This is a genomic window from Chitinophaga sp. 30R24 (genome assembly GCF_049056765.1).
GTDB lineage: Bacteria > Bacteroidota > Bacteroidia > Chitinophagales > Chitinophagaceae > Chitinophaga.
In genome coordinates, this window is record NZ_JBJGXX010000012.1 from 1 (window position 1) to 57,671 (window position 57,671).

A 57,671-nucleotide genomic window follows, 5' to 3' on the forward strand; every position below is an offset into this window, starting at 1 on the left:
GGTTATGGAAAAACTATTATCTTAAAAAAGGAACTGTAAATGAGGAGCAGGACTAAGAGTAAAACGCAAATCTATTTTAGGACTTATTTTTAAAATCTGTAAACTTATTTTAGGACGAGACAAAATGGACAGCGAAGGGATGGCGGGCATAAAGGCAACCTCGATTTAAACACCTCCTTAGCCAGACCGGGAGCTGGCCGAACGGAGGGCGAGGGAGCGCAAAAAGCGTGACAGGACGGAGCGCAGCCCCTGGAGCGCAGCGGAAGGGGCAAGCGCAGGACTGGCGCGCCTTTTTGCCGACTAAGCCCGCAGTGAGACCTTTTTACCTGCCAGGGCTTTATACTCATGCGTATAATTATATTATCCCGCCAGAACCTCCACTGTTGCCTATTCAGCCTCATCATCATGCCGTGTAAATCCGATCATATTACGCGGCTCCTGTGGCTTATTTATCAGATGTTCCAACACACGGTAAATGTCCTCGAACTGATTATCATACTGTTCCCGCATGTCCTCCAGTACCCGCATTACCTCTTTATAATTAACCGATAATTTACGTAATGATATAAAGGTTCTCATGATGGCTATATTCATTTCTATAGCTATATCACTTTTCAATACACTGGATAACATAGCCACACCAGTTTCTGTAAAAGCGAACGGCTTTGCGCCACCAAGGTACTTCTTGTGTGGTATCACATTTTGTGATACCACCGCTTCTACCTCATCTTCGGTCAACTCGAACATAAAATCTTCCGGGAAGCGTTCCATGTTACGCCGTACTGCTTGTTTTAAAGCCCTCGTTTCTACACCGTACAACTCTGCAAGATGAAGATCCAGTATTACTTTCTCTTCCCTTATCAATACTATTCGTTGCATGATTCTTTCTTCAGGAACAATCAGTGGTTGTTTTGATTTTTCCATTTACATAATGGTTTAATAATTAAAAATATCTTACTTATAACGGATGGTAGCGGTTTACAGCTTCCTGTAACCCTTCCAGCACATTCTGTTTATATGCCTCCGTAGAACTTACATATTTATGCCCTGCCAGATGCTGCACCTTTCTAAGATCATGCTGTTTCAGCCACTGTGTGATAACACTGGTCCTTATCTGATCAAGGTTCTTTATCCTGCCGTTGATCTGCCGTAGCTGCTTTAACAGCGTTTGAGTAACACCATAAAAATTCTGACCACCATCCCGCTGTACAAAAAGCTGATCCGTGATTACTCCTTCCGGTAAAAGCTGCTTTCTCACTTCATGCAGGTAGTCCATTATCTCATACACCTGGAAGCTCTCTAAGGTCATATTCCTGGCCGCAGTTCTTCGTTTAGCGTGTATCATGATCTTGCCTTCCCGCAACTGTAAGTCAGATGTTTTTAGCGCGGCCACTTCCTCTACACGCAAGCCCTGATACACCAACAGGCTTAATATCACCCGGTTGCGCCTCCTGGATAAAATATTCATTTCCTGCGGTGGCAGCATCTTTCCGGGTTCATTCGTGATATTTGTAGTGTAATGCTGATAAAGTTCTTCCAACTGTGCAGCGCTTAAAATATCATAATAAGCACGGCGCTTAATACTCTGTACCTTAATACTACTAACAGGGTTTTCTTTGATCATGCCCTCACTGATCAGCCACTCATAATATTTACGTACATGCGTTAGATACCCGGATACTGTTCTCTGTGATGCGCCGCCCCTACTGCTCCACTTCATAAAGTCCAGCATATCACTATAGCTTATATCTTCCAGCTCCGGTATATTCTCCTTATCTGCCCACTGGCGCAGGTAATTAACTGCCCGGATAACCGTTTCAATGGTAGCAGTACTGTAACGCTTTATAACCAGGTATTCCCGGAACTTACTATAATCAGGTAGCATGTATATTGGGATTTTGCTGTTCTAAGAAGTGGGTGTATATCTGTGTGCTTTCAAGGCTGGTATGACCTAAAAAGTCTTTGATACGTTCCAGTGTCATACCATTTTGTAGCAGATGCGTAGCAATGCTGTGCCGCAGCGTATGCAGGTGTACATCTTTTAACTGTAGTTCCAGATTGCCAGATAAAGCGATCAGTAATTTCAGCCGCACCAACAACGCCTGACCACCTAGCCGCCTGCCGCTATAAGTAACAAAAAGGGCATCCTGTTTCCCTGTTATAAAGTAAGGACGAGCATCATACAGGTATTGTTCCAGGTATTTAATACCCTGTTTGGTAACCGGAACAAAACGTTCCCGGTAACCTTTCCCCTTACGAACATGCAGCAGGGAGCTATGGAACTGGATATCACCGGTATCAAGATGATAACCCTCGTTCCTTCTTAACCCGCAGCCATAGAACACTGCCAGCATTGCCCGGTCACGCTTCTGCATCGTTTCATAAAACTGGGCGCCTTTATCATGTTTTCGGGATTCATAGGGCTGGTAAGTAGTTTCAAAAAGCAGCCTGATTTCTTCCTGTGTTAATACATCGGTGATAATACCTTCATCACTTTCTGTACGTATATCCAGCCTGGGAAGCAGCAGCCTGCCGCTCTGACGCAGATAGTCGCTGAACTTCTGTAATGCCTGTAAATGTTTGTTCAGATAGCTATTACTCAACCCTCCACCACGGCGCTGATTAGACCGCCCTTTCAGCTTATAATAATGATCTTTGAACAGGTGTATATCTAGCTGATGTAAACCTGCATAGCCTTTACTCTCCACGTAGTAAAGCAGCTCCTGTATGTGGTTTGGTAACTGATAAACGGTTTGTTCATTATAACCCAGCGTACCTAGCCACTCCCCGTAACTTTGGACAATATAACGGTAGGCCTCACTTTTTAAGTCAAGCTGTTTCATGATACAATAATTTTTTGTGTGCGGTATGTATGCTCCGTATAGCGTGAGCCGTTAGGCTAACTGCTTCTTTTTCTTGCGTTTATCCGGCTCACTTATCTGATGGGCTGTTACTGAACCATTGAGCCCTTCCATCACTTCATCCAGTACGGTAATGATACGTTGCTGTAGCTGCTGGTATTCTTCATAGCTCAATACTTCATAATGATACGCCTTTGTGTAGCGGCTTTCCACCTGCCGTATATATCCCACTTGCAGCAGCGCTGCATGGTGCCGCTTTACCGTACTTAGTGGGATACGCATCATGGTGCGGATACCACTATTGGTAAAAGCCTTTTCAACATTGGATTCCAGACAGACTTTAAGCTGTTCAAAATAATGACGGGTAGCACCGCTCAACTCATCACTTTTACGCAGCAATATACCTTTCATCAGTTCATTAGCCTCTCTTATATCGTCTATGGTAGTGGTAATATAGCGTTCGCCTGTAGCTTCATCTGTCTGTATATCCCGCTGGTACTGCTTATAAAAGGTAATCACTTCTATAAAGGCCAGGTAATGCGCATTAGTCCGGCGCTGTTTAAAAACCTCCTTCGGTATCTTTAACAGCTCTGCATAAGGGTTACGGATGGTAACAGGTTTTAAGATACGCTGCACGTTCTGTAACAGATAGCGGGCCTGTTGCTCGGCTGCACTGTTTACCTTACCTGCGCTTAGTTCCCGCTGGTAATCCATGATCCTTTCATCCTGTTCACTGCTTTCATCAAGATATAACAGGAAGCAGCGGTTAGCATTATCTTCATACAGGCTGGTACAACCAGCAATACTAACAGGGCCGTGTACTTTCAGGTGGATGGTTTTAGTATTGCCGTTACGGTCTTTGATGGTAACGGTTTTACTGATACGCTGCTTGCTTTGCAGCTCCCGCAAGGGATACAGGGCAGACCATATACCGTCCAGATCTTCTATCAGTATCAGTTTATGACCCAGCTCTCCTTTATCAAAATAATAAAAAGCGTTCTCTGTTAAAGCGGTAATTTCAATCTTATCTTCATCAGGCATCAGGTCACCGATTTTTTCCTGTAGGTGGCTTTTACCTGTGCCACTGCTGCCGAAGCTGATCACATGCAGCGGGCGGGTAGTTTTACGGCTGGTAAAGATCAGGTACATGATCAGGCGGTTTAGTTCTTCGCCTACCATACCACTGCTGCCGATCATTTCGTTGGTTCGTTCCAGTAAGCCTGGCTGTTGTAAAAACGCCATAGCCTGCTGCTGCTCTGCTTCTGTAAGTACTTTCAGCGGTTTTACCTGTTCCTGCTTCCGGGCTTCGATCTGCTGTAAACGGTAACCTTCCAACTGATCAGTGATCTCTCCCAGCGCCTGCACTACAGGACTGTTACCAACTTCCAGCCGGTCGGCTATCAACCTGGATAGCTTTTCCACCTGATGATGATTATAAAGATCAAGATTCTGGCGGATGGCAAGATTTGCAATATCAGGATGATCAAGATAGTGGTTGAACTTACGGTTCAATACTTCCACCTTCAACGTTACACGCATCCGGTCTAAACCATCCAACCGGATACCGCCAAGGATAGTAAACCCCAGTTCCTCCGTTTGGTAAGTAATGGCGTCCTGATTATCGATATTGATCTTAGCCATAAAAAATATTTTTTTCTTCACCTATTGGTGACAAAGATAATTGATAGGTAAATTAAAAACAAACTTTTTCATTGTTGTTTTTCACCTATCAATAAACTAATTTTACTAAAACGCCGATCAATCAGGCATTTTCATCACTTATTAGGTATGGATTTAGGTAATAAAATAGTACAACTGCGTAAAGAGAAGGATCTTAACCGGGACGAACTCGGTAAGGCTGTAGGCACCTCCGGTGCTATCATTGGCCGTTATGAACGTAATGAGATTACACCATCTGTAGAAGTAGCCGCAAAAATTGCGGACGCACTGGACGTGAGCCTGGATTATCTGGTGGGTAACACTACCTTTTTAGTGAAGGATAAAAAAATGCTCTATCGCCTGGAGCTGCTGGATAAGATTTCTGAAGAAGACCGTAATACCATTCTCCGCGTGGTGGATGCTTTCCTAAAAGAAGCTCAACTAACTACTACCACCAAAAAATTAAAAGCATAAAACACAAAGATAGAGCCGCATGCTAAGCATTAGCATACGGCTCTATCTATTTTATTATTTTTTTAACATACTGTTACTCCTGGTAGTTCACGCTGCATACGCAATATAGGATCCTTATCACTGCTACTAACAAGCCAGTAAGAAGAGTCTACCAACTCAAACACATAATTACAGCTTAAGATCATTTCCTCATCTATTTCATATCTCCTCAGGGACGCTTCATTTTGATCGCCACAAACAAGTAGCTCTATTATTTGATAAAAGCGATTTGATAAATCAAGTAATTCACTCCAACTATACAAAAGCCCATTGGAAGATTTATTTACTGATTTTTCAAAGGATAAAACTTCTTCATCCCCAGGCTGACCTACAGCTGTAATCCACTGTAATGACCACAAAAAGCGATCTCCATTTTCAATGCAATTCAATATATCTGATAGTTGTACATCTAAGACTTCAGAGGATGAACCTTGTATAATTATTTTTGTTGTAGCCACGGTAAATATTTTTGATAATCTGCATTTAAAGGTTGCGCCTGTTTACTACGCATAGGAGTTCCGCCAGTTGGATTCTGAACATATGGATGCTCGTGGGGATTAGGATGATTACCAGGTCGTCCATGATCCGTAAAATCAATATCTTTCACAACATTGCCGTTCTGGTCAAACTCTCTTGCCTGATTATATCTCCCTTTTCTACCTTCCTGGGAGCCTAACTCTGTATGTGGACCTGTTGCCGCCGGATCAGGGGCAGGCTCTCCACCTGATTTACGAGGTAACTCATCTTGTATATGACTATACTCGCCTATATTAACTCTTCCACTTTGCGAAGCTAAATTAGCAGTTCCATTACCGGTTAGCACTGTTCCTATTGCAGAAATTCCCATCCCACCAAGTGCTACAGGTACACTCACTTCTGCTGCCAGCCCTCCGCTTGCCCCCGTCACTGTTATTGCGGTTCCGGTTATCGCTCCCCCAACTATTTGCCCACCTTTACCACCTACTGCGGCCGCAACATCTGCTACATCTAATCCTGCATTCCAACCAGAAGCTATAGATCGATCGGAGATATTACCTGCTACTGCACTTCTAAAACTTGCTCCACTAAGATTATCAACTGTTCCTATAACGGCTCCTCCAACACTACCCGCAACAGCTTTCCCTGCATTTTTAACATCATTCCACGTAGGCCAGTCCGGCCACATTCCATCAGGATCTATAAATCTTATCGGATTATCAAGTGCATAAACATAAGGGCTCCACCGCCGTCCTTTTTCACTTAATGGATCGATTACCCACCAGCGCCCAATTTGAGGGTCTTGCATCCTGGCACCATAGTCGTATAATTCTAATCCACTGCCATCTCCGAACTCCCTACTCTGCAACTCCTTCCCATTATACTTCATTCGGTTCTCCGGATAATTCGAACCTTTGAGAGCATTAGAACTTATCCCACTCATGGTGAGTCCAAACGGATAATAATGTGTTTCCTCCAATACCGGACCAGAATTAACACCTAATATAACGTTATCAAAGAACACATCCTGCTGACTCTCATTGCTGGTGTAAACATACAAAAATCCACTCTTTTTCACCTCCATTTTTTCTGTACCCAATGTCTGCAACTGATCTGGGTCTCCTTTTACTTGTCTTACTCCACTGTTTTCCTCTACCAATTTAAACTGATCATCAAACAACACAAAATTCAGATAGGCTTTAGGTTTATCCTGCTGATTTTGATCAGGATCTTTATCTCTTAAACGCCGATAATCATTACCTGTAAAGTTGCCGGCCATGGGGTCGGGAGAAGTAGTAACCACATCTGTATGTGTACCTCCTGCTTTTGTGGTAGTGGCAAGCGACTGCAACAAGGAGGCTACTATCTCTTCCGGGGTGGTGTTGTTATTTTTATCTGCCGGTTGCTGTGATTTATAGAACGCACTGGCACTCAGCTGGATGGTATCGCCAGCCATGACGCGTAATACAAGCGATGGCCCTATTTTATTGCCGCCTGCTTTTGCATTCAGTTTGGCGACAAATTCGTTTTTCGCAGTAGCCTGATCTGCCGGATAGCCCACCGGTTTAACACTACGGGTATTATCGATATTGCTGAACAATGCTATTTCTTTTACAGCATTTTCCTGTTCCATAGTGGCCGCATACATGCTAACATCACTTTGTTCTGTTAATACCATACGGGTATTGCCCAGATGGTCTTTCACAAAATAATCATATACATATGCCGGCTGCTCCCCTGTTTTGCACACCATTCTTATCCGGCCTTCTTCCTGTGTCGCAAATTGAAGCGTATCATTTTGATATACAAATCCACCAATATAATCTGTAGTAGTAATAACACCGCTTCCGGTAACGTCTGTCACTTTTTTACGTAACTTATTACCTGAAGCATCATACATATACTCAATATAACCCTTACCCTCTATGGTAATGCTATCAGGAAGATTCAGGTGATTATACCTGTTTATAATCAATCCCTTATTAATATCAACAATAAGATTCCCATTGGCATCGTATATATAATCCCGGTTTTCATCGTTGTTAACTTCCTTAAAGTCTCCCAACTTACTTCCCGGATCATTTTTTCTGTCTGTTACAAAAAATAGTTGGTTGCTATTCGGAATATAAGCATACTTCAAACTGTCAATCGTTTGAATCGAAGTGCCATTGAGCCCTTTCTGATTCATGAAGAGGATATTGCCATTCGCATCATAAGACAAACCGCTCACAGAAAAATCGGCCACATTATTCGTCCAGCTGCTACTACCTGTATTTTGCTGGGTGAAGGCAGCACCGGTCAAACGATTTACACGATCATAAGAAAAATCATATTTGCGGTTGATCTGATCGCTCTTACCCCGCCAGGTAGTGCCTGAAATATTACCATTATATTGCGGCCTGGTATACATCGTACCGGTAAGCGAAGAAACCGGCTGATCATAGGCCAGTTCATAACCGAAATAACCGCCAGGCTGCCCGGCCACATAATCACGGTTCATGCCAAGCAACCAGCCACGAATATTGTATTCAAATTTTTCCGTATGTAGGGCGCCCTGCGTTTTGGATGTTAATTGCCCCAACTCATCATAATCATTCGTTGCAATCAATTTATCTATGCCATCATCATTGAGTTGCTTTTTAATATTTATCAATCTGCCAGCAGCATCGTAGTTCATGACGGTGAGTGTGGTCACCTGTGCCGGTATAGCACTGCGCAGATTATGATGATGATGGTAAGAGCTAAGCACTTTTCCGTTAAAATCATAACGGTTGCTAAGTATATCTTTTCCACCTGATGCATTATCTCCAATTGTTTGTATCACTCTCCCTTTATCATCATAATAAGTAGTTGAACTAAGCCATTGGTTGGTTCCCAATATACGTATGCACGTTCCAGTTAGCATGCCATGGGTCATCGTACTGGCGGCATTCACTACCTCACCGTATTCATTATCTCCATTTTTCAGTTTTCCCAGATCTGCTGTTTGTAAATCATGTTTTCCTGTAAATGTATAATCGTCGTAATAGGTGTAGGTCAATGGATATAAATCGGCAGCATTGATATCTGGTAATGGGTTAGTAGCCACCACAGTAGTAGTGCCTTGTGTAGCATTGGCGTCAATCAAAGTTTCAAACTCAACATCGACAGCTGAGTTAAAACCGGTTTCAAATGTGATGCTATTACTGGCTTTATAAATATTACGACCGTCATCATTCGCTACCACCAGGTCTGTTACCGCCGGAATAGTATAATCAATTTGTTTAGCGTTATCAATAGCCGCATTCATTTGTTGCTGCAACTCCTCTCTATCGATACCTGCCTTATTATATAATGCGGTCATGATAGGACGATTCAGTTCATCATAAAAAGTAGTCAGCCATTGGGATTTCGCATGCAAATTACCATCTCTTGAAAAGGCCAGGCGGTCGCGCACATCATACACCATTTCTACGGAATCAGCATCCGGCACCTTTTTAATGATCATATGATTCTTTCCGTCATAACGATACAGAAAACATAAACCATTCACCACTTCGTTTGTTAGTAGCCAATTATATTTAATCTGCTCTACCGCTTTAGGAGGAATCACGCAACGCAGGTTTCCCAGTTCATCGTATACATAGTAAGTACAGAGCCAGTTACTATGCCCATCTGCAGCGCCACCGATTAATTCTACCTTTTTAAGCACTACATGACCCTCTTTATCTTTAAATTCAACTACACTACTACCATGTTCGTCTGTCACTACATTTTTATACAATTTCCCATTGGCATATACAGTAGTAGTAACAGGTATTTGAAGCCCTTCAGGCATTATCCAAATACGCACGCTATCTGCGGCGGTATTTACTCGGTATTGCTGACCCACTCCTCTTCCACCTCCTGCCCAGTTGCTACCTGGCGCCATTGTTTTCATCACCCGGTTTAATGGAGAAGCTTCAAATACCGTCTGACCATAAAACGTATTCTCCGCTTGCGACTGATATTGAGCATTCATGAAAGCAGCCTGCTCTGCAAAAGGGTTCTCTTTAAACTCGCCATCGCTGGCAGGAGAAACATAAGGCAGATACTTGTATTGCTCACGGCCAAATCCATCATATACAACCGGCGTTACCAAGTCTTTTCCCTGTTGGGAAATCCCCTTACTAACGGTTTGTAACAGGCGGCCCAACCCATCAAAATATTGAGTAGTTTGTTTCACCTCTTTCACATTCGTACTGCCGGTTACAGTAGCTGGATGAGTAGTGGGCATAGATGGCTCCCAGGTACGAACATAGTTAATATTAGTATTGGTATAGGGCTGTATGGGAGCCTGTGCGCTGCTATCATTTACAATTAAGAGCACTGCAAATAAAAATGTCGGCAGGCATAAATATCTAGAAAATTTCATAGTATCAATTCAATAAACAAAAGGGATTAATAAAATTGCCCTGGCATAATAAATACAATAATGCTATTTCCCATTTAACGCAGCATTAATTGGTCTTATAATGGTAATCATACATCTTAATAATGTTACCGTCCTTATCTTTCACATATTGCAAACGACCAAAGCCGTCATATTCATAGTACGTCGTATGCCCTGCCGGGTCCGTTTCACTTGTCATGCCAATTAATGGCGCGTAGGTATACGTCCATACATGAGCTCCCGGCAAGCCTGTACGAAGCTTATTTAACTCTGCACGCATGGTTGCATCTGTCGTCGTGCCGTTAATATTGTCCAGTATTGACTGCGTCACTTTCGTTATTACCGTCGAATAGTCACTTCTTAATATTTTTGCTACAGGGTACTTACCATTGTAACCCCACAGATAAACCTCTTTCACATCATTGGATTTCTGTTGCTCCGATATATTGCCATAAGCATCGTATGAATTATAATACATAACAGTGGTAATATTATCTGTCCCATTCATCCTGGTTTTTAAAATATTGGAAGAAGGAAGTATCTGTGAGGCATTACCATTCCAGCCACTCTTGAAAGTGGTGTTTAGAGAACGTAAAAGGGTATTATTCTTATAATCCGCCTTCCAATAGGGTTGACTGATGACATTGGAGGATAACATCTGATTCAAAACAGCTGCATTCACATCTGTGGAAGCATGATCACCGGGATAAAGGGAAGATGTGGAGATATTAAGTCCTTTGCTATCTGTTGTAGAAGTTGACTTAAGCATCAATTTGTCGTTATAGCCATAATCGGTGACGGATTGAAGCTCGTTCCCCAGGTCATCATATTGATTGACTGTAGCCTTTGTCAATAAATACTTTCCAAGCTTTATGTCATAAAACGCATATCCAATATCATTTAATGGAGGATCACCTGCTCTACATCTCATTTCATCTGCATAATCAACAGTATTATAAACTGAAACACTCTTAATTGTATTGAAATTAAAAATGTTATATTCATTACTCATAGAATCAATCAATGAATAATTATTAGAGGATACATTGTATTTATATATACTTTTAGATGCAAGAAAATCTTCATACAAAGAATTCCCAACATACTCTTTCCCTCCTACTGCCACAGGATTTGGTACAAATCTGTAGTCATTGGGTATGATGTAGTTGAAAACAGTCTTTCCATTTGGGATACCCTGATTGTCGACTTCGTATTGAGATACTGAAGGATAAAGTACATCTCCAGAACTGAATGTTACAGTTGGATAAGATGCCTGAGCCAAATAAACCAATTCACTCCCATCTATTTCTCCACATCCTGCCATGCCAAAGTCGACAACTTTTCTAAGTGTTTTACGGTAGTAATTTTCATAAAATATATCGTCAGACATCAGGATATTTCCATAACTGCTTTCATTTATACCATAAGAAAACCGGGTCTTTTTCTGCAATGTATTGTCGGCATTATAATAGGCAATAGTTTTTGCCCTTATACCTCCGCCAGATTTAATCAACCTGGAAGTGTTCCGCTTTAATCCGGCAACCTCCACTTTAATAGTAGTAGTGGAATAATCATTGATTACAGCATAGATCTGATAAGTATGAGCCGTATCAAAATCATAGGCATATTCAATCGAATGGGATTTAGTATATTCATTACCAAAATCACTTGAATACCATATGACCAGATTTTTTCCTGTAGTCAGGTCTTTAAGAATGACCGTTTGCGCTACATCAAAAGCATTGGGAGAAAAAGGTGAAAAGGTAATATTTATTTTTCCACTACTATAGGCCCTCCCATCTGCAGAAGGACTTTTAAAATCCGCCTGCCTGGTTGCAAAACTAGTACGTCCGGTGCCAGCTAAAGTAAAACTGGCTAAACTGGTATCTATATATTCAGTCCGTGTAGAATAATATTTATTAGGCTCATATTCAAAGGAGGTATACCCTCCTGTTGGATAGGTGATCTTTGTTAACATCCCTGCCATTATATAAGTATCGGAAGGAGTACGGTTAGCCAATCCAATATTTCCAAATTTCTGCAATTCTGTTTGAACAGGCAAAATATTGGGTAATAAACTAACGTTCCCATTACCTGCTCCATTGTAATATCCCCAATAGTCCATATTAAAAGAAGTGGTTGAAGGAATAGGCAATTCATTATAGCTGAAATAATGAGTTTGTGGGGCACTGGCTCCTGTTATATCATCAATACTATAAGATAGTAACCTTAACCTGGAAGCAGCAACGCTCATATTATTCTCAACGTTAAAATAATCATAAGCAAATCCAATTTTCTTTACCCTAACGTAGTTATTATTTACTTTTTTATAAACGACAATACTATCCAAGGCATGTTTGGGATAGCTAGACAATTCAAAACCATCTTGTCTGACAGTATTTGCATAAAAGGTTACTTTCCCATCTCTATAGGTGATTTCTTTTAAAATTGGATTACCTATTAGAGATGTAGATGTTATAGTTTGTGGATTATCGGCAGCATATCCATTAAAATCATCTTCCGATTCACCTTTTCTATATCTACGGGAACTGGTTGAGGTTATGCTAAATTCAATTTCAGCAGTATAGGACAAATCCAAACTATCAACATTATCGCTAGAAACAATTTTTGTTAGGCTCCATGATTGAACATAAGATTGTACTCTTTGATCATCATTAAAAAAATTATTCTTCTGTTGAAAATAATACTTGGTTCCATCCTCATCAATAATGCTATAAGTATTAAGAGAGGCATTCCTGTTGATAACAACTGGTGTATAAGGTACCGCAACAAAGTTCTTCAAATCCCTTGAAAAAAGAAATTTACCAGATTTGCCAGGCAAGCTAAAATTAAAAAAATCCGGCTGGGCATCCGGAATATTATTAGACCAGTTCTTTAAAGTATTATAATCCCTAATACTGGAGATAGTATCTACCGGAATATTTTGATTAAACCAACCGTTCACTGATTTTTCATCTTCAATACCTCTAACGGTTCTGGCTATATTACCTCCCGGCATCAAATTCCATCCAAGACCCACCCATGTAGCTTGTTGAGCAACCTTAATTCCAGAAGCATGATAACTCAATGTAATAGGAATGTGTATTTTCCCAACAGTTAAGTCAAATAAGGGAAAACTGATTGGTACTACACCGTTCATCGGGATGGTAGGAATATCTATGTATTTTGATAATTCGGCCACATTCGGGGCCAGGGGTACAATCTGGGCTTTATCTATACTTATCTGTGAAAATGTAATGATACCTTTTAAAAACAGAATAATAACAATTGTAATTGTCTTTTTCATTTAGAGCTTGTTGAAAATTTAATTGCGGCAAAATAGAAAAAACCGAATCGATCAATTAGTTTGGACAACCAGGAACACTCGACGCAATTAAAAAAGCCTTGTAAGTAATTACTTACAAGGCTTCTAGTGCCCAGAACTGGATTCGAACCAGCACACCCTTGCAGGCGCTGCGACCTGAACACAGTGCGTCTACCAATTTCGCCATCTGGGCAACTGATATTGTGTCAGGGAGCGCAAAGATAAGCAGCTATTTTATTTTTCCAAAAATTACACTGAAATATTTTTCAGTATCAGCGGATCAACGAGGTGCTGAATCAGCATCCTAAAACAAACGAGGCAGGCATTACCTACCTCGTCGAAAAATCACTTGCTATCCCATTTAAACCATTTCACTCCTAGTATCACAAACAAAATAGTATATCCTATGGCTGCCAGTAATGCATAAGTAGTTTTCAACTCCCAGGTAGCCGGCGACAAGCTCGCACCTAATATTTTCCGTACTACTCCATAAGGCGACCAGATCACTATCTGGGCCATCTCTTTCCCTAAAGCACCAAATTCACCAAACATACCTATCATAATAAAAGCAAAATATACCAGACGCGTAGTAGAACTAGCCGTATCCGGGTTTTTGATACGCCCTACTATAGCTTGTCCTAAACCCAGGTATACCACACCTCCTACCATAGCCATCAATAAACCAGTTACGTAACCCAACGGCGATATACTAATATGATCTACATAGTAGCCCACCAAAAATACAAGGACTGTCATCAATAAAATCATCACTACCTGTACAGCCAACCGGCTGATCATGATCGTCCAGGCAGAAACCGGACCTACACGCAAACGTTGAAACACGCCCTTGTCGCGGTCGCGGGCAATCGCATTAGTATATCCCATTAGCCCGATACTAGTAAGGCCTATAGTGATACAGGAAGATAAAACAAACACACCGCCGATCTTATCTATCAGCCCTTTCCAAGAAATGAGGATCAACAACGGCACAATAAGCACTAACCGCATAGAACGGCGATTACGCCAAATAGTGGTAAAATCTGCCTGTAATAACGCAGATAATACAGCGGAATTTTTAGGTATTCTTGTTTCCATACAACGACTTTTTTTGTTATGAACGAACAGCAGTACCAGTTAATCCAATGAACACATCTTCCAGGGTTACTTTTCCCCTTCTCACCACTTTCAATACTTCCGGATCATGGCGATGTTTTTCTATCAGGGCTTCCGGTGTATCGATAGCGATAATGCGTCCATGGTCTATAATGGCGATACGGTCGCATACCGCTTCTGCTTCTTCCATAGAGTGGGTAGTGAGCATTACCGCATGCCCCTGGTTACGGAAATACTCTATACGTTCCCATAATTGCCGCCGGGATTGCGGGTCCAGGCCGGTAGTAGGTTCATCCAGCAATATCAATTGCGGGTTATGAATGGTAGAAATCAGCAGGGATACCCGTTGTTGCTGGCCTCCGGAAAGCTCAGCAATTTTTTTGTCGGCGGCATCTTCCAGGCTGATAGCAGCCAGCTTTTCCCGGATAGCACCCTCATTGAGACTAACACCATAAATACGGGCAAAAAGACGGATAATCTCTGCAATGGTTAATTCTGGCTGAAAACTGGTGGCCTGCAGTTGTACGCCCATATTGGCACGGGCATGCAAGGGCTTCTCTTTTGTATTGAACCCGGCTACTGTAATCGTTCCGGAAGCGGGTTGCAACAAGCCTTCTATAGCACTGAGCGTACTCGTTTTACCGGCGCCGTTAGGACCCAGTAAACCAAAAATTTCACCGCCTGAAACCCCGAAAGTAACTTCTTTCACTGCCTGAAAAGCCCCATAGCGAACATTTAGTTGATTCACTACCAGAATGGGGTCAGCAATAGGTTGTTGATTGTTCATCTCATTCAGATTTGGTTTGTATTGACGGGTTGAAATTACAACATACCTACAGATTATAAGGGGACTAAAAGGCTAACCCTACCCTAAAAGCGGTAAAAGGAGGTATTATAACGGTAAAACCGGAAACGGGTATTTCACGGGGTCATAAAGTGATCAGTTGTCTTCTTAACGCCTCCAGTACCATACCGGTACGGCTCTGTACATTCAGTTTATTGAACAGGATCTCACGGTAACCGTCTATCGTACGCTCCGTGACATTCATTTTAACGGCAATGGCCTTATAGGTAAGGTCGCTGCAGGCCAGGCTGAGAAACTCTTTTTCCCGGTCTGTAAGGGTTTGTTTTTGTTCGGATTGCAGTAATAGCCGCCGGTAGTTAACATTGGAAGCATCATTGGTATAAATGCCGGTAGTATGGATTTCACACAAGGCTTTCTCCAATTCTGCGGGATGGATATCTTTCAGCAAGTAAGCACAACAGCCTGCCTGCAGCATTTCTATGATAGTGGCATCATTATCTTTCATAGACAATGCTACTATTTTAACGGTGGGGTACAAACGGGTAACAGCAGCTGTAGTAGCGGCACCATCCATTACCGGCATATTTACATCCAGCAACAGTATATCGGGCAACATCTGCAACTGGGCAAGCTTATTAAGCATTTCTTGTCCGTTCATAGCTTCCGCTACAATCTGAAAGCCACTAAAACCGCCCACTAATAAGCTGAGTGATTTCAAGAATAACTGATGATCGTCTGCTATGCCAATATTGATGTTCATATAAAAAATTTATTCAAGGGGTAATGTGATCAATACAGCAGTGCCTCCGGAAGTAGTTACCTCCCAGCGGATTTCCCCGCCAAGTACATTGGTACGGTGCTGCATGTTCCGGATGCCCATACCCATGGAGGCCATTCCGGCTTTATCAAAACCGTCACCGTCATCTGCTATAATCAGGATAAGTTGTTCGCCGGCCTTTCTGATACTGATATCGATCACTTGGGGCCGGGCGTGTTTAATACAGTTCTGTATCGCTTCCTGTACAATGCGGAACAGAATGATCTGAGGTTCAGCCTGTAGTGGTAATGCGATCAGTTCGTGGGTAAACTTTACTATGATAGCCTTACTGGAATTAATCCTTTCCACTTCCATCTTGAGGTTTTCGATCAGGCTGAACTGGCTTAACCACTGACGGCTAAACGATTTAGAAAGCGCCCGAAGATGCTGGATAGCCGTACTAAGGGTTTCTTCAGCTATATGCAACGTATCCGGGATCTCTTTCATGCTCCGTTGGGTAACGTTGATCAAGAGCTTGGTGCTGCTCAATAACTGGCCTATATCATCATGCAGTTCCTGCCCCAGATGGGCAAAGGCTTCTTCCTGCATTTCAATTTGCGACCACATTAACTGCTTGTCGTAGTCTTCTTTCATTAATTTAAGCTGATGTAAATAAGCATCCTGCTTTTTCTTATAACTTATCACTGCAGATACCACCACTAGTCCCATGATGGTAATCAACAATGAGATGAATGTCACAGCTACAAAAAGATCCTGTTTGACCGGAAGCATACTACGCCTTTTATCAGCATAATATACAACAGGTAATTGGATAATGAATTCAAAACCGCGAAAAAATGCCGCGCCCTGGTGGTATCGTTTTCCAGCAACAGGTTATAAAAGGCATTTACACTCACGGATGCCGCGAAATAAATAAAAAAAGCAAGGGTTAACCAAAAAATCGGGTGCTGGAATATAGACGCTTCACTATCCGGGGTTATAGAAAAAAAGGATAAAAGGCACCAGCATATGACCAGGAAACTTTCAATCGTAATATTTATGCCAGGAAAGACATGCCATCCACCCCATACAAAGCTGTAAAAAAGAGAAACTATACCAAAAGCAAAAATAGACACGCCCATTAAAAGCCTCCAGCGATAGTCCCTGATCCCTGATCGGAGTATTATTGTAATCAAACTATACTCCAGCACCACGAAAAAATGATACACTATAAAAAAGCCTAAACCTTTTGTACCGATCAACTCTACAATCACTTCTGTTATAATGGACACTCCCAGTAACACACTCAACATCCTTACCTCCCGATATTGGAGATGAAACAGGCTGATCATGAAGCAGGCTACCAATAGCACATAATAAGCGTACACCCATCCGTTCATCGGCACTAAGATTAAAGTACAAAAAAGATGTTAGAATAATTTCTCCAGGTCGGCGGTCGCCAGTGGGGAGTTATTCTTCTTTAAAATGTCGAAAAGTTGTTTGTAAGGCGCAAACTTACCGTCTCCGTCTTTACCGTTACCTCTTTCTTCGAATTTAGGATCGAAGCTATTATGCTCTGTAATCGTGTTTTCGGTAACTCTTTTCAGCAACTGCTCGTAGCCTACCTGCGATTGATCGCCGGTAATACCTTCTGCTACCAGGCTAAATTGTTGATTTTCTTCCGGAATTGCAAAGTGGAAACGTATGTATTCACATCCTTCCTGACTGAGGATTCGCAAGAGCGATGCCTTACTGAAATCGATGGATAACACGCCCTGGAAAGCTTGTTGTACTTCCGGATTGGCAAGGAGAAATTTGTAAAAATTATTTAGCATTCCCAAAAAAGCCGCTGATGTTACGGGCATTCCATAAGTCTTGACATCGCCAGTAAAAGGCATCCGATAATCCAGTTGCTCTGTGGTAGGGTACAGGTAGCCTTGGTCATTGCTGGCATAACCGGCTAAGGACATTTGATCACTCATAGTAGGTCAGTTTAGTGGAAACAAATATTTAACTTTTTCCTCATGACTGATACCGGGATTTTTCCCGGTAGGGCTGGCTACAATTTTAACAATCCGGTTTTATACAGGGTATTTACGGGTTTATTATCCCAAAAAAGCTCAAAATCTTCCAGACCTGCCGCCTCATAACTACTTTTCACCTCCTGCAACGTATAGGTTTTGGGGTTAGTTACTGCCAATTGCTGCAATATATTCGCCAGCCAGGCCCCTTGTGGAGTAGACACACTAATATTTATTTTTTCCTTTTTGCCCTGGAAGGTAAAAGAAGACATTTCCCAGGTGCTTCCTTTCTTAGATTTAGTAATAATTTCCATGGCGGGCTGTTTGCCCAGGTATACTACTTTAGAAGTAGGCTTAATGGTACCCACTTCTTCTTCCATCAGTGCCTTGGTAATAAAATCAGGTGCGATGGTGGTTTTAGGTACTTTAAAGTCAAACCATTTCGACAAAGGGAAGTCCAGGCAGGCGCCATGCATATAATTCAACAACGACTTTTTCAGGCCATAACTAAAGGTTTCATGCTCTGCGCCGGTAGGATCTATATGCATAATATCATTATTAGCAAAGGCGCCCAACTCATCGGTTTCTTTTTCTACCTTAAACTTTGCCGGCTCAAGTCCAACAGGGCTGTGGGCGGTCATAGTAAACTGATGCCAGAATGCAGATTGCAGGATACCGGCTGCAAACATTTGCCGTACCATTTCCAATGCATCGATAGTTTCCTGTGCAGTTTGCGTAGGGAAACCATACATCAGGTAAGCGTGCACCATGATGCCTGCTTCTGTAAAATGCCGGTTTACCCTGGCCACCTGGGCTACAGTAATACCTTTTTGTATCAAACCCAGCAACCTGTCAGAGGCTACTTCCAAGCCGCCTGAAACAGCGATACATCCCGATGCTTTCAACAACAGGCATAGATCGCGGGTAAAGCTTTTTTCGAAACGGATATTCGTCCACCAACTAACGGTAAGCTTACGCCGGATGATTTCTAACGCCAGCGCTCTCATCAGGGCCGGCGGTGCGGCTTCGTCTACAAAGTGGAAGCCGTTTTGACCCGTTTGGGCGATAATGGCTTCCATCCGGTCGCACAACATCACAGCTGTTAACGGCTCATATACTTTAATATAGTCTAATGAGATATCGCAAAAAGTACACTTCCCCCAATAACAACCATGTGCCATCGTCAGCTTATTCCAACGCCCATCGCTCCAAAGGCTGTGCATCGGGTTCACTACTTCTATGGCTGAAATATATTGGTCCAACAGCAGATCACTATAGTCGGGCGTTCCTAGCTGAGCCTGTTTATAGTCGTGAGTAGCCTTACTGTTGACATAGGTAACTTTATCATCTGCCAGTAAAAAAGTTCTTTTCAGCTCTTCCGGCGCTTTCTTGCCTTCCAATAAGTGCAGTAGATTCTCCAATGGAGCTTCCCCGTCGTCCAGGGTAATAAAGTCTACAAACTCAAATACCCGTGTATCCGACAGCGAGCGCAATTCCGTATTTGGAAATCCACCTCCCATGGCCACTTTTACGTTGGGATAATGTTCTTTGATCCATTGCCCGCAACGCAACCCCGCATAAAGGTTCCCGGGAAATGGCACAGAAATAGCCACCATAGCAGGTTTCACCTGCTCCATATGTGCGGCCAATATAACTGTTAAAATTTTGTCAATATAGGTATGCGCTGCTCCCAGCGCTGCATATAATTCGTCAAAACTATTAGCGGAACGGCTCAAACGCTCCGCATAGCGGCTAAACCCAAAATGCGGGTCCACACATTCCATGATCAGGTCCGACAGGTCTTCCAAGTACATCGTAGCCAGGTGCTTTGCCCTGTCTTGCATCCCCATGGAACCGAACGCCCAGTTCAGGTCGTCTAGCTGTGCAAAGCGTGAAGCCTCCGGCAGATAATCCCGTTTACTAATAAGATGTGCCAGCGTAGGATTCTTTCCCTGTAAAAATAAAATAACCGCATCGATGGTTTGGATATAATCGTCCTGTAACACCAGCATACGGGCTACATTCTCCGACATTTCCGCCGGCGGCGCTGCAGCAATGCAGGCAAACAACTGTTCCAATCCTTGTTTTGAAAACAAACGCAACGTTACTTCAATACCCAGGTCGGCCTGATAAGAAGGGATTTCCCTGGTATTGAGGAACCCTTTCAGATAGGCTGTAGCCGGATAGGGCGTGTTCAATTGTGTAAACGGCGGCGTTATTAAAAAAACAGTATTATTCAAATTGGATGGTTTAATCCGCAAAGATAATGTGATTTAGTATGATTTCCCCTACACCAAAACCCTACAAAATTTATAGACTATTATTTGGAAATAATAAAAGGCCAATTTATCTTTGTTAAACTACGCTGATTAAGCCACCACTCCATCAGTTCAAGTTACCAATTTTTACTTTATAGCAGTGTTCACCCGTTATACACGGAGCTGAATAGTTACAATATTTCCATTAGCAACTAAAAGTATAAAGGGAAAATGGTGATCGTAGAAGTTACCAATTCATTAATAACGTACAGTATGATATCCCTTTTGGTGGCACTGCTGATAAGAAAGTGGCGTCAGAAAAACTACCAGCGTTCAATCACATAGTCCCTACATTAGTACAGACCGCAAAGGTGAAAATAAGACAGCACCCTACTGGCATTCTAAAGGTTGTGCAGTTGTATGGATTCATGCATCTGGATGAACAAATAACTTTAACATTTATTTCCGGATCTCGTAAACGCGAATCCAATGTCCTATCTTAAATTGCACCAAATTTAAACACATACATATGCAACGATTAGCATCATTGTTCTTTATTGGAAGCAGCATCTTCCTCATGTCTTTTACAACACCCGCTACTGTCAATAAAGAAGGTCAACCAACCAAAAATATCGCTACCCGGAGCGCCACCGTTTTCCAAGTAAACAGCAAAGAAAGTATACTTAACTGGACAGGTAAAAAAGTAACCGGACAACACCAAGGCACCATCAACATTGCAGATGGCAAATTGGATGTAGAAAATAACGTATGGAAAAGCGGTAGCTTTTCCCTGGATACCCGCAGCATTGCAGTAACTGATATTAAAGACAGTGACAGCAATGCTAAACTGCTGGGACATCTGAAAGGCGAAGACTTCTTCTCTGTAGAGAAATTCCCTGCAGCTACTTTTGTTACCACTAAGATAACAGCAAAAGGAAACGGCAATTATGAAGTTACTGGTAACTTAACGATTAAAGGCATTACCAATCCTATTACCTTTCCTGCTACCGTTAGCGTTGCCAACAACAAGCTAACCGCTAAAGCAGCTATCAAAGTAGACCGCACCAAGTACAACATTAAATATGGTTCTAAAAATTTCTTTGAAGGCATAGGCGACAAAGCCATTTACGACGATTTTGACCTGGACGTGGTATTAGTAGCCAATGCTAAATAATCATTTATTCATTTTTCTATTCTCCCATTAATAATTCCTGGGGAGCGGAGGCACTCTGGCCCCCGGATGTTGCCTTAAAATATGTTGACAGATTTATTAAAGATTAAAATTAGTCCCTGGTCACTTTGGCTAGGGATTTTTTGTGCCTTTTATACGGAGTTTCCATACCTAATCTAGGGTGGCCTTTCATTTTGGCAGATAATACCTTCAAAAAAAGGCTGTCTCCTATGTTTGCTAAAAACAGGAGACAGCCTTAGGACCTGGAGACAGGATAGTTCTCAAGCCCTTAGTTTATACTTTCTTTCCTTAAAAAATTAAAACTTCACACTTCCTCCAAGTGTAATCCACTTACCCGGCATGGGCACTGCACCAGCTTCTACATAGGTTACATCCAACAGGTTATTGGCGTCTGCATAAATTTGGTAACGGGATTGCTTATACGCAATTCTGGCATCCAACAGCGTATAGTCTTTATAGTTAATACGCATACAATATCTGGCAGCAGCAGAAATAGTGAAATGCTGTAACAGATCAGTGCGTACATTGGCTGTAAGCTGGTGCCGCAATGTTTCTATTACGTAACGGGAAATTTTGGTGCTGATAGCATCTCCTTTAAAGGAAGGTGAAAGATAATTATAGCCCGCATTAATGCCTAGGCTGTTAAAGAACTGACGGGGAGCAAAAGCCGTGTTGTAGCCTGCATTCAAGGCAAACCCAGTCATATCTGCCCGTTGGAAATTTTGTGGCTGCCATTTCAATGTGGTTGGATCCAGGCCACCTACCGTATCTTTTACGAAATCGATAAAATTACTTACCTGGCGGTAAAAAACAGATCCGGTGTAGGAAAATTTACCGCTGAATTTACGGACGCCCACTTCTGTGTAAACAGCTTTCTCAGGATCTAACTCCGGATTCCCCATAATACCACCACCGTTATAATGCAGGTCTGTATAAGTAGGCAAACGTTGTGCAGTACCGGCGTTAGCAAATAACTTGAGATCTGGTGCAAGATTAAAGCCTACATCTGCTCCAGGGAAAAACTGCCATCCATATACGGAATTATAATTTAAGTAACCTCCCAGAGAGAAGGTGAACCGGCGATCTGCAAACGACTTGTATTCTCCGAATACACCGTAGTTTGACCGCTCACGGTTACCCAGGCTGGTGCTTTTAATATGCTCATAACGGCCTTCGATACCAGCGCCAAAAGTACCAATTGACGTAGCAAACGTATTGTTCAGCTCTGCATCCAGGATATTGGTATTGTGCAGGTTGCGGTAATTATCTGGTTTAATATAGATATAATCGTCTTTAGTATAACGGTAGCTTATCCTGGGTGTCATTACCCAATTACGGCGAATGCGCGAAGTATTGCTCACGGCAGCCAGGAAGGTTTTCACTGTTTCTTCGGAATTAAGGTCGCCAGGAGATGAGTAAAAACCATTAGCGCCATAGCCATTATTCACAAAGCCCGCCATCAGATTATACTGGTGCAGGGAGTCGGCATTGAATGCGGCCTGGTAAAATGCCCGGTAGTTATCATACGCTGTATTATAGCGATAACCATTGCCCTGATTTCGGCTAACGGACAGGGATTGACTAACTCCACCCTTTACCAGCGAGCCGGTGGCGCCCAGGCTATAAGCCCCATACAAGTGGTTATCTTCATTTTTTTTGAAGCTGCTGCCACCACTGCCATTAATAGTAAGGGCATTCTCCGTAGCCTTACGGGTAACGATATTAATGGCGCCGTTGAGCGCATTGATACCATATACTCTGGCAGCAGCGCCCCGTAATACTTCGATGTGGTCTACATCAGCAAGTGAAACCGGCAGGTTCATCACGTTATGCCCGGTTTGGGGATCAGTAATCTTTATCCCATTCAATAATACCAGGGTTTGGTCGAAAGTACCACCATCGATGCCAATATCGGCTTGTATACCTTCCGGCCCGCGTTGCCGCACGTCTAGCCCAGGTACATACGCCAGCACTTCTGTAAGTGAAGACACCGGCATTGCCTCTATCTGTTTACGGGTAATAATAGTAATGTTGCGATTCACCGCTTTTACCGGCGCGGCCAACCTATTTTCCTGTACCATCACCTCATCTAAATGACGGGTGATAAGAGAGGAATCCGATCTTTGCTGTGCGGATAAGCTTCCGCCAATACCCAGGAATAGGGAAATCAATAATGTATTCTTCACGACTGCTACAGGCATCTTTTAAAAAATTGCTAAAAGAGCGCAAAAATACGTATTATATCATTGTTTCAATCATTTGTCTTTTCAGCCATTCAACCAAACCACTCCTGGCCTTCGGCATAAATATAGGAAATTATCCCAGCTACTCCCCTGCTTCAAACATCTATTGCAAACGGTCCTCTTCCCAACTAAGTAGCTAAAAAAATTACCGTCCTGGATCATTAAAATACAGGGAACCCCTAAACTGTTCGCTTCCCATTTACTGGAATATATTATCTAATAAGACAATATCTATCTAATCAAAAAATCTTTATTTTCGCATATTATGGAAACAGATATCAGTAAAAAAGAAAAAATTATCCGCTGGATCAAAAAAATAGGCTTTTGGGGATTTATTTTTTTCCTGGTAAAAGGTCTATTATGGCTGGCCCTGGGGTATTGGGGAATAAAGTGGCTCCGTTAATGCAAAAATTTCACTTAAATTAAAACCCATCAGCCGTGACACTGTAAACTGCCCGGCGCAAACTGAAGCCGGTAGTGAATCCTGGAAGTATGGTTAAAACTGTTTTACTGCTTCACCCAGATCATAAACCGCTACCTTACCATTAAGTGCATTTGCCACAATACTAATGCCGGCAGCGCTCCTATATCCACCAACACAATGTACCACAACAGGCTTATCTAGTGGTATTTCGTTTACCCTTTGCCGTAGTTGGTCCAAAGGAATGGCCAGAGCCTGGTCAAATACTATCCTTGCTTGTGTTTCATTTTCCATACGTACGTCTACAATTGTATAATTATCGGGATGTGCCTTAAAGTCGGCCACGCAGGTCTGGACGGCCACAATCTCCATGTATTTAGGGCGGCCGCATAATCCTGGTAACGTTTTAGATCTCTGGCAGGATCTATCAGTATTTTTTTTGATGAAAAATACCTTCATCCCCATGTAAATAGGTGTAAATAGGTGTAAATAGGTGTAAATAGGTGGCAAACAAAAATCCTCCTGGACTGTTTACTAACGCAGACAAAAAGGATATATTATGAAGCATATTGTTATCATAGGCGGCGGATTTGCAGGTATTAACCTGTGCAGGAAATTGTCTAACCACGACGACTACACGGTGACCCTGGTAGACCGCAATAACTACAATTATTTTCCTCCGCTGGTATATCAGGTATCCATGGGCTTCCTTGACGCTACCAATATCAGCTATCCTTTTAGAAAACTGATCCATAAGAGTAAAAATATCCGTTTTATAATGGGTGATCTGGAACAGGTGATGCCCGCAGAAAAGCGGGTGATTTTATCTACCACCCAATTAAGCTACGACTACCTGGTATTGGCCTATGGCAGCTCCATCAATTATTTTGGCATGGAAGAAGTACAGAAAAACGCCCTGCCTGTTAAAACAGTAAGCGATGCCTTAGGGTTACGCAACCACTTCCTGCGGATAATGGAGCAAGCCACCATTACTACCGACCCGGCAGAAAGAACCAAACTACTAACCATTATGGTAGTAGGCGGCGGTCCTACTGGCGTAGAAGTATCTGGTCTGTTGGCTGAGTTAAAAAAGGAAATAATACCGAAGGATTACCCGGAAATAGCCGGTAAAGGTTATGAATCACATATTTACCTGATAGATGGCATTCAGAAGCTATTGGCCGCTATGAGCGAACAATCGCAACAAGACGCCTTTAACGCACTTACCAGAATGGGAGTAGAAATAAAGCTGGGGATGCAGGTAAAAGATTATACAAATGATCTTGTATACTTTGCCAATGGAGAAACCATCGCTACCAAAACATTAATATGGGCAGCAGGCGTTACCTGCACAACAATGAGTGGCATTCCTGCTGAATGCTATGGCCGGGGAAAAAGATTATTGGTAGATGAATACAATGCGATTAAAGACCTCTCCGACATATATGCTGTAGGGGATATTTGCTTACAAACCACCGACCCAGGTTTTCCTAACGGACATCCACAACTGGCACAGGTAGCTATTCAGCAGGGAACACGGTTAGCTAGAAATTTTCTGGCCATGGCAGCGTCAAAAGAACGTACGCCATTTAAATATTTCGATAAAGGCACCATGGCTATTATTGGTAGGAACAGGGCTGTTGCGGATATCACGAAGCCCAAACTTCATTTCAAAGGCTTCATTGCCTGGTTCGTCTGGCTTTTCATTCACCTTACCTTCCTGATCAGTTATCGTAACCGCTTTAAGACGTTTGCTAACTGGGTCATTGCCTATTTCACCAAAGACCAATCACTACGGTTGCTACTCAACTCTAATAATAAAGAATAGCATGGCTGTATGTAGATTACTCCAACTACTATACGTAAAAAAAGGGCCGGTTCTTCACCGACCCTTACCCATCTATTTTACCAATTCAAAAGGCACGCTACCAACAATAAATATTTTTTTGACTGGTACGCCTCCAAAATTCTTCCTTTTAAGAATCTCTGCCGGAGACTCATAAAAATCTACATCCAATAGCCTGTTGGGGGCCATCCGATGGGCCATCTGAATAAAATCAGAGCCTGTACCCATCGTGCCAACTAAGGGAAAAATATTGGCGCCATCTGGCGGATCTGTTTTACCCTTGTAATATTTGAATGTGATAGAAGAATTAAAACTAGCGGGCCATCTTACTTGTACTGTAGGCGCATAATTCGGCGTTGCGATGGGAGTTTTGGGGAAGACCACCGTATTAGCTTCATCTGGGCCCGGCACTGTAAATTCAATAAACCCATCTGTGGGCAGGTTTTGGCACTGTACGCCTACATTCAGCAACCCACCATATTCTGCGCCGTTGATAGTAGCATAATTCTCAATAGTAGCCGGCGTTGCATCTACTTCTATCGTATTTTTCCAGCCTACATTCGGATGGGTTAAAATGAAATTGGCCATGTCATTCACTGTACCGATACTATACAGGTCTGGTGGAACAAGCTGATCAGGCCCATTTTTTACCCATGCCACCAAACAGTAGTGGTTACTGGTTCTGGGCGGCGTCCAGCGGTAAGGCGCAATAGTGGCCACCAAACCCAATGGATCTGCCGTTACCTGGGCAGCATTAAGGGGGATGCCATTTCCTTCATCATGAATAATGCTGTCCATCTTCCAGTTTTGCGGCCACAATACGATACTGGTATCCACATAATACAGGTAGATGGTAGAGGTTTGTTGCTGGTTGAGGGTATTGATTCCTCTTGCATACACGAAATTAGTAGTCAGTGGCGTTTGCTTGTCGCCAGAGGGCATTCCCTTATCATAGAGGGACTTATCTACCAGCTCCTGTGGATTTTGAAGAACCTCGGTACCGTTGACATAAATATCAGGGGATTGGGTCCAGCTGGTGCCTCTTGTTCCGTCGGGTGTTTCTCCCACATAGTCCCGTATAAAAATACCTTCGTAAGCCATAACTGTTCGTTTTTAAAGTTTAGAAATTAATCTGATTGATCTGAGCAATATTGTTACTATTCAAACAAGCCAGGTAAATGGAAGACCCATCCGGTAACATGGTAATACCTTGTGGGAACCTTATATCTTGTTGCCAGGAGAGCGTTTGAATGATCCGGAGCGTAGCCGTGCTCACTACCCGTACACCCGTAATATCCGCATCTGTAATAAACAGCCTGCTGCCATCCGGCGAGATGCACATCTGCTGGAGATTGATTAAAGTCTGATAAGATGACGGATAATTAATATCCCTCATAGCCAGCGTTTGTGCGTTTACGATAGTAAAACTGGTTGTCAGGTTGGCCTGTGCCAGAATATACAAAGTGCTGTTATCCGGAGACACTACCATAGACCGGGCAATAGATTTGATGGTTAGCTGCTGCTTATCAGGCGCATAACCTCCTTTCTGCGAACGACGCACCGTATATACATTTCCTTCGAAAGCGTCTAGCACAAATACTACGCTGCCATCGGGCGCATTGGCCAACAGGAGCGTATTCGATTTTACTGTCGACACAAACAGGTCCATATCGGCAATTACCGTATAGCTGTTGGTGTTAATGTCGCAATCATAAACGACCAGGCTATACTGGCCCTTATCGCCTTTCACCAGGAGGAACATATTGATACCGTCGTCTGATATGGTGATATTGATTGGTAAACGCTTATCACCAGTGCTGCTATCGGGAATAGGTATTTTGAGCTGCGGAGCAAAGCTAGTAGCATCTAATACCTGGATATTGTTATCATCTTTCTGGATTAAAAACAGCTTTTTCACAGGAGATAACGGTGAGAAAACGCAACTGATAACATCCACTGTGTCCATCTTATTGATTACTGTACCCGTGGCCACATTATAGACGTAGATCCCTTTTGAATATGGGGCACCACCCTGTGTGCTGATAAAAGCATTATGCCAGGCTACCACAGATTTATTGTCGCTGCTGATCTCTACACCTGTCGGGAACTGCCCTACTGCTGTGGGAGAACGCTGCATCTCATAATTATTGAGATTTAATACCGTCAGGCTTTTCTCCTGGCTACTGGCAATAAACACCATGGCGTCATCTGGTGACAAAGACACTCCAGAAGGCTGCTTAACCGTAGCGATGTTTTGTTCCAGCACCTTGCAGTTGTTAACGCCTCCACCACAGCTAACCAGGGTAACAGTGTTGCTACTGGTATTGGTAATAAAAGCATAAGCGCGACTGGAAGTAGTATCAATATACTGCGGGCTCGTTCCCAACTTCAGCTCTTGCCTGTCGGAAGATCCCCGGTCGTCGTGATCCACTACCAGTAAGGTATCCGTTCCTTTACATACCACCAACAAAGTATTTCCCAACGGATCTGCCACTGCCACATCAGTAGGCTGCGATTGAATACCAGTGATATCACGCACAAACTGGAAGCTATCGCTCAACGCATTGTATCCGATAACAGATACAGTGTTACTATCTGTATTGGCGATATATATCAGGGCGCCGGTAGGATCCAGGCAAAGGCCACCAGCGTTCATGCCGGTATGAATATCACTCTTCATGGCAAATACGCTATCATCAATTTTCTGTATAACCAATAAGTGCGCCTCCCGGTCTTCCGTACTATTGCTACTGATAAAAACATACTTGCTTCCCTGGGCTACAGCTATCTGCACCGGAGTATAATCCAGCACTACGGTAGTTAGTACCGTGAAGATATAAGCCCCTTTGACTTCATTATAAACCACGCCTACCACCGTAAGATGCCCACCGTCATCTGCAATAAAAAGATAACCACCATCATTAGAGAACTGGATATCTACCGGTTTTCCGTCTACTGGTATCGGATCACTGTACCGGTCGTAAGTAAGTGAGTTCAGTATTTCCACGCAAGATGCCGCCTGGTTGATAGCCGCTACAAATTGTGCTCCCGGTGATGCTACAACTTTGAGTGGAATAAAATTAATGGCTTGATTCTTCCCTTCTTGTCCAAATGCCTGTATCATTACATTGCGACGTAAGGAGTATAATTGGGTGGGACTTTTAGGCACAATAGACCACATACCTGGCGCCTTCACAGATTTAAACAGGGTGCCGCTCTTATCTACCGGTTCTTTCGTATTATCCCGTACATTCAACAGATATACGTCTTCGTTAGTATCCACCTCCCAATAAAACTTAACCTCATGTGGGAAGTCTTTTTTGTAAATAATGTTGGGAGTAGCCACAAAGGAATTGATTGCCGGCAATACATCGGCAGTTACCGTTTTCATGACCGTATTGCTAGGGTCGCCTGCTCCACTCGCCACCAATGTAATATCCTGACTCGACGTTAATGCTACGGTATAACTATTTTCTTCAGTTACATCCTTGTAAAAGGGCATCAATGCAAGGAGTTTATAATTACGGGCTTTCCAGGAAATCGTAACGGTAGCTTTACCATCCTTAACCGTGGCGGGATTAGGCGTCACCGTTAATTCATCAATGGCTACGTGAGGGATCTTATTCAATACAATGTAGAAGGAGCCATCGTTGTAGCCAGGCACTTGCTGATACTGCACAAACATCAGTGTAGGCCCCGGCTCAAAAGTGGTGACAATCTGGTCTATATCAAACTCCACGAGTGATTTAGCGCCACCGCTAACAATTGGCTGACCGTCGGGAGGCACCATTAACCAACAGGGGTTTTGCTGATCTTCATTCTGAGAAATAGTCCAGTTGCTGGCATTCTGCCCAGCCCTTACTTTTATTTTTCCTGCCGCGGCGGGTGTGGTCAACGCACCATATCCGGGCCACGTTTCCGCATATACGAAAGAAACGGTGAATACCGTTTGCGGGCCAGCTTTAACAGTAGCGGGAATAGGGCCTGGTTTCAACAGGAAAGAAATACTGTTGACCACAGGGTCATATCCATCAATACTATTGATGATATCTGAAGCCGACTCCAGCTCGCAACTGAGCGCCATGTGCAAGTCTTTCTGATCACTAGGAGCATTTTGCAGCAGCACTTTAAAATAGGCCACCTGCGGAAGCTTGCCGGAGGATACAGGATCTACCCGGAAACTGGTTACATTGAGGCTAACGTTGGGGGCAGCAGGTGGATTATTTAATACCAGTCCATCAATCGTAATATCAATGGAATCGCCCACTCCACTTGCCAATGAAATATCAAAGGTAGGAGTCATACCAATGAGAAAATTATCTGCGAACAGCTCAAACTCCCAATCATCGGCCGAACAAGAAAGTGCATTAAATTCGGCAGTGGTAAGTTGTAAAGCGCTCAGGTCCAGATAAAGCAAAGAACCCTGTGCCTGGGGTGCTTGATTTTTAGGCACCAGCTGACCTGGGGTAAATGCTGCTGCTCCCACATTTACGGTAATGGCCAATGTTAACTGGTTAACAGCAGGATTATCCGTAATGTATATAGTATTTGCGGCATCCGGATTTCCCATTTCGAATGCCAACTGGGCCAGTGCGCCCTGAGCGGCATCTGAGAGGACTTCGTGTACTGTTTCCATAGATTTTTTTTTACTGTTTTGAAATAACGGTTTATATGATCACAGATAGCAAACAAGCATCCGAGCCATCGTTAATACCAGTTATGCCTGTATAATCCGCATAAACCTGTACTTGACCGGCTATATCGGCTACCTGTGCCTGTTGTATAGTAAAAGTGATCGCCTCATCTGGGTCTATGCTCACTTCTGCAGTGGGCGTAACAGCCCAGTAGTTACCATACTGCGTGCTATTCATGCTCTTAAAATCCCATCCAACCAATGAAATACGCAGGTCTGGCACCTTATCATTATCTATCAGTTTACCAAAATGCAAATAGAAAATAGCGCCCGTATTAGGATCTCCCTCTGGTAATAACTGCCCAGGGCTAAACGTTACCGGCGCCGGTTTTTTATTAGTAACCACCAGCGAAAATTCATTCTTCTTTCCTGCCTGTGCAGCAGGTTGACCATCAAGATTGAGTAATACAAAACTCAATAACTGAGGGTTCAGCCTAAGCCATCCCTCCCGGATACCTTGCGGCGTGTATGCTGCAACCGCCTGACCACTGTTATAGCTAATATCCGGATTCACTGTCCACTGCGGATTATCCTGCACTTCAAACATTTCTACCCAACTCCACTGATACCCTTCTTCCTGGGGCAGGGGGATATTAAAGCCAGTAATACCTCTTAGGATAGGACTGGTAAGGAAAGTCATTTCCAGGGTATTGATAGTATCTGCATACTGATCCGGCGGTATCTCAATAGACATCACCGGCACTATGCCTGTAGTTGCATAAAGAGCAGCACGGGGATCTACCAACGCCAATACTTTCAGCGAATCCTGCAACATGTTAACCGGATCTGTGGTAGTTGTTTTGGGAGAAAGGGTAAGCTTCAGATTAGTAGTTCCCGGCCTTACTACGCCGTTTTCATCGACTGCCGCTTCTGAATAAAAGGTGCTGAAATCAATTCCTTCATTTCCCTGTTTAAAATAGCCGATCAAACCATCATTGATTTTTTGCAGGTCGCCCAGCACCACCGGGAACTGCACGTTATCAAAATTATTATTGGCCGGTTCCAGGGAATACCAGCTTTGGTTTAACGCCTGGCTGCCTGCAACCTCCAGGCGCAACATCACCTGGGTAACTGCCACAGGGCTGCCTATGAGTACGGCCAGATCGTTATTCTGCGCAAAGTTATCTGGGTTTACAAAGTTGTGCATCGAATCTATTGCCGTCCAGAAGCTTTGGAAAAATGCGGGAGAGCTAGCCATCAAAGCCTTAGCCAGCGCCGCAAAAGTGGGGTTCTGGTACAGGAATACCTGCTCCACTCCCTGATTGATAATCTTGTTATCGCCTGGGGCAGATTGCCACAGGATCTGATTATGATCACCATTGAGATACATATTTCCCAATGCTTTGCCATATTGATCGTAGAAAAAGAGACTTTCATCCAGGTGGTTAGGCAACAGCCAGCCACATACCGGTGTAGTAGCCGGGTGGGTATTCATTTCCGGCATATCTCCATTATCCACTGCCGCCAACCACTGGAAGATAAGCCGGACTGGCTGGGAAACGCGTGGCGGCAAAAACACAGTATCAGGCAACACTTTGTCTTTATAATAACTGATCATCGAATCTGCCCTGATGATATTGGTAATATCGATCTCGCGCTTCTGACCATATACATCTACCGCAACCACGCGCGGCAACATATACCCTGCGCGGATAGGATTATAATACCCATTGGGTGACGGCGAAAGACTATACGATTTACCCACAATCGATACCACTGCATCTGTCAGAAAGAAATAAGGATTGGATTCGGGCACTTTAATATTGAGCTGCAGATCCTGGTTTTGCATGATCAACTCATTACCGAAACCATTCAGGGAAAAAGACAAATATTTACCCGTTCCCAGGTCTTCCAGGATGTTTTGCAATGTTTCATCTGTATGATCTTCGAGATATTCTGCCAGTTGTTTGGCAAAACTTTCGGCAGCACTATCGGTCAGTATAGCCGATCCTGTATACAGTTGCTTATTATGCGCCATTACCTGTATAGGGTCGGCTGCGCCGGTATAGGTAATAAAACCGCCCTGGTTCTGATCTACTTTATAGTTGTTAGTAAAAAAGTTAGCGGGATAATCCTTTAACTGTTCTCCTTCCCGGGTTATTTGCAGCGGGGCATAATCGGTTTCCCATATTACCATGATCGGATTCCAGGGGTTGCCGTTCCACCAACGTACGGCCTTGGCTGCGGGCAACAATCCGGTAAAGGTATAATCTGTTTGCGTACCGCCATCCAACGCTGTTTTTAGGCTTGTTTCCAGCTGGGCAGCCGCTACCCCACTGAGCACCGAGATAATGTTGGTATTCAGCAGGCAGCTTTCCTGTAGTAAAGCTGTAAACACATCCGGATGGGGTAACTGATTAGGAACAGGCAATGCGATCCCACTAAACTGTGCAGCGTTTACCACTATGTTGTTAACAGTAATGGCTTGCAGCACCTGGTCATTAATGCGGCATACCAGGTAACCCGATACCTTATCCACCCCGGTACGCCCAAATCGCATGGCGCCGGTAAAAGTAGGCGCCGTAAGCAGCAGCAATGGCTCATTGGGTTGCCAATAGCGGTTGGCGGGTGTTTCCTTTATTTCCAGCTCCGGTTTGATACGCCTTTCCGCATTGAGTGCATCAACCTGTCCTTTCACGAGCTCCTGTTGTGTATCGCGGCTGTTCTGCAATCTTGTGGCCGTTGGATCGATCACATCTTCATAATAGGCTATCTGCTCACGGATAATGCTATCCAAGTCATTTTTTACTTCGTCGCTATCTGCTTTCATCAACCGGTACCAATTGGCGAAAAGCAGTCCTTTAAACTGCGCAACGTAATTGGTGTAGTAATCGTACTGTTGCTGATATACATTGAGTTGGTTTAAAGCAATACCTAATTGCAGGGGCAAGTTGGTTACCGGCACTTCATTATCCGGTTCATTTACACTTTTTTCATCTGTTTTTTGGGTAATAAGATAGATTGTACCAGCATCGGAAGGATTAAACTGTTTACCATGCAAAAGCTCTTGTAACAATGCTAACTGTCCGGCTGCCGGTTCCCGGAATATGGGGAGTATACCCGTTTGGAAAGCGTTCAGCAATTGTTCAAAGAAAGCAAGGTCAGGATGTATCCTGTCTTTAAAATAAGCAGAAAAAGCTTCTGCAGGATTATTGCCTACGGTGGCGGTAGCAGGGATAGGGCCCAGGTCTGGGCTATCTACTATATAACTGGTTTTTACATTCCAGGCAATTGCCTGGGTAAGACCGCTGTAAAAAGAGTAATCCGGTGTGGAATCGCTGTCCTGAAAAGACCAACCGTACTGTTCTTCCAGCTGTGCATTTGTTTTGCCTCCATACAGAGGATCATTAACAGCAGTACCATACCAACCTGTGAGCTGGTACATGATATCTGCCGGTCCGTCAATTCCTGCCAGCTCATCATAAAACCCAAAAATATTTCTGCAATTAGGGTAAAAGGCGGCAAAAGTGGTATCACCGCTGGCTACGGCCGAAAACTCCTGTCCGGTGAGGTTTTTGAACTGCTGTGGATCTGCCGGTTCCTGCCAGTCGGCCGTAAACAGTGCAGATATGCCGGTGTAGCGGTAGTTTTGTTCTTTTTCTGTAATGGTTTTCACGGGTAGCGTTACCACTGCGTCGGTAGGTTTAGCATCGGCAGCATAGAGACTATCGCTTTCTATCACCCAGGTGGTACGGGCAGGTATACCATTAGTGATTACTATACGGCTGAGCAGCCACCTATTAGGGGGAACAGGAAATATCGTTTTATTTTGTACACTGTCAAATACGCCACGGGTAAGCGCTTCTGGTAGTGCCCAGTGCAGATGTATCCCTTTCTTCAATTGGTTCAGCGGCGCATCTGCCAGCGAACGCACCACATTGGAACCCAGGAAAGCATCGTACTGTCCTGTTTGACGGGTGAAGGTGGTAGTTGCTCCTGCAAACCTGGAAGTACCTGCCTGATCTTCCTGGTCTTTTATTCCCACACAAAGGGCCGTTATATCTATCGGTACTATCAGACCGGTGTCTGTTTGCGCCATACTGCTGTGTTTATGATTTGTTGATGAAATCTACTTTTACCACTCCTTTGATCATCTCCAGGGCAAATTGGGCAGCGGTAAAATCTGTAATTCCTTCGTTGAGCGGAGGATTGTTGAGCACCGTTTTTATAGTACCTGCCGCTTGGGCGATCTGTAAAGTCTGTGCATCCGGACGGGCGCTGATAGTGGCCACAAGATCCGGGATCTGCGATCCCGGGTCTCCACCGCCCTGCACAACACGCAGGCTGGTAAACAGGTCGGGGTATGTGCCTTCCACGCCTGAATGCAGTGCCTCCGGTGGTTCGTGCAGCGATAGTTTTGCCAATACGCCATCGAAAATGCAGATCATCACTTCTTCCGATAAAGCCGCCATACGGAGCTTATTGATCTCTCCGCCATCACTGTCGTAACCAATGATTTCCAGCCCTGGCCAACCTTTCAGCACAGCGGAACGCAGCAAACAACCAGTAATGATTTTGCTGGTATTGACATAATTTTTCAAGGAAGCTTTCCGCAAGCGGAATTGGGTAGCCATCACCCTCGCATTACGTGACAGCTCCTGAAAATGCGGCTCTTCTACCAGGAGAGAAGCCGTAGTAGAACGGCCAATGCTAAAAGCGCCATCCATTAAAGCATCTACCCAATTATTATCCATATAAAAAAAACGAAGGGATTCCGGGGGCAACATCCGTTCATCTGCTACCAGATAGTTAAAAGGTACACCATGCAGGAGGCTTAGTTTGGCCATCCATTTTACAATCTCCTCCGGCGGATCTATACCCACCTCTATCCAGGCTCTCCGTTTAGCAAATACTTCTGCGAAAGCCGTGATGCCCGTATATTTATCTTCTATTATCTCTTGCTCTGCCTCTTTCGCCTGCCAGGCATACAAACTTTTTTTCCAGTTATACATGGCAGAAGCAAATGCTTTGTTCTGCAGGGCCAACAGCTGCCCCAGCTGCCAGGCAGCTCCATAGGACACATCAAAAAGACCAGTTTCCGGATTATAACAATTTACAGCATCCGGACAAGTGGTTGGCGCTATAAAGCTTTCTTTCACTAAATAAGGGAGCAAGGGCCCTCTATACCAGGATACCGTATGCCCGCTATGCCGCAGGTAATGATCGTGCGGCGTATATCCCATCAACAGCGCATTCTGCACCAGGATATTAGCATCGACAGGAGTAAGCGTACCGTTATGTTGTTTTTCCAATGCAGATTTAATAGCCTGCGTATCGGGCGCAGCGCCATAAAATGGCACTTGCAGTACGGTAAGTCCCTGCTGCCCCAGTGCATCCTTATTCAGGTTTTCCAGTAATCTTTTAAAACTTTCATCATCATCGTTTGCAGTGTAGCTCCAACTAAGATAACAGAGCAAGCGCACCGTACTAATGCCTTCCGGCAGGTGACTGGTGCTATTTTCATCTGGCAAATAATCTCCCATATTTTCCAGCGACACGAGGTAGGCATAACTGGTGGTATCCCTCAGTGGTAAACGGTTTCCCAGTACTACCGTATAGTTTTCTAATTCTTTAGCGATATTATCAGCTTTATCAAGGGTTTGCATCTTACGGATATGCGCGAGAAAAGGCAGGTCTTTTTTCGTAGGGGCGATCCTGTTAAACATATCTGCGCTGATATCAATAATGTTACATGCATCGTCTGGCGTTTCACCATAATCAAGATGATCGAGACCTGGATAAGAAAAGATACCTGACGGCATAGCCCCCACGCCAGTAATGGAAGATCCGGCCACTGTAATTGTTTTACCAGCAGGCACCAGGGCATTGGCTTTGAGTTGTATAACGGGTGGCTGTTCATCTTCATTGAACAGTAATACCGCCAGCCAGGGAGCATCCGCTTCATCAGCCACACTACTCCGTTCCCATGGTAAAATGCGCCGGTTAAACAAAACATGCGGCAACACGTTGGCAAACTCTCCATTAGCCAGGTTCTGGGGGAAATTGGAATTAATATCATCCTGGTTCAGCGAAAACCGCTCGCTGGTTACCGCAAACTTCCTGCTGGTACTGAATTCCGTTGCTTGCTGGTTAGTGCGTTGCTTCAGCGTAATGGTATATTCCGCTGATTTCAGCGGCGGTAAATCATATTGTATGAAAATAATCTCCCGTTCTTCTGTTGCTGATATATTCTTCATGAATCAGTTTTTTCTTCACCCAGCAGCCGTAGCTGCGGAGTGGCCAATAAATAATAGCTAGCCGTATCTGCCAGTTCATCTACATTCACATGTACGTCAATATTGAAAACATTATTGTTGATTGCGTTCAATAACAGTGGCCGGTTGGCCATTGCCTTTGGTCCCATGATTGTGCCAGGCACCGTTTCATTATTGAAAGAATCTGTAACAGGGATATAAGTTTCTGTCCAAATAAATTCCTGTAGCTCAGGGGCCAGGTTAAACTGCAGGTATTCCAGCTGTATGGGCAGCGTACTAACAGACACCTCACGGTAAGGGGCCAACGAAAATCCGGTCAGTACGTTTTTGAGGGTGGTATCATTTACAGGGTCACCTACATCCGGGTTTCCGCTTTTATTGAAATTGATCTTCTGCCATAATCCTTTGGGTACATTTTTCAGAATAGGAGTGGCATGGAAAGTAGCTTTTTCCCCACTGCTGCTGGTCACTTCAATTATCTGTGTAGAAGCGAAAGCATTATTATCCAACCCTACAGGCCGCACGCCAAAATCCACGTTCTGTGTGGGCGCTGGTATAGCCGGATCCAATTGTATGAAAATGTCTGTGTTATTGTTGTTATCGAAATCCCAGTCTTTTGAAGGAATGACCGCATCGGTACTCAGCACAAATTTCTCAGCGCTAACGATCCAGTTCAGTTCCCCGGCCTTATCCGACAACTGCATCAACAGGCCATCAGTTACCAACACCTTACATACATCAGGGTTGGCGCTGTCTTCCAGCCCCTTACCATCTCCCACCTGCTGCTGCGGCAGCATTTCTTTAGTGAATTCTTCCCAGCTAATGGTACGTGGCTTATTGGTACTGCCGGCTCCAAAGGAAATAGTGAAAGAGATAATAGCCAGGTCGATAGTGGCCTTACCACTGAAATCAGGGCCCCATACGTGTAAACCTACACCCACATGGATAGTGATGGTTTTACTAGTAAACCACAAGTCAATAGTAAAGGAAGCCCCGATATCTGTATTAGCTACAATATCGTAATGGAACGGCTTCCACATGATCAGAAAATCGGCCTGCAACAAGAACCAGGCACGGATACCACCGCTTTGCCAAACAGCTTCCATCATACCGCCGGCCATTACCGCATTGGAAGTAAGGGCAAAGTACAAACTACCCCTTATCAACAGGTGGCTGTCTACTTTCCACTCAACACCTAAGCGGGGTACCCGTGGATAATACACCGGCGGCGTATAATTAGGATTATAACCACCGAGCGTAATCACGAAGTCGCCTTCGTATGCGCCGCTAAACCAGAAGTAAAATGCAAACCCACCGGTCAGGTGGCAGGATTTAGCCAGTATGTAGGAATTATCTGTTAATTGTCCCTGAATAGAAATTAAGCCGCTGCCATCCACATAGGAAGCCTTAATGGCCAGTTCTGCAAAGGCCACCGCCGGGATACCCGTACTGCCGCCGGAACCTGGCGGTATCACCACCCTGGAAAGACCCAACAAGGCTATTTCCAGGCGAGTGCCAAAGATAACAGTCAGCAAGGCGAAAGAACTCACCATCTCAAAAGAGGTAAAGTTGATGCCCGCTGCGAGCCAAGCACTGCCCACTTCAGGAGCTACAATGCCCTTCTCTTCTATCTCTGTGAGCACGGCATTGATCTGTGCTTTCAGGTCTTTTGTAGGATCGGGCACGGGCGCACTGCTGCCTGGCATAGACCATACCACAAACGGGAATGTAGCCACGCCGGTAATATCAGGTATTACCAACTTACGGTTGTAGCCAAAGCCCGCCGAAAGCCCGGTAACAAAGAAGAATGGAGGGCCTCCCAACGGGAAGTTCAACACTGCATACAAGAACATGGAAGGCTTACCTCCCACTTCCGTGTAACCACCTATTCCCCCGATAGCCAATGTGGCCGTTTTCACTAATATATCTCCATAAAGGCTTACCGGTGAGAAGCTACCCATCAAACCGCCAGTGATCAATACCGGACCACTACTATAAGTAATACTGATACCATCCAGATTAAAGGCGATGTCGAAAGAAGAAATGCCCACGCCTATACCAAAACCATTCAAGGCAATGCTGAGGCCACTGGCAGTAGCCATTACATTCACCAATACATAGATTTTAGAGTTTTTATACCCTATTCCTATCTTATCAAAATACAGTGGGCCGAAGTTTTTCTGCAGGTTAAACCATTTGGTTTTCACTGCATCATTATCATTCGCCATCAGCTCCATTGTACCAGTATTGTCTGCCAACATCAGTTCCTGGCCAGTTGCCCCACCCAGCACGAGGTTGAGTGGATAGAGCGTTCCTCCGATGTTCAATGTCATAGAGAAAGACACCTGCCCATTCATACCTTCTGCGGGTAGCGACGGATAATTTTGGGCGTCTGGCACCAATTCCTGGATCTGTTTATTGATCGCCGCTGCCAACACTTTATCTGTAATAGCAGAAACGAAGTTGACGTTGATAGCCGAAATTTCCAGTTTACCGGCATCTAGGAAAGTAAGCTTATCTATGATAGGCAAGTTGGTAAGATCTATAATACAGTTGGAGGCAAGGCCGAAGAAAAATACCCATTGCTGGTTGGCCGGGTTTCTCATCGCTACAAAAACGGCTTTACCATAGTTGGCCGACTCTAAAGAAAAAGCCAGGGTGGAGCTGCTGAAATCATAGAGCAGGGAAGCCCGTTTTAATGCCAGGTCCAAACCGGCAGGCACTTCAGGCATATCGAACCCGAACGCCTGTACGATATCTGCCAATTGCAGGTATTCAGCAGGCGAAGTAGCCTCCCAGGCAGCAGAAAGCTGGGTATTAGTAGTACCAGTAATAAAATTAATGGTGAATATCGACTTCCCGTTTCCTGTAGCATGTTGAATAGTAATAGTGCCTGTAAGCACCAGCGTATAGGAATTATTTGCCCCGTTGTTCAACGCAAAATCTACCTGGATCGCCAATTCCGTAGTGGTGAACATAATCTTTGCCGTAGCGCCAAAGGAAAAATCCTTGGTAGTACTGTTAAAAGCGGCAGAGAGGTTTAACAGGGTGATTGTCCGGATCCAGGCAGGTGGATTAGGCACCCCAAATTTATCCATAATATAAGCAATCAGATCTCCTATTACAATAGGATCTCCTTCCTGGGTACTGCCATTAAACTGCCAGCCGCCATTGGGAGTATTGTTGATGGAGGCGCTGAGGTTCACCCCTACTTTGCTGATCTGCAATACTGTGGCTACACTGCCTTGGATAGGATTTACCGGATCATTAGGATCACGAATGAAACTAAGCGTAAATATATTGATGGCAATCTTATCTGTGATACGCCATACATCGGCCGACTGCGCATCGAAGCGGAAGCTTTGCCGTTCAGGCACCACTACTACCTGCAATATAGAAAAACTAAAATCAGGTATGCTTTCCGGGATGGTTACTTTATTTTCAAACAGCTGTGCGGCAATTGTATTAAGACTGAGCGTGGTACCTGGCGCCAGACCTGCGGTAATCGCCCATTCCGGATTATCGGCCGTTTTATTAAGGCTGCACATCAAATAGTTGCTGTCGCCTATTTTAAAAATACCATATAAGGCGCCATAGATCTCGCGTTTAAGCGGGTCTGTAAGATCAGTAATATCGAAACCGACAGACATCTTTTCGATCGAAAAATAACCGCTGATCACTGGCCAGGAAGAAGCTGTAGATACTTTAAACTGCAATTGCGTTAATACATTGTTGGTAGCATCAAAATCAGTAAAAAGCGTATTGATTTCAATTTGCGGTATTTCGGCCAGCCCTTGCGGCAGCGAATCCATGAAAGCCTTGCCTCCGGCCAGTTCCAGGAGATCAGAAAAACTGGGCAGGGTAACTGTTTCATTGGGCTGCAGCCCGAAAGACCAGGAAGTAGTACTACCAAGCGAAGCACCCAGGTATACGGGCACATTCACCCCTCCCAACTGAAAAGTACCTGTGATGCTGGCGGTAGTCTGCCGTTTTGTACTATCCAATGGATTTAAGAGGGACAGATTAATCTGCATGCCTGGCAACAAGACTACTTGTTTATCTACGATTGTCCAACCGTTGGTAACCGAAAAACCTGTGGTAACGTAAGCCACTGCAGGAGTGGCTGTGTCATAAACAATATCCAGACTATTGAGCTTAAAACCAGACAGTATAGCCGACAACGCAGGGGGCAGAAATTCGTTTATATTTTGTCCGGCCAGGAGTGATCCCAATGCAGCCGGCGTAATATCCTGGTCGGTATCTGCCGCAACCATGATCTGCCATTGGTTGGCCGAACCGCCTTTAAGATCGATGGGAATACCGGCAGTAATGACATCGGTCAATACCTGCAGTTTAAATTCGAAGGATACAACACTATAGTTTTCCGTAAGCGAAGTAATAAAGGAAATATACCCTGCTTTGATCCAATACAACACCGGCATTGCTGGTTGATAGCTATCAGGGAAAGCAGCTGTTACAGTACCTACTACCTCTTCTTCTTTCACATCGAAGGTAAGTTGTAATTGCAGGTCCAGATAGCCTAATATACCCGATACACCGGTAACAGTAACCGAATCGGCCCCTGGAGGCACTTTATTGGCATCAGACAACAACAGGCTTTGCTGGCGCAATACCCGGTTGAAAAAAGTATCCATAAATGGCAACCCAAAATCGGATGGTTGCAATAGCATATCTCCATTCGGTTGAATCGGGATAGCTTCCATTTTCTCGATGATCTGCTCAATTAAAGAGGCCATAAGATCTGTGTTAGTGGTTAACCGGAATTGTCTGGGTGATATCTGCATCCTCCATGGCCTCATTAATAGATGCTCTTAACACCTCAACCCTATCAGCGTATCCATCACCGCTGAGGATCTGCACCTGGCCCTCGTATACGATAGTAGTAGTGGGCACGTTTGCAAAAAAAGTAGCACGGCCTATATTTACATCAAAGTCCACCGTATCTGGAGGCGGGTTATTGTTATTAATCAGCACAGTTTGTGGAATAGGTACCAGGGCGCCCCCGGAGTCTACTATTTGCTGCATACCTATCCGGTAGTAAAAAATCGGCACGTCTACTTGTTCCAAGTCTTCCAGGCACTGGGCAGTGGCTAATACCAGGAAATTAGGATTATTAGGTGGCGCATAGCTCAGCGCTTCCTGCGTAAGCTTGTTACGCAACATTACTTCCAATGTTCGTTCTCCATTAGCATTATCGGGATTAAGATAGTAGGGAACAATAAAGGTGGTCCGGAAAACGGCAGTTGCATATGGAATATACCGTACCACTACATTATTGAGGCGGGCAAACCAAGGTTGGAAAGCATTATTCTCTTGTGCCGCTCTTAATACAATCATGCCATCGTTGAAACCACGCTGCAACGCTTGTAAATTAACCGGAATATTTATTTTATTCCGCGTGTTCACAAATTTCCACAAACGGTTCTGATAAAATACTGTCTTATATACCCTACGTAATTCTACCTGATCGCCTCTGGCGGTTTCACTATTTAGTCTCCAGTAAGAATCCTGTGCATCCTGCATTAAGCCATTGATGCCTCCACTTGGATTGCCAAGGGTAACGTTAATCAATACGGTGGCATCAACATCCTGAACAGCTTTATGCAGGGATATTTCCATATCAATAAAATAGGGCAGGTACTTCTTAACGCGCATATTTTCCACATGAAGGTCCTGTATAGAAAAGGTACAAGCCAATGCTGTGAGCGCGCCGGCAGTACGGTAATATTCCTGTACAATTGCCGTTTCATTCTGGCTGTTGAAGATCATATAATCGCTGGAACCAAAAGGATAATAGCCATTTACCTGTAGGGTGGTACCAGAAAGGTCGTTATCCAGGTATTCGAGGTACCCGTATGCCTCCCGTATCGGCAAAGGAAAATCGCCGTGGTAGACAGATTGGTAATTACGCGGCAAAATGCCATAGGTATGAACCGGCAGCCCTTTGAATGCCGGATTATTCATTTTATAATTGGCTAATGCTGTATTATATATTTCGAACAAACTAGCTTCCATAAAATGGGGAACCACAGCATTTATGGCAGTACTGTTGCCTGCCAGTAAGCAGTCGGCTTCCAGATCACTGGGCTTGTATACCATTTTCCGGTATTGGTAGGTAGATAAGGAAGTATCAACCATCAAAATCTTCATCGTAAGGATCAGTACTTGTTGCCCTCCCTTATGGAAATCAGATCCGGTGGATTTTATTCCATCCAAAGACGCCACTAAAGAAGTATCAGTATATAAAGCCTGATAAAAGGTATCCAGCACACCTCTGTCGCTATATACCCGTTCACATGCCCGGGTTATATTCCCCGTAAAATGATTGTACAGATGGTTCAATGCCGCTGTGGATACGGGATTAGCCTCCCGGAAATTATCAAGGTTCTCCTCGTAATCATCGTTAAGCATAGTATTATTAAAGTATTCGGCATAGGTCCAATTACTGTTTTCATTCTCAATCAACGAATTTTGTACTGCTGCGCCCACATAGAAATCAAGGATATCGGCCAGTTCATTCAGCAAGTCCTTATCCCGTAAGGCAGTTTTTACAAAATTGTAGTTGTTAGCGCCAAGAATGGGCTGTAGACCGTCAAAGAAAAGAGCCCTTGCATCCTGCAAGTAATTGAGATAGAGAGAAGCCCTTCGGATATCGGGGGGCGTAACACCCATATTGCGCAAGATGCCCTCCAATTCTACATAATTCATAACACAGAAGATTAATGGATATTTGAGGGAGAAATACCGGGGGGCAGCAGGCTGCCTGCTGTCTTGATCTTATCTAAAAAATATACTTACACTACCAGTCCTGCAGCTGCAATACACAAAGGAGATACTGTTGCCGTAGTTGTTTGAGGGAAATCATAGTCATAAAAGCCGATTTAATAGGATTTACAACAGCGGATATCAAAAAGGGGAATGCTTGTATCAGATCAACGTTTCAGTAAGGATATACCTAAAAGACTTTTCTAACCTGTATTTTCTTTGTACCAGCAAGCTCAGGAAATATTTACTTTACTCGCGGAATGAAATTAAGGTAAAAAAAATTATTCCTGAAAAAAGTTTTTTCCAATTGAAACACAAATGGAAGGATAGCTTACTAAATACTTAACAAACCTATACATTCATTACTATATGATATGCTCCACTGTACAACGTTTTCAAGCATAGCCCCAAAACGTGTTTGAACACATAAATACAGGAGCCCCGTAAAGAAAATACAAATCTCCATCATATAGGCGATCTGGAGCTATCCACAAGAACATTTATACATCACTAAAAGTATATCCTTTCCTGTTGTATTTTCAGGAATTAGCTATTAGCTTCGCCTATCAAAAACTATTTACATGAAAAATAGCATCATCAAAAAACTATGGGAATACGTTTACAACAATTATGTCGGTAACTTTATAGGGTTTATGATTGGCATGGCATCTACCCGCCTGGTATCTCATTATTTCACTACCCGTAGCATTAGAAATTTGTGGGGACTTACCACCCATAAAACCATTGTTAATAAAAGCACCTATAGCACAATGGAGTGGGTTGTTTCCGCTGTTATCGGTTTTATTATATTCGAGATCGTATCCAAATGGCTGAAGAAAAAATTGGATGGGCTATTACCTAAATACAAGCTTACCCAATGGCTGGCGGAACCGGCAGCATCTCAACAACCTACCCATGTAGCCGATGAAGCATAGCGTACAATTTTCCCTTTCTGAACAAAAACTTAATATTTTGGTTTTGCTGCTGACATAAGGTTGTCACTTCTCCTGCCTTACTTTGTATCGTCAAACAAACAAAACCTACCGATATGTCACAGATCGAAATGCTTTTAAAGGAATTACAACAAGAAGCTACTACTACACGTAAAATGCTGGAGCGTGTGCCGGAAGACAAATTCACCTGGAAACCCCATCCTAAAAGCGGCACTTTGTTATGGTTGTCGGCGCACGTGGCCGAACTCCCCGGCTGGGTAGATATGGCGCTGACCACCGATGAGCTGGACTTTGCCCAAAACCCTTATCAAAAACCGCCTATCAATAGCAAAGAAGAGCTATTACAGTACTTTGAACGGTCGCTCGCAGCGGGTAAAGCGCAATTGGAAAAAGCCACTCCTACACAACTAGAAGAAATGTGGACCCTGCGCAACGGAGATGAGATTTACAATACTTCCACCAAAGGAGAAGTGATCCGGATGTCTTATTGTCAAACTGTGCACCACCGGGCACAACTGGGCGTTTATCTGCGCCTGTTAGATATACCTATACCTGGCAGCTATGGCCCTAGCGCAGATGAGAATTAACTACCCTTCATTTATTATTAGCCATCAGCCTGGGATGTTTATTATCTAATATTCCCAGGCTGATGGCTTTCAGGTATTTTCGCCGGGCAAAACGCAACTCCAATTAGGCCTGTCTGAAACAACCATATTCAGTTTCAAACCGGGTAAGATCGCATTCTAACGCTTTACGGTCCCAGTGGCCTGTATTAGCAGCAGCCTCATAGGTGGTTTGCATAAATGCCAACAGCGCTTCTTCAGGATCATCAGCTTGTTGTACTACTTCGTAAGGCAACAGAAATTCTCCCATTTCCTGGCTATAAAAAGCGCCATCCGGCTTTACCGGTTGTACCGCAAAGTCTGGCGGAGCAGGATAGCAATAAGCATAAAAAGCAGCATGCGGATAATGTTCACTACCAGGCCAAAAACCACAAGAGCACTCCTCTTTCGAATAAGCCTCCTGCATTACTTTAGCCGGCATATTAGGAGCTTCTCCCTGATGCGCAGGGGCATCCCTGCCGGAAAATCTCGTAACAGCCAGATCGAAAGCGCCCCAAAAGAAATGTACCGGGCTACATTTACCTGTAAAGCCTGCTCTAAAACGGGTAAATACATTATAGACTTTCACCAGCGCCTGCCAAAAGCGCTCCATTTTCTGCGCATCATAAGACTGGTGAACAGTATCTTCCTCGAAAGGAATAGCTGCTTCCATCTCACTAGGCACACTATAAATAGCAACATCCACCTCCAAGGTGGCAAGGCATTCAAATAGCTCTTTATAAAAGTCTGCCACCGTTCCAGGACGCAGATCTAATGTAGCCTGGCTACCGGTGCTGGTAATAATGATCAGTTGATGATGTATAAAATCAAAATCTATCTGGAAAATACCATGCTGATACGGCATGCTGCCTGTGCTAAGTCCGTAGGGGCTCACATATAGCGTTACATGCCAGGAATGGTTTAACCAAGGCATTCTCCTCAGCCTGACCTTGCCTACTATTTGCGTCCATAAATGCACCGTGGCCAAAGTATCTTTCCAATCGTTAAAATTCAGTACAGGCCATGGCTCTTTTTTGGTAATTTCCCTCATAACAAAATCATTGAAAAATGAAAGGATAAAGCTTGCATCTACGTTTTAACAAAAAAGATAAAGTAAGGTTGGCTTGTTAAGTATACAGGTTTATAAACAGATTCTTTACTGACAAATATGCCAATCAACTATCCATTGAAAATGCAAAATCGTACACAGTGGAAGATCTTGCATTTCAATATCAGGCTAGTCCGGCTTTACTTAGGGATCGTGTAATACGGAAGGCTATACGTTAAGGAATTCAGCGGTTTTTAAATCCTATTTAAAGCCCAGGGGGTTCTCGCATGTTGGCAAAGGGCCTGCACTCCTATTACAAAGCGTACCTGCCCAAATTAATCAAACAAAAGAAGCCTCATTTCCTAGCTCCTTTCTTTATAAAATAAAATTTAAATATCTATGCTTCCACTGCCTTGCTAACCTTTCTGTACACAAACTCATGGTAGATATGTCTGCGGCAAAAACGACCCGGAACATCTGAATTGCATAATTTGATATACAGCGTTTTGGGTACACCGAAGTATTCATAACTGCTACCATCAACAAAATTCAATTGAAGAATCTGTTTTTCGTACGAGTAATGAAGTATCTGTGATGTGGAAACTGTTGCTGTATATTCCGGTAATGCTTGCTCAATTGTTTCCGGAGCAATACTTACGAGGAAATGATAAGCTTCGATAACCTTTTTGCTTTTTTCTTCAGCAACGAGTCTTTCTTCTTCGTTATCCTGAAACTTGTCGGGGTGGAATTCCTTCATCAGGTTCCTGTATACCGATTTTAATTCTTTCAGGTTAGCTTCTTTATCTACGCCTAAAAGCTTTCTATGCTCTGTAATTCTTTTCATATTTGTGTTGTTATTATGCGATAGGTATTCATAAAAGAATAGGGCAAAAACTTAGGGAAACCGGTACTAATTGAAATAATAAAAAGGAGTTACATTTTTTGTAACTCCTTGTAGATCAATTAGTGCCCAGAACTGGATTCGAACCAGCACACCCTTGCAGGCGCTGCGACCTGAACACAGTGCGTCTACCAATTTCGCCATCTGGGCAACTGATATTGTGTCAGGGGGTGCAAAGATAAACAGCTTTTTCATATTTCAATCAATGATTGTTGTTTTTTAACAAAAACATCAATAAATAGAAAAGTAGCTTATAAATAGGAGATATTCTGAAGCATCAACATAATTTCTTTCTTTTAAGATGGATAAAATACCACGGTAAACCACATAGTAGCCTACGAATTTTATTATCTGTAAGAAATTATAGATCACATAGATGATGCATTCTTTAATTTGTTGGGTTGCACATATACGATATTCTTGATATAACCCAACAGTACAGATCTATAGCCCATCATATAATTTATCCTTTCCTCTGCTTAGTCAGGCTATTCAATACCTTCCGGAGTGAATATATCCATTAACGTTATAATGGTTAAATGATAAGAGATAAAATAGACGCCATAGAAAGTCAGATGTCACTGCTCTGCAACCGAGTCCACATGCAAAATATATTAATATTTTACCGATCTGAATTGGGAGATGATCTTCCTGAGCTAACAGTTCTCTTAAGTAATGAATGAATAAAATGAACAGGGCTTTTCTATGAATATCCCCTACCTTCATGGTATTCATATACCCCATAATATGATTGAAAGTATTACTATATTTACCTGGATTACTATATGCTGCTGGGTGCTATTTTGTAGTTATTGGCTGCTGCTTCGTAATAAAACCAAGGAAAACATACAGGCAAGAACAACACGCCAGCGTTACATGGGCGCTCTTGGATACGTGCTTATTTTAACCTTACTGTATCTTCCATTATTAGCAGGTGAAGGCTTTACCGGTCGCATTCTGCCCACACATTACCTCCTACAGGCTATCGGTGCAACATTATGTATTGCGGGTATCAGCATATGTATCTGGTCGCGCTTCATACTAGGCAGCAACTGGAGCGGCGGTGTTGTAGCCAAAGAAAACCATGAGTTAATTATAAAAGGCCCATATCGCCTGGTCAGACATCCTATTTATACAGGTTTCATTGCTGCTCTTACAGGCACCTGCCTGGTAACAGGAAGCCTTCCTGCTATGATTGTTACCTGCGTATATTCATTAGGGTTATGCATGAAAATTAATAGAGAAGAAGTATTATTAAATGATCTCTTTCCAGAGGCTTATACTGCATACCAACAACATACACGTAAATTAATACCTTTCATCTGGTAGTAATTATCAGACGTTGCAAAAGCGCCCACTAACTGATTATAACAGTAATGGGCATTGGCATTTTTATGCAACGCTGTTGGCGCCAATAATATGCTTCGTTTCCACTCCTATACCTCAAAAGAAATATAATACCTGGTCATTAAATACATTATTGACGCATTCTGTCTGCCATAAAGCTCTCCTTAAAGAAATTTATGCTTACGGGAACAGCTTCACTTTTAAAATTGAAACAGCTGTTCAAGCCTATTGAAGAGGTTGAGTCTCCTTCAACCCTAGTGCAATGGAGAAAAAAGGTTATTTTTATTTACAAATTAACAATATCCGAATAGTCACAGCTTGATTTATGATCCTACATTTTAAAAACAAATATCCACAACTAAACCATTATTGGGATAAATATCTGGAATTTCAACAGCGATTAAAAGTTCCTGCAAAAACCATTTTATTACAAGAAGGTAAATTATCTAAACACTATATTTTTATCGAACAAGGATGTGTACGTGCAGCACTTAATAATAACGGAGACGATAAAACCATACAGTTTTTCTTCGAGAATGAAGGCCTTACCTCATTCGAAAGCTTTGTAAATAATACACCCAGTTTATGCACCATAGAAACCATCGAGCCATGCATTGTTTATTTACTGCCAAAAAAATATGTAAATAAACTCATGAAAGAACTAAGTAGTGAACCTATTTTTTTGAATATTATTTTAAAGATTTCCGCCGAACGGCAATTACATTACATGAATGAGTTTGTTTCGTTTATCAGGGACACCGCGGAAGAACGCTATCAAAAACTTTTAAGCCAAAAGCCGCATATTATTCAAAGAGTACCCCAACATTATATAGCGTCTTATCTTGGTGTAAGTAAAGTTCATTTAAGCAGAATCAAGCGTGCCTTATTAAAAAAAGCGATTTAATAACATTTGTTATTGCTCACACCTATCAGCTATGCTAAATTTGTTTTCAAAAAGAAAGTGTATGAAAGCAGCTGTAATGTTCCAGAAAGGAGAACTACCTCAATATGTAGATTTTCCAGAGCCAATTGCTCAAAATGAAAATGAAATATTAGTATCAGTGAAGGCCGTAGCTATAAAGCACTTTGATAAGAGGCGCGCCTCAGGTAAACATTATTCAGGCGAAACCCCAAAACAGAAAGGAAGGGTGATTGGTGGTGATGGTATATGCCTGCTGGCCGACGGCACCAGGGTGTATGCTATGGGTGTGAGCGGTACATTGGCTGAAAAAGCAGTTATTGCGAAAGACACAATTGTAACAGTGCCAGATGGAATAAATAACGTTACTGCTGCTGCATTGCCGAATGCCGTGATTGGAGCAGCCATGGCATTACGTTTTAAAGCCAATATCCAGCCAGGTGACGTGGTTTTAATCAATGGTGCAACCGGCTTTACCGGTAGAATAGCCATACAGCTTGCCAAGCACTATGGCGCAAAGAAAATTATTGCTACAGGCAGAAATGAGCAATCATTAAAGGACTTATTAGCGTTAGGAGCGGATGAAATCATTTCTGTGACACAAAATGATGAACAATTTATTTCGGAGATAAAACAAACTCATGCTAAATCATCACTTGATGTTATTATCGATTACCTGTGGGGACATACAGCAGAAATGATATTGGCTTCTTTGAAAGGCAACGGCTCATTTACCCATAAAACAAGATATGTTTCTGTGGGCAGTGTAACCGGAGACTTAATTCAGTTATCAGCAGCAAACTTAAGAAGTGTTGATTTACAATTAACCGGATCTGGCTTAGGAAGTTGGTCAAAAAATCAGATAGAGGAATTTTTTACTGAGATATTACCAGAAGTTTTTCAATTGGTTGCAGACGGCAAACTCAAAGTGGAAACGATTAGTGTAGCATTGAAAGATATTGCCAATTTATGGGATTTAGCAGTTCCAAATGGCCAACGATTGGTTGTTTCGATATAAAAGACATTAGTTTGATATTCCTATGTCGGCTCCCCATCATTTAGTGCCACTTCTTTTAGAGGATCTCAATCATTTCTGTCATCTCTAAATCACATGACCGAAATACGGAGAAGCTTACACAAATATTGAAGCTCATTTGCATATTCGCGCTGGCCTGGCAGTCCAGCCGCAAAATAAAACTGGCCAAACAGTGTGTAAACCGTTTGGCCAGTAAAGTGCACCGGAGTGTACTTTTCTCGAACCACTTTTTAACTGATTTAGAACGGCTTGCAAGCATTTTGGTTTAAAAACCAGTGCTTGCGGGCCGTTTTTCTATTTGTACATAATTATTGTGAATCTGAAAACGTGTATATGAAAAATTTAATATGTGCAGAGGCAAAGCAAATTGATCTTGTGGATTATTTGGCCTCATTGGGTCATCAACCCCAAAAGGTAAGAAACCAAGACTATTGGTATCTATCCCCGTTGCGGGATGAAAAAACACCTTCCTTCAAAGTTAACAGGCAGTTAAACGTCTGGTACGATCACGGAACCGGGAGGGGCGGTAATCTGGTGGACTTTGGAACGCTTTATTTTAATTGTAGTGTAGCCGACCTCCTACAACGCTTATCGCAAAACCGCTCCGCCCCGGCTTTTTCTTTTCACCCGCCTACCTCTTTGGGCAGCCAGCATCCGGCCCCCGCTTCTTTTGCTGGTGAAAAGAAAGATACCCCCGACGGCAAAATTGTTATACTAGACACTCGCCCCCTTAAAGAACAATCCCTGCTGGACTACCTACAAAAAAGATGTATCCCGGTGGAAATAGCCAGCCGTTTTTGCAAAGAGGTGGATTTTCTTTTGTATGGGAAGAAGCATACCGTTATCGGTTTTCAAAACAACGCCGGAGGATATGAATTGCGGAACGAAAATTTTAAGGGTAGCAGCGCCCCGAAGGAAATAACTTTTGTAGACAACCATACTGAACAAATAGCCGTTTTTGAGGGCTTCTTTAGCTTCCTTTCTTTTTGCACTATCAATAGAAACCAACAGGCCCCTTTGACAAATTGTCTTGTTTTAAATTCCCTTTCCTTCTTTGAAAAAAGCCGCCCACTGATGGAACAATACAAGCAGGTACACTTGATTTTAGACCGGGATACTGCCGGAATAAACCACACCCGCCAAGCGATGCAATGGGATGCTAACAAGTATATAGATCGGAGTGACTTTTACCACAGCCGGAAGGATTTAAACGACTGGCTTATTCAGCATCGCCAGAGCCAAAAAGAAAGCCAGCGAATAGCAAAACGGCTTTAACCGCTTGGGTAGCCAGCTATGTTTTGGTAAAACCAAAACGTCTGGCTCACCTCATGCTACCGCATTCGGTGAGTAATTTTTTTCATGCTATCGCATTCAAAAAATAAAGAGGAGGTTGATATGGAGCCGCAGAATACACAAACAAAGAACAAGGGAGGTCGCCCCAAAAAAGCGATAAAAAAAGATCAATTGATGGCCGTGAAATGCAGTCTTTATGAAAGACGTGTTATTGAAGCAAACGCCAAAAGTGCTAACCTTTCAGTTTCCGAATACCTGCGGGAAATAAGCATGACCGGAAAAATTGACAGGAGGGAAAAAGCATTGCCGAAAGAAGTTTTGGAACTAACCGGTACGCTCAATCACATGGCAGCAAACCTTAACCAAATCGCTAGAAAGCGAAACGGGATGGAAGAATTAAGCCCGCTTGAACGTGCCAATCTGAAAGTACAATCAGGGGAATTAAAAACATTAGCATCAAAGATTAAAAGTCATTTCCAATGATCGGCTATGTAGGTACAGGAAGTTCCTTTTTTGAATGTATCCGCTATTGTTTGCAGGATAAAAGGGAATTGTCTGAAGAAAAGAAGCAGGAGCTTTCCCTAAAAGATAGTCTACAGCACAAGAACCGGGCGGAAGTTCTGAGTTACAACAAATGTTTTGGGAATTTAAAAGAGCTGGCGGGGCAATTTCTTGGCGTTGCCAAACTTAGCAAACGGGTAGAAAAGCCGGTATTTCATTTTTCCTTACGGCTGGCTCCCGGAGAAACACTTACTAATAACCAGCTTATAGAAGTTGGTCGTGAGTGCGCTAAAGAATTTGGCGTAGCAGATAACCAATATATCTGCGTACTGCATAAGGATACCAAGGAGCAACATATTCACATTGTTGCAAATCGTGTAGGTTATAACAGCAAGGTCGCCAGCGACAGTAACAGTTATAAAAGAATGGCCGCTCTTTGCCGAAAACTGGAAAAGCAATACAAGCTACAGGAAGTATTAAGTCCCCGCGCCTTTTTATCTCCTAAAGACAGGCTATTGCCCCGGCAGGATCAGCGAAAAGAAAAACTGAAAACAGATATTCGACAAACCTTAGAGAAGGTGCACAGCTATGTTGAATTTCAGCAGAGGATGCAGGCGTTAGGATACAAGTTGATTAAAGGCCGGGGTATTTCCTTTATTGATGATAAGAAGGTAAAAGTAAAAGGTAGTGAGGTAGGTTTTTCGCTGGCGAAAATAGAAAAAGTTTTAGCCCTGAAACAAGAGCTGGCAACTAAACAGGCTGAACAAAAAATATACGAAGCAGCTATCCAGCGCGATACAAAACAACAAACGTTATCCCCTGCTCAAAAGATGCTCTGCGAAACACAGCGGGCAGCACATGTTGAACATTCGCTCATTGTTCCGGTAACAAAGGAATTGAGCAGCCTTTTAGAACAGCTTCTACAGCCTGTAGACACATCAAACTATTTGCCTTACGAGTTAACGGAAGAGGGTATCAAGCGAAGAAAGAGGAAACAGAAATCCCACAGGATTTAATCTTTAATTAGAAAATTACAATTTTATGGATACCACAAAGAAAATAGGAGATATTGAAAAAGACAGTTTAGAACTGGTACTGGAAGAATTTGCGGAGGAACAAAAGTTACACACAAAAACCGTTGACGACCTGGTTAAAGCTGTCAATGGTCTATCCAGTAAATTCGCTGAATTTGAAGGAAAACTGGAAAAGCCGAAGGAACTATCCATCTCAACCGATACCAATCCAATACAGGAGATTGTAAAGAAAGGTATCAAAGACATGAGATTGGTGGTTGCCACACAGCCTAAAAATGTGATACGAAAATTCCAGCTATTGCTTTTCCCGGAACAGGATGCAAAATTGTTCTATAGGGTCGTTTTTGGCCGCTGGTTCCTTTGGCTGGTAGTAATGCTGCTCCTTACTAATTTGTACAAATTTAGTATTCATTGGAGCGAAAACCAGAAGGAAATAAAACTGCATCAATTAGAAAATGATAGGATAAAAAAGGCATGGAACTACCTATATTCTCAGCAGGGAAAAGGGATAAAACGGCTTATGGATAGTGCCTATCTAAAAAATGAATAAAGAGTTAAATTTAAGCACCCAAAAAGGATAGCTGCATTTTTATCTCCTTCGCCCGCTCCTTCAGTGCAATCACACATCCGATATTTCCACTACTTCGACTAAAGTAATATATAAATCAAACATCTACACTTTGGGATTAATCGGAATATTTCCATAAATAGCCATCAGTTTCCGATAATGCTTTACTATTCAAAGCATAACAGATTTTCTTAATTGAAATACCTGTTACCCTTGCGGCAACTGTAAGGGATTCGTATTTTCCCAACATTTCGCCCTGTTTGTTTAGTTGCAATACAGGTTTCTTTCTCCCTAAATGTCTCTTTGCATATTCTCCGTTATATTCCTCGCATTCAAACCTCCAAACAAATCCTCCTGCCATATAAAAGGTCTTTCTTGCACTTGCACCTATACTGGTTCGGCCAATACCAGTTGCTTTAGCTGCTGCGGTGCAGCTAGGGTAAATGGCAATGAAATTACCTGTAAGGTCATACTGTTTAACCGGTTCTGCACGGTTGCCAAGATTATCCTGATAGTTTTGCCAGTGAGCCTCTTTTTTTATCAGGTCGTTTATAGATAATCGTCTTCCTTCTTGTATCTCTCTTAGTTTGGCCTCACCAGAGGAAATTAATGCCAGATTTTCAGCTCTGCAATTAAACCCATTACCGTCTTTCACATACACAAACCATACTTTGCTATTTTTACGTTCAAGATCTTTGTCAACAAATGCCTGATAAACCAACCGCCGGACGCTTAGATTCATCTGGCGTTTCGCACGTTTAATTACACATGACAAATGAACAGTTATATCCCCTTTATACGTATTCCTTCTTTCGATTACAGACTGAACTTTGATCCTTTCTTTTGTCCAAAATCCATCAGGCGCATTTCTATGTACAATAAACCTGGAAAGAACCTTTACTCTGCCATAATTTGAAACAACTAAATCCCCATCAAAACCGGGCACTTCTCGCCATATTTCGCCCTTCATATCCGTTAAGGACTTGTTTTGGTAGGGCCATTGATTTTCCAGCGTTGCCATTTTAAAGAGATTTAATTATTCTATCAGCGAGAAAGATATTAGTACTTAAAGAAGTTCCACCATGTTTTCCTCTGTTCTATTTTCTTCGGAAAAAAGCCTTCCGGTATATCTCCCTCAAATCGCATATCATTAACGGTTATGTAGATATAGGCGAAAAGTTCATCTTCTCTGCCGTTCTGTATTCGCTTAATAACTCTTTGGACAGGCCATATGACTACGTTATTGGCTGACATGATTGAAATATTTATTTCCCCATCTTTGTCCGTATCATCAACCTGCCATTTCGCTGCCTTAGAATTTCTAATTACAATTTCTCCAATATAAGATCCGATTGCAAAACATTTATATCCGAACTGATTGGTGAAAAGTCCTCCCGAAATCGGCTGACCATCCTTGATTTCATGATCTAGCAAATCGTCGATTAACTTCACACTTTCTACAGAGTAATCAAGTTCCTGGTTCAATTCTTTAAACGCCTTAACCAACCAAATTGAGGCTTTACCAATGTCATTAATTAATGTACCCATATTGAAATTTTGATTACGGCCCAAAGGAATTTAGCAATCATCAATTGGAATGCACGGGTTAGGCCAATTATCTTTGGTTAGCCCAATTTATTTTCTGAGCCAATCATAGGTAATATTGCCTTTAACCGGCCCATTTCTTCTTTGCAATCATCCGGCATATCCCTTTCGATAATTAAATTACTATAAGTCGTTACGAGCTGATTCAAAGCAGGATTGTTTGCTAATTTAGCCGCTAAAATCCCTTTAATAAACCGGAAAAGATCATTATACATATGTACCGAGTACTCTTTGGGATGCGAATTTAATAGTTCATCTATCCTCTTTACAGTAGTATTGTTAAGAAAATAAGGGAATGCAGTATCTTTGAAGTGTTTCAAAAGTTCCCATGAGACATACGGAATATTCTTTTCTTCAAAAATATACAAGTCCAAACTCTGATTCCTATTTCTATTGATACCATCCGGATTAGCCATTAAATTTGCTACACTGTTGCCAATAGTAATAAAATGCCAATCAGTTTTTAAGTATGTGTTTATCGTAATTTCCTTATAATATTTTTCTATTTCTCGGATATGGATATAGATTTGTGGTTCAATTTGAAAACCTTTTTCTCCTGTTTTGATATTTGTTCTATCATAAATAAGGAAGAAATAAAAGAAAATAGCCCTGTCGTCTTTACGAATAAATCCCTGTTCTTTGAAGTTGGACTTAAAATTATATAATCCCATTTCCTTCTCCATAAATTCTAAAATACTTTTGATAACTTCTTTTTTTGTCATGTTTCTTGTTTAAAATGCTATGAAAGTACCATTGCTCGAATCCCATCGATAAACTGCCTTTTGAACTTTACTCGGATCAATAGTTCGTCCTTCAAAAGCGCCCGCGTTCTTCCCTGTAAAAACGCCTTTTTCTCCATCATTGAAGAACAACTTTTGTCCATTGGATAATGTACCCCCGTCTACCTTAGATTCAAATACACCTATTATCTTGTTGTCCTTAACTACAACGAAATCAGCTCTCATCGTAGCTCCATCCATTTTGATGGTTACTTGCTCCAGTATTTCAGCCCCTTTGAATTGAGTGGATAATACATCCTTTGTCAGTGTCTCGCCAATTGCTCCTTTCATAATTGGTGTCAATCCTTCCGCAAAAGCATTCGTTTTAGCTGCTCCAAAGGATATTTTCCCCAACGCGGAACTCAAAGCACCTATTCCTTCAGCTGCTTTAGCCCCTGCATATTCCCAGGCTGCCACTTCTACCGCCGACTTAACAATGTTGAAGGATGCTCCATTCTGAGTCTCCCAAAGTTGACGTTGATATTCTTTTTCCTGGGCTATTTCCTTTGCAATCACCTTACATTGCGGGCAGTCCATTGTCTCACGTATCGTTGGCTGCCGTGGGTCTGGTGGAGGCGCATTCTTGGCTTGTTCTGTCTGTGCGGCTGTATATAACCCGCGTTTATTCATTACGGCAGGGTCATAAGGCCCTGATATGCCCTTGGCTAAACTACCATCTCTGGTATACCACGGTTCTAAGCCATCAATGTCAGTCGCATTAGGAAATTCATTACCCGCAAACTGATAAGTAGAATAATAAGGAAACTTGTCCGCAAGTGGGTCTACAGCAAAAAAGCGCCCAAGTTGTTGATCATAGAAACGGTTTTTGTAATCGTACCACTCAATTCCTGATCCATCTGAAAACTCTTTATTCTGTAGTTCTTTACCGTGAAACTTTATCCTGTTTTCAGGATAATTTTTCCCTTTAAGTACATTTGAAGAGATTCCGGCCATCGTTAGGCCCGCGGGATAGTAATGTGTTTCCTCCAGTACTTTCCCTGTTGCCTGTGTTACAACAATATTGTCAAAGAACACATCCTGCGGACTTTCGTTACTAGTATAAATGTATAAGAAGCCACTTTTTTCGATGGGCATCTTGTCCTGGGCAAGAGTTTGTAACTGGTCAGGCTCTCCCTTTACTTGCTTTACACCACTGTTTGCGTCCACTAAGTTAAACTGATCATCGAAAAGCACAAAATTCAGATAGGCTTTAGGTTTGTCCTGCCTGTTCTGATTTGGGTCTTTTTCTTTTAGTTTTCTATAGTCGTTATTATAGAAATTAGTGTTGAACGGGGTTGGATTATTAGAAGCGCCTACATTATGATTTGATGAGCTAATGGTATTACCTCCAAACGCCTGTATCAGATCGGCCAACATGTTTTCGGTAGGCGATTCCGTAGATTGTTTGTCTGATGGACCAGTAGATTTATAAAATGCGTTTGTACCAATCTGGATGGTATCCCCTCTCATAACCCTGAGTACTATAGAA

General features: G+C 42.9%; 40 protein-coding genes and 2 tRNA genes (1 of these 42 running past the window's edge). 13 read left to right on the forward strand and 29 right to left on the reverse strand.

The annotated features are described in order from the left end of the window. Window positions 1–387: 387 nt before the first annotated feature. The 4 genes from ACDQ55_RS18470 to ACDQ55_RS18485 are packed head-to-tail and all read right to left on the reverse strand — an operon-like array spanning window position 388 to window position 4,502. Window positions 388–924: an ORF6N domain-containing protein gene (locus ACDQ55_RS18470; protein WP_420982970.1), complete on the reverse strand. Its 537-nt coding sequence runs from the start codon at window positions 922–924 to the stop codon at window positions 388–390. Window positions 925–958: 34 nt separating this feature from the next. Further along, a complete protein-coding gene (locus tag ACDQ55_RS18475) occupies window positions 959–1,885 on the reverse strand; it encodes a tyrosine-type recombinase/integrase (RefSeq protein WP_420982971.1) in 927 nt (308 codons plus the stop codon). Further along, window positions 1,875–2,843, reverse strand: a complete 969-nt coding sequence (locus tag ACDQ55_RS18480) for a tyrosine-type recombinase/integrase (RefSeq protein WP_420982972.1) — start codon at window positions 2,841–2,843, stop codon at window positions 1,875–1,877. The genes ACDQ55_RS18475 and ACDQ55_RS18480 overlap by 11 nt, the downstream gene beginning before the upstream one ends. Before the next feature lie 51 nt (window positions 2,844–2,894). After that, window positions 2,895–4,502, reverse strand: coding sequence for a hypothetical protein (locus ACDQ55_RS18485; RefSeq protein WP_420982973.1), 1,608 nt, complete (start codon window positions 4,500–4,502; stop codon window positions 2,895–2,897). Window positions 4,503–4,649: 147 nt separating this feature from the next. On the opposite strand from ACDQ55_RS18485, the gene ACDQ55_RS18490 reads away from it, so the two are divergent. Beyond that, window positions 4,650–4,994 (forward strand): helix-turn-helix domain-containing protein, encoded by a 345-nt coding sequence (locus ACDQ55_RS18490; RefSeq protein ID WP_420982975.1) that lies wholly within the window; start codon window positions 4,650–4,652, stop codon window positions 4,992–4,994. A 62-nt stretch (window positions 4,995–5,056) separates the two neighbouring features. On the opposite strand, the gene ACDQ55_RS18495 is transcribed toward ACDQ55_RS18490, so the two are convergent. The 10 genes from ACDQ55_RS18495 to ACDQ55_RS18540 all read right to left on the reverse strand — a co-directional run bounded on the left by ACDQ55_RS18495 (window position 5,057) and on the right by ACDQ55_RS18540 (window position 20,182). Continuing rightward, complete coding sequence (locus ACDQ55_RS18495; RefSeq protein WP_420982976.1) at window positions 5,057–5,491, reverse strand: hypothetical protein; 435 nt, start codon at window positions 5,489–5,491, stop codon at window positions 5,057–5,059. Next, window positions 5,473–9,858 carry a DUF6443 domain-containing protein gene (locus tag ACDQ55_RS18500; RefSeq protein WP_420982977.1) on the reverse strand — a complete coding sequence of 1,462 codons (4,386 nt, stop codon included), beginning with the start codon at window positions 9,856–9,858 and terminating at the stop codon, window positions 5,473–5,475. Before ACDQ55_RS18500 ends, ACDQ55_RS18495 begins: the two co-directional genes overlap by 19 nt. A 130-nt stretch (window positions 9,859–9,988) precedes the next feature. Continuing rightward, window positions 9,989–13,228 carry a hypothetical protein gene (locus ACDQ55_RS18505; RefSeq protein WP_420982979.1) on the reverse strand — a complete coding sequence of 1,080 codons (3,240 nt, stop codon included), beginning with the start codon at window positions 13,226–13,228 and terminating at the stop codon, window positions 9,989–9,991. A 127-nt stretch (window positions 13,229–13,355) separates the two neighbouring features. Continuing rightward, window positions 13,356–13,439: transfer RNA gene (locus ACDQ55_RS18510), tRNA-Leu, on the reverse strand. Window positions 13,440–13,591: 152 nt separating this feature from the next. Further along, window positions 13,592–14,341: an ABC transporter permease gene (locus ACDQ55_RS18515; protein WP_420982980.1), complete on the reverse strand. Its 750-nt coding sequence runs from the start codon at window positions 14,339–14,341 to the stop codon at window positions 13,592–13,594. A gap of 16 nt (window positions 14,342–14,357) precedes the next feature. Then, window positions 14,358–15,146: an ABC transporter ATP-binding protein gene (locus ACDQ55_RS18520; protein ID WP_420982982.1), complete on the reverse strand. Its 789-nt coding sequence runs from the start codon at window positions 15,144–15,146 to the stop codon at window positions 14,358–14,360. Window positions 15,147–15,288: 142 nt separating this feature from the next. Next, complete coding sequence (locus tag ACDQ55_RS18525; protein ID WP_420982984.1) at window positions 15,289–15,924, reverse strand: response regulator; 636 nt, start codon at window positions 15,922–15,924, stop codon at window positions 15,289–15,291. A gap of 9 nt (window positions 15,925–15,933) precedes the next feature. Beyond that, complete coding sequence (locus ACDQ55_RS18530) at window positions 15,934–16,713, reverse strand: sensor histidine kinase (protein WP_420982985.1); 780 nt, start codon at window positions 16,711–16,713, stop codon at window positions 15,934–15,936. A gap of 638 nt (window positions 16,714–17,351) precedes the next feature. Continuing rightward, on the reverse strand, window positions 17,352–17,903 hold the full coding sequence (locus ACDQ55_RS18535) for a hypothetical protein (RefSeq protein WP_420982986.1): 552 nt from the start codon (window positions 17,901–17,903) through the stop codon (window positions 17,352–17,354). A 77-nt stretch (window positions 17,904–17,980) separates the two neighbouring features. Next, window positions 17,981–20,182, reverse strand: coding sequence for a B12-binding domain-containing radical SAM protein (locus tag ACDQ55_RS18540; RefSeq protein ID WP_420982988.1), 2,202 nt, complete (start codon window positions 20,180–20,182; stop codon window positions 17,981–17,983). A 547-nt stretch (window positions 20,183–20,729) separates the two neighbouring features. Here ACDQ55_RS18540 and ACDQ55_RS18545 point away from each other — a divergent pair. Next, the gene (locus ACDQ55_RS18545) at window positions 20,730–21,374 is read left to right on the forward strand and encodes a YceI family protein (protein ID WP_420982989.1); all 645 of its coding nucleotides are present in this window, start codon (window positions 20,730–20,732) and stop codon (window positions 21,372–21,374) included. Between the two features lie 314 nt (window positions 21,375–21,688). On the opposite strand, the gene ACDQ55_RS18550 is transcribed toward ACDQ55_RS18545, so the two are convergent. Then, window positions 21,689–23,593 carry a TonB-dependent receptor plug domain-containing protein gene (locus tag ACDQ55_RS18550; protein ID WP_420982990.1) on the reverse strand — a complete coding sequence of 635 codons (1,905 nt, stop codon included), beginning with the start codon at window positions 23,591–23,593 and terminating at the stop codon, window positions 21,689–21,691. A gap of 307 nt (window positions 23,594–23,900) precedes the next feature. Between ACDQ55_RS18550 and ACDQ55_RS18555 the strand changes: the two genes are divergently transcribed. Continuing rightward, a complete protein-coding gene (locus tag ACDQ55_RS18555; RefSeq protein ID WP_420982991.1) occupies window positions 23,901–24,038 on the forward strand; it encodes an alanyl-tRNA synthetase in 138 nt (45 codons plus the stop codon). 93 nt (window positions 24,039–24,131) lie between these two features. Here ACDQ55_RS18555 and ACDQ55_RS18560 read toward each other — a convergent pair whose 3' ends face one another. Then, the gene (locus ACDQ55_RS18560) at window positions 24,132–24,428 is read right to left on the reverse strand and encodes a rhodanese-like domain-containing protein (protein ID WP_420982993.1); all 297 of its coding nucleotides are present in this window, start codon (window positions 24,426–24,428) and stop codon (window positions 24,132–24,134) included. Window positions 24,429–24,615: 187 nt separating this feature from the next. Between ACDQ55_RS18560 and ACDQ55_RS18565 the strand changes: the two genes are divergently transcribed. After that, window positions 24,616–25,884: an NAD(P)/FAD-dependent oxidoreductase gene (locus tag ACDQ55_RS18565; protein ID WP_420982995.1), complete on the forward strand. Its 1,269-nt coding sequence runs from the start codon at window positions 24,616–24,618 to the stop codon at window positions 25,882–25,884. Between the two features lie 72 nt (window positions 25,885–25,956). On the opposite strand, the gene ACDQ55_RS18570 is transcribed toward ACDQ55_RS18565, so the two are convergent. The 6 genes from ACDQ55_RS18570 to ACDQ55_RS18595 are packed head-to-tail and all read right to left on the reverse strand — an operon-like array spanning window position 25,957 to window position 43,539. After that, entirely contained in the window at window positions 25,957–27,003 is a 1,047-nt protein-coding gene (locus ACDQ55_RS18570) for a hypothetical protein (protein ID WP_420982996.1), read from the reverse strand. Window positions 27,004–27,022: 19 nt separating this feature from the next. After that, window positions 27,023–30,538 (reverse strand): YncE family protein, encoded by a 3,516-nt coding sequence (locus ACDQ55_RS18575; protein WP_420982997.1) that lies wholly within the window; start codon window positions 30,536–30,538, stop codon window positions 27,023–27,025. A 31-nt stretch (window positions 30,539–30,569) separates the two neighbouring features. Beyond that, window positions 30,570–34,634, reverse strand: coding sequence for a hypothetical protein (locus tag ACDQ55_RS18580; protein ID WP_420982998.1), 4,065 nt, complete (start codon window positions 34,632–34,634; stop codon window positions 30,570–30,572). Window positions 34,635–34,644: 10 nt separating this feature from the next. Next, entirely contained in the window at window positions 34,645–36,792 is a 2,148-nt protein-coding gene (locus ACDQ55_RS18585; protein ID WP_420983000.1) for a hypothetical protein, read from the reverse strand. Then, the gene (locus tag ACDQ55_RS18590) at window positions 36,789–41,567 is read right to left on the reverse strand and encodes a DUF6603 domain-containing protein (protein WP_420983002.1); all 4,779 of its coding nucleotides are present in this window, start codon (window positions 41,565–41,567) and stop codon (window positions 36,789–36,791) included. Before ACDQ55_RS18590 ends, ACDQ55_RS18585 begins: the two co-directional genes overlap by 4 nt. 10 nt (window positions 41,568–41,577) lie before the next feature. After that, window positions 41,578–43,539, reverse strand: coding sequence for a DUF4135 domain-containing protein (locus tag ACDQ55_RS18595; protein WP_420983003.1), 1,962 nt, complete (start codon window positions 43,537–43,539; stop codon window positions 41,578–41,580). A gap of 638 nt (window positions 43,540–44,177) precedes the next feature. Here ACDQ55_RS18595 and ACDQ55_RS18600 point away from each other — a divergent pair. Beyond that, window positions 44,178–44,531 (forward strand): hypothetical protein, encoded by a 354-nt coding sequence (locus ACDQ55_RS18600; protein ID WP_420983004.1) that lies wholly within the window; start codon window positions 44,178–44,180, stop codon window positions 44,529–44,531. A 113-nt stretch (window positions 44,532–44,644) separates the two neighbouring features. Continuing rightward, complete coding sequence (locus ACDQ55_RS18605; protein WP_420983005.1) at window positions 44,645–45,136, forward strand: DinB family protein; 492 nt, start codon at window positions 44,645–44,647, stop codon at window positions 45,134–45,136. A 103-nt stretch (window positions 45,137–45,239) separates the two neighbouring features. Here ACDQ55_RS18605 and ACDQ55_RS18610 read toward each other — a convergent pair whose 3' ends face one another. The 3 genes from ACDQ55_RS18610 to ACDQ55_RS18620 form a co-directional block, all read right to left on the reverse strand. Then, window positions 45,240–46,202: a DUF5996 family protein gene (locus tag ACDQ55_RS18610; RefSeq protein WP_420983006.1), complete on the reverse strand. Its 963-nt coding sequence runs from the start codon at window positions 46,200–46,202 to the stop codon at window positions 45,240–45,242. Between the two features lie 394 nt (window positions 46,203–46,596). Then, window positions 46,597–47,043, reverse strand: coding sequence for a KTSC domain-containing protein (locus ACDQ55_RS18615; protein ID WP_420983007.1), 447 nt, complete (start codon window positions 47,041–47,043; stop codon window positions 46,597–46,599). Between the two features lie 123 nt (window positions 47,044–47,166). After that, a tRNA-Leu gene (locus ACDQ55_RS18620) sits at window positions 47,167–47,250 on the reverse strand. Window positions 47,251–47,847: 597 nt separating this feature from the next. On the opposite strand from ACDQ55_RS18620, the gene ACDQ55_RS18625 reads away from it, so the two are divergent. The 7 genes from ACDQ55_RS18625 to ACDQ55_RS18655 all read left to right on the forward strand — a co-directional run bounded on the left by ACDQ55_RS18625 (window position 47,848) and on the right by ACDQ55_RS18655 (window position 53,780). Beyond that, a complete protein-coding gene (locus tag ACDQ55_RS18625; RefSeq protein ID WP_420983008.1) occupies window positions 47,848–48,429 on the forward strand; it encodes a methyltransferase family protein in 582 nt (193 codons plus the stop codon). A 343-nt stretch (window positions 48,430–48,772) separates the two neighbouring features. Further along, window positions 48,773–49,351, forward strand: a complete 579-nt coding sequence (locus tag ACDQ55_RS18630; RefSeq protein ID WP_420983009.1) for a Crp/Fnr family transcriptional regulator — start codon at window positions 48,773–48,775, stop codon at window positions 49,349–49,351. Between the two features lie 61 nt (window positions 49,352–49,412). Then, window positions 49,413–50,384, forward strand: a complete 972-nt coding sequence (locus ACDQ55_RS18635) for a quinone oxidoreductase family protein (RefSeq protein WP_420983010.1) — start codon at window positions 49,413–49,415, stop codon at window positions 50,382–50,384. A gap of 351 nt (window positions 50,385–50,735) precedes the next feature. Beyond that, window positions 50,736–51,677, forward strand: coding sequence for a toprim domain-containing protein (locus ACDQ55_RS18640; RefSeq protein WP_420983011.1), 942 nt, complete (start codon window positions 50,736–50,738; stop codon window positions 51,675–51,677). A gap of 120 nt (window positions 51,678–51,797) precedes the next feature. Then, window positions 51,798–52,178 carry a plasmid mobilization protein gene (locus ACDQ55_RS18645; RefSeq protein ID WP_420983012.1) on the forward strand — a complete coding sequence of 127 codons (381 nt, stop codon included), beginning with the start codon at window positions 51,798–51,800 and terminating at the stop codon, window positions 52,176–52,178. A gap of 68 nt (window positions 52,179–52,246) precedes the next feature. Further along, window positions 52,247–53,212 carry a relaxase/mobilization nuclease domain-containing protein gene (locus ACDQ55_RS18650; RefSeq protein ID WP_420983013.1) on the forward strand — a complete coding sequence of 322 codons (966 nt, stop codon included), beginning with the start codon at window positions 52,247–52,249 and terminating at the stop codon, window positions 53,210–53,212. Window positions 53,213–53,237: 25 nt separating this feature from the next. After that, window positions 53,238–53,780: a hypothetical protein gene (locus ACDQ55_RS18655; RefSeq protein ID WP_420983014.1), complete on the forward strand. Its 543-nt coding sequence runs from the start codon at window positions 53,238–53,240 to the stop codon at window positions 53,778–53,780. Between the two features lie 136 nt (window positions 53,781–53,916). Here the strand turns inward: ACDQ55_RS18655 and ACDQ55_RS18660 are convergent, their stop codons facing one another. The 4 genes from ACDQ55_RS18660 to ACDQ55_RS18675 form a co-directional block, all read right to left on the reverse strand. Further along, window positions 53,917–54,819, reverse strand: a complete 903-nt coding sequence (locus tag ACDQ55_RS18660) for an NUMOD1 domain-containing DNA-binding protein (protein WP_420983015.1) — start codon at window positions 54,817–54,819, stop codon at window positions 53,917–53,919. A 38-nt stretch (window positions 54,820–54,857) separates the two neighbouring features. Beyond that, window positions 54,858–55,346, reverse strand: a complete 489-nt coding sequence (locus ACDQ55_RS18665) for a hypothetical protein (protein ID WP_420983016.1) — start codon at window positions 55,344–55,346, stop codon at window positions 54,858–54,860. Window positions 55,347–55,423: 77 nt separating this feature from the next. Continuing rightward, window positions 55,424–56,125, reverse strand: a complete 702-nt coding sequence (locus tag ACDQ55_RS18670) for a hypothetical protein (RefSeq protein WP_420983017.1) — start codon at window positions 56,123–56,125, stop codon at window positions 55,424–55,426. A gap of 9 nt (window positions 56,126–56,134) precedes the next feature. Beyond that, window positions 56,135–57,671, reverse strand: partial view of a DUF6443 domain-containing protein gene (locus tag ACDQ55_RS18675; RefSeq protein WP_420983018.1) — the final stretch only. The gene runs 2,786 nt beyond the window's last position; only the last 1,537 of its 4,323 coding nucleotides appear in the window; its start codon lies off the right edge, out of view — the gene reads right to left on this strand; it ends in the stop codon at window positions 56,135–56,137.

Coding starts and splice junctions, on each gene's coding strand:
- ACDQ55_RS18470 (WP_420982970.1), bottom strand. CDS start 924: ATGGAAAAATCAAAACAACCACTGATTGTTCCTGAAGAAAGAATCATG.
- ACDQ55_RS18475 (WP_420982971.1), bottom strand. CDS start 1,885: ATGCTACCTGATTATAGTAAGTTCCGGGAATACCTGGTTATAAAGCGT.
- ACDQ55_RS18480 (WP_420982972.1), bottom strand. CDS start 2,843: ATGAAACAGCTTGACTTAAAAAGTGAGGCCTACCGTTATATTGTCCAA.
- ACDQ55_RS18485 (WP_420982973.1), bottom strand. CDS start 4,502: ATGGCTAAGATCAATATCGATAATCAGGACGCCATTACTTACCAAACG.
- ACDQ55_RS18490 (WP_420982975.1), top strand. CDS start 4,650: ATGGATTTAGGTAATAAAATAGTACAACTGCGTAAAGAGAAGGATCTT.
- ACDQ55_RS18505 (WP_420982979.1), bottom strand. CDS start 13,228: ATGAAAAAGACAATTACAATTGTTATTATTCTGTTTTTAAAAGGTATC.
- ACDQ55_RS18515 (WP_420982980.1), bottom strand. CDS start 14,341: ATGGAAACAAGAATACCTAAAAATTCCGCTGTATTATCTGCGTTATTA.
- ACDQ55_RS18520 (WP_420982982.1), bottom strand. CDS start 15,146: ATGAACAATCAACAACCTATTGCTGACCCCATTCTGGTAGTGAATCAA.
- ACDQ55_RS18525 (WP_420982984.1), bottom strand. CDS start 15,924: ATGAACATCAATATTGGCATAGCAGACGATCATCAGTTATTCTTGAAA.
- ACDQ55_RS18530 (WP_420982985.1), bottom strand. CDS start 16,713: ATGCTTCCGGTCAAACAGGATCTTTTTGTAGCTGTGACATTCATCTCA.
- ACDQ55_RS18535 (WP_420982986.1), bottom strand. CDS start 17,903: ATGAGTGATCAAATGTCCTTAGCCGGTTATGCCAGCAATGACCAAGGC.
- ACDQ55_RS18545 (WP_420982989.1), top strand. CDS start 20,730: ATGCAACGATTAGCATCATTGTTCTTTATTGGAAGCAGCATCTTCCTC.
- ACDQ55_RS18550 (WP_420982990.1), bottom strand. CDS start 23,593: ATGCCTGTAGCAGTCGTGAAGAATACATTATTGATTTCCCTATTCCTG.
- ACDQ55_RS18555 (WP_420982991.1), top strand. CDS start 23,901: ATGGAAACAGATATCAGTAAAAAAGAAAAAATTATCCGCTGGATCAAA.
- ACDQ55_RS18560 (WP_420982993.1), bottom strand. CDS start 24,428: ATGGAGATTGTGGCCGTCCAGACCTGCGTGGCCGACTTTAAGGCACAT.
- ACDQ55_RS18565 (WP_420982995.1), top strand. CDS start 24,616: ATGAAGCATATTGTTATCATAGGCGGCGGATTTGCAGGTATTAACCTG.
- ACDQ55_RS18570 (WP_420982996.1), bottom strand. CDS start 27,003: ATGGCTTACGAAGGTATTTTTATACGGGACTATGTGGGAGAAACACCC.
- ACDQ55_RS18575 (WP_420982997.1), bottom strand. CDS start 30,538: ATGGAAACAGTACACGAAGTCCTCTCAGATGCCGCTCAGGGCGCACTG.
- ACDQ55_RS18580 (WP_420982998.1), bottom strand. CDS start 34,634: ATGGCGCAAACAGACACCGGTCTGATAGTACCGATAGATATAACGGCC.
- ACDQ55_RS18585 (WP_420983000.1), bottom strand. CDS start 36,792: ATGAAGAATATATCAGCAACAGAAGAACGGGAGATTATTTTCATACAA.
- ACDQ55_RS18590 (WP_420983002.1), bottom strand. CDS start 41,567: ATGGCCTCTTTAATTGAGCAGATCATCGAGAAAATGGAAGCTATCCCG.
- ACDQ55_RS18595 (WP_420983003.1), bottom strand. CDS start 43,539: ATGAATTATGTAGAATTGGAGGGCATCTTGCGCAATATGGGTGTTACG.
- ACDQ55_RS18600 (WP_420983004.1), top strand. CDS start 44,178: ATGAAAAATAGCATCATCAAAAAACTATGGGAATACGTTTACAACAAT.
- ACDQ55_RS18605 (WP_420983005.1), top strand. CDS start 44,645: ATGTCACAGATCGAAATGCTTTTAAAGGAATTACAACAAGAAGCTACT.
- ACDQ55_RS18610 (WP_420983006.1), bottom strand. CDS start 46,202: ATGAGGGAAATTACCAAAAAAGAGCCATGGCCTGTACTGAATTTTAAC.
- ACDQ55_RS18615 (WP_420983007.1), bottom strand. CDS start 47,043: ATGAAAAGAATTACAGAGCATAGAAAGCTTTTAGGCGTAGATAAAGAA.
- ACDQ55_RS18625 (WP_420983008.1), top strand. CDS start 47,848: ATGATTGAAAGTATTACTATATTTACCTGGATTACTATATGCTGCTGG.
- ACDQ55_RS18630 (WP_420983009.1), top strand. CDS start 48,773: ATGATCCTACATTTTAAAAACAAATATCCACAACTAAACCATTATTGG.
- ACDQ55_RS18635 (WP_420983010.1), top strand. CDS start 49,413: ATGAAAGCAGCTGTAATGTTCCAGAAAGGAGAACTACCTCAATATGTA.
- ACDQ55_RS18640 (WP_420983011.1), top strand. CDS start 50,736: ATGAAAAATTTAATATGTGCAGAGGCAAAGCAAATTGATCTTGTGGAT.
- ACDQ55_RS18645 (WP_420983012.1), top strand. CDS start 51,798: ATGGAGCCGCAGAATACACAAACAAAGAACAAGGGAGGTCGCCCCAAA.
- ACDQ55_RS18655 (WP_420983014.1), top strand. CDS start 53,238: ATGGATACCACAAAGAAAATAGGAGATATTGAAAAAGACAGTTTAGAA.
- ACDQ55_RS18660 (WP_420983015.1), bottom strand. CDS start 54,819: ATGGCAACGCTGGAAAATCAATGGCCCTACCAAAACAAGTCCTTAACG.
- ACDQ55_RS18665 (WP_420983016.1), bottom strand. CDS start 55,346: ATGGGTACATTAATTAATGACATTGGTAAAGCCTCAATTTGGTTGGTT.
- ACDQ55_RS18670 (WP_420983017.1), bottom strand. CDS start 56,125: ATGACAAAAAAAGAAGTTATCAAAAGTATTTTAGAATTTATGGAGAAG.